At 71.6% G+C, this 57671-nt stretch carries 50 protein-coding genes and 1 pseudogene (1 of these 51 running past the window's edge); 17 read left to right on the forward strand and 34 right to left on the reverse strand.

Annotated elements, in window-relative coordinates; translation table 11 throughout:
- Positions 1-81, forward strand: partial view of a hypothetical protein gene (locus ACWDRW_RS24290; protein WP_451726131.1) — the end only. It extends 234 nt beyond the left edge of the window; the window shows 81 of its 315 coding nt (coding positions 235-315); its start codon lies beyond the left edge, outside the window; its stop codon occupies positions 79-81.
- 48 nt (positions 82-129) lie between these two features.
- On the opposite strand, the gene der is transcribed toward ACWDRW_RS24290, so the two are convergent.
- The 5 genes from der to aroH all read right to left on the reverse strand — a co-directional run bounded on the left by der (position 130) and on the right by aroH (position 4556).
- Positions 130-1608, reverse strand: coding sequence for a ribosome biogenesis GTPase Der (gene der / locus ACWDRW_RS24295; RefSeq protein ID WP_451726132.1), 1479 nt, complete (start codon positions 1606-1608; stop codon positions 130-132).
- 73 nt (positions 1609-1681) lie between these two features.
- Entirely contained in the window at positions 1682-2329 is a 648-nt protein-coding gene (locus tag ACWDRW_RS24300; RefSeq protein ID WP_451726133.1) for a lysophospholipid acyltransferase family protein, read from the reverse strand.
- Positions 2326-3012: a (d)CMP kinase gene (cmk, locus tag ACWDRW_RS24305; RefSeq protein WP_451726134.1), complete on the reverse strand. Its 687-nt coding sequence runs from the start codon at positions 3010-3012 to the stop codon at positions 2326-2328. The genes ACWDRW_RS24300 and cmk overlap by 4 nt, the downstream gene beginning before the upstream one ends.
- Positions 3013-3111: 99 nt before the next feature.
- Complete coding sequence (locus tag ACWDRW_RS24310; RefSeq protein ID WP_451726135.1) at positions 3112-4197, reverse strand: prephenate dehydrogenase; 1086 nt, start codon at positions 4195-4197, stop codon at positions 3112-3114.
- Positions 4194-4556 carry a chorismate mutase gene (aroH, locus tag ACWDRW_RS24315; protein ID WP_451726136.1) on the reverse strand — a complete coding sequence of 121 codons (363 nt, stop codon included), beginning with the start codon at positions 4554-4556 and terminating at the stop codon, positions 4194-4196. Before aroH ends, ACWDRW_RS24310 begins: the two co-directional genes overlap by 4 nt.
- Before the next feature lie 208 nt (positions 4557-4764).
- Between aroH and ACWDRW_RS24320 the strand changes: the two genes are divergently transcribed.
- Together ACWDRW_RS24320 and ACWDRW_RS24325 are read left to right on the forward strand one after the other, a co-directional pair.
- Positions 4765-5223, forward strand: a complete 459-nt coding sequence (locus tag ACWDRW_RS24320; protein ID WP_451726137.1) for a Rieske (2Fe-2S) protein — start codon at positions 4765-4767, stop codon at positions 5221-5223.
- A 22-nt stretch (positions 5224-5245) separates the two neighbouring features.
- Positions 5246-5989 (forward strand): nucleotidyltransferase domain-containing protein, encoded by a 744-nt coding sequence (locus ACWDRW_RS24325; protein ID WP_451726138.1) that lies wholly within the window; start codon positions 5246-5248, stop codon positions 5987-5989.
- On the opposite strand, the gene ACWDRW_RS24330 is transcribed toward ACWDRW_RS24325, so the two are convergent.
- From ACWDRW_RS24330 to ACWDRW_RS24400, 15 genes and pseudogenes are all read right to left on the reverse strand, one after another.
- A complete protein-coding gene (locus tag ACWDRW_RS24330) occupies positions 5915-6667 on the reverse strand; it encodes a nucleotidyltransferase domain-containing protein (RefSeq protein WP_451726139.1) in 753 nt (250 codons plus the stop codon). The two genes, ACWDRW_RS24325 and ACWDRW_RS24330, sit on opposite strands and share 75 nt — an antisense overlap.
- Before the next feature lie 3 nt (positions 6668-6670).
- Positions 6671-7690, reverse strand: coding sequence for an ADP-ribosylglycohydrolase family protein (locus tag ACWDRW_RS24335; protein ID WP_451726140.1), 1020 nt, complete (start codon positions 7688-7690; stop codon positions 6671-6673).
- Positions 7687-8403 (reverse strand): NUDIX hydrolase, encoded by a 717-nt coding sequence (locus ACWDRW_RS24340; RefSeq protein WP_451726141.1) that lies wholly within the window; start codon positions 8401-8403, stop codon positions 7687-7689. The genes ACWDRW_RS24335 and ACWDRW_RS24340 overlap by 4 nt, the downstream gene beginning before the upstream one ends.
- 64 nt (positions 8404-8467) lie before the next feature.
- Positions 8468-9877 (reverse strand): MFS transporter, encoded by a 1410-nt coding sequence (locus tag ACWDRW_RS24345; RefSeq protein WP_451726142.1) that lies wholly within the window; start codon positions 9875-9877, stop codon positions 8468-8470.
- 51 nt (positions 9878-9928) lie between these two features.
- Complete coding sequence (locus ACWDRW_RS24350) at positions 9929-10474, reverse strand: TIGR03086 family metal-binding protein (RefSeq protein ID WP_451726143.1); 546 nt, start codon at positions 10472-10474, stop codon at positions 9929-9931.
- Entirely contained in the window at positions 10471-11430 is a 960-nt protein-coding gene (locus ACWDRW_RS24355) for a sigma-70 family RNA polymerase sigma factor (RefSeq protein ID WP_451726144.1), read from the reverse strand. Before ACWDRW_RS24355 ends, ACWDRW_RS24350 begins: the two co-directional genes overlap by 4 nt.
- Before the next feature lie 66 nt (positions 11431-11496).
- Positions 11497-12618: a pseudouridine synthase gene (locus tag ACWDRW_RS24360; protein WP_451726145.1), complete on the reverse strand. Its 1122-nt coding sequence runs from the start codon at positions 12616-12618 to the stop codon at positions 11497-11499.
- Positions 12618-13187, reverse strand: a complete 570-nt coding sequence (gene scpB, locus ACWDRW_RS24365; protein ID WP_451726178.1) for an SMC-Scp complex subunit ScpB — start codon at positions 13185-13187, stop codon at positions 12618-12620. Before scpB ends, ACWDRW_RS24360 begins: the two co-directional genes overlap by 1 nt.
- Positions 13188-13255: 68 nt before the next feature.
- Complete coding sequence (locus tag ACWDRW_RS24370; protein ID WP_451726146.1) at positions 13256-14287, reverse strand: segregation/condensation protein A; 1032 nt, start codon at positions 14285-14287, stop codon at positions 13256-13258.
- Between the two features lie 18 nt (positions 14288-14305).
- Positions 14306-14878, reverse strand: a complete 573-nt coding sequence (locus ACWDRW_RS24375) for a hypothetical protein (RefSeq protein ID WP_451726147.1) — start codon at positions 14876-14878, stop codon at positions 14306-14308.
- Positions 14863-16041: a ParA family protein gene (locus ACWDRW_RS24380; RefSeq protein WP_451726148.1), complete on the reverse strand. Its 1179-nt coding sequence runs from the start codon at positions 16039-16041 to the stop codon at positions 14863-14865. The genes ACWDRW_RS24375 and ACWDRW_RS24380 overlap by 16 nt, the downstream gene beginning before the upstream one ends.
- Before the next feature lie 370 nt (positions 16042-16411).
- Positions 16412-17536 carry an alanine dehydrogenase gene (ald, locus tag ACWDRW_RS24385; RefSeq protein WP_451726149.1) on the reverse strand — a complete coding sequence of 375 codons (1125 nt, stop codon included), beginning with the start codon at positions 17534-17536 and terminating at the stop codon, positions 16412-16414.
- A 135-nt stretch (positions 17537-17671) separates the two neighbouring features.
- Positions 17672-19736, reverse strand: a pseudogene (locus tag ACWDRW_RS24390) (tetratricopeptide repeat protein).
- Between the two features lie 159 nt (positions 19737-19895).
- The gene (locus tag ACWDRW_RS24395; RefSeq protein WP_451726150.1) at positions 19896-20522 is read right to left on the reverse strand and encodes an NUDIX domain-containing protein; all 627 of its coding nucleotides are present in this window, start codon (positions 20520-20522) and stop codon (positions 19896-19898) included.
- Between the two features lie 96 nt (positions 20523-20618).
- Positions 20619-22268, reverse strand: coding sequence for a CTP synthase (locus ACWDRW_RS24400; RefSeq protein ID WP_451726151.1), 1650 nt, complete (start codon positions 22266-22268; stop codon positions 20619-20621).
- Positions 22269-22788: 520 nt separating this feature from the next.
- Here ACWDRW_RS24400 and ACWDRW_RS24405 point away from each other — a divergent pair.
- The 11 genes from ACWDRW_RS24405 (at position 22789) to ACWDRW_RS24455 (ending at position 39115) form a co-directional block, all read left to right on the forward strand.
- On the forward strand, positions 22789-24591 hold the full coding sequence (locus tag ACWDRW_RS24405; RefSeq protein WP_451726179.1) for a glycoside hydrolase family 15 protein: 1803 nt from the start codon (positions 22789-22791) through the stop codon (positions 24589-24591).
- Positions 24592-24897: 306 nt separating this feature from the next.
- Positions 24898-26118: an MFS transporter gene (locus ACWDRW_RS24410; protein WP_451726152.1), complete on the forward strand. Its 1221-nt coding sequence runs from the start codon at positions 24898-24900 to the stop codon at positions 26116-26118.
- A gap of 118 nt (positions 26119-26236) precedes the next feature.
- Positions 26237-29947: an amino acid adenylation domain-containing protein gene (locus ACWDRW_RS24415; RefSeq protein ID WP_451726153.1), complete on the forward strand. Its 3711-nt coding sequence runs from the start codon at positions 26237-26239 to the stop codon at positions 29945-29947.
- Positions 29944-31209, forward strand: a complete 1266-nt coding sequence (locus ACWDRW_RS24420; RefSeq protein ID WP_451726154.1) for an ATP-grasp domain-containing protein — start codon at positions 29944-29946, stop codon at positions 31207-31209. Before ACWDRW_RS24415 ends, ACWDRW_RS24420 begins: the two co-directional genes overlap by 4 nt.
- Positions 31209-32150 (forward strand): peptidase, encoded by a 942-nt coding sequence (locus tag ACWDRW_RS24425; RefSeq protein WP_451726155.1) that lies wholly within the window; start codon positions 31209-31211, stop codon positions 32148-32150. The genes ACWDRW_RS24420 and ACWDRW_RS24425 overlap by 1 nt, the downstream gene beginning before the upstream one ends.
- A gap of 3 nt (positions 32151-32153) precedes the next feature.
- Positions 32154-33977 (forward strand): asparagine synthase (glutamine-hydrolyzing), encoded by a 1824-nt coding sequence (gene asnB, locus ACWDRW_RS24430; protein ID WP_451726156.1) that lies wholly within the window; start codon positions 32154-32156, stop codon positions 33975-33977.
- A complete protein-coding gene (locus tag ACWDRW_RS24435; protein WP_451726157.1) occupies positions 33974-34783 on the forward strand; it encodes a hypothetical protein in 810 nt (269 codons plus the stop codon). The genes asnB and ACWDRW_RS24435 overlap by 4 nt, the downstream gene beginning before the upstream one ends.
- A gap of 10 nt (positions 34784-34793) precedes the next feature.
- The gene (locus ACWDRW_RS24440) at positions 34794-35699 is read left to right on the forward strand and encodes an aminotransferase class IV (RefSeq protein ID WP_451726158.1); all 906 of its coding nucleotides are present in this window, start codon (positions 34794-34796) and stop codon (positions 35697-35699) included.
- A gap of 16 nt (positions 35700-35715) precedes the next feature.
- The gene (locus ACWDRW_RS24445) at positions 35716-36666 is read left to right on the forward strand and encodes an AEC family transporter (protein WP_451726159.1); all 951 of its coding nucleotides are present in this window, start codon (positions 35716-35718) and stop codon (positions 36664-36666) included.
- A gap of 28 nt (positions 36667-36694) precedes the next feature.
- Positions 36695-37657, forward strand: coding sequence for a TauD/TfdA dioxygenase family protein (locus ACWDRW_RS24450; protein ID WP_451726160.1), 963 nt, complete (start codon positions 36695-36697; stop codon positions 37655-37657).
- 75 nt (positions 37658-37732) lie between these two features.
- Entirely contained in the window at positions 37733-39115 is a 1383-nt protein-coding gene (locus ACWDRW_RS24455) for an FAD-binding protein (protein ID WP_451726161.1), read from the forward strand.
- On the opposite strand, the gene ACWDRW_RS24460 is transcribed toward ACWDRW_RS24455, so the two are convergent.
- The 3 genes from ACWDRW_RS24460 to ACWDRW_RS24470 form a co-directional block, all read right to left on the reverse strand.
- Entirely contained in the window at positions 39102-39467 is a 366-nt protein-coding gene (locus tag ACWDRW_RS24460; protein ID WP_451726162.1) for a hypothetical protein, read from the reverse strand. The two genes, ACWDRW_RS24455 and ACWDRW_RS24460, sit on opposite strands and share 14 nt — an antisense overlap.
- Before the next feature lie 173 nt (positions 39468-39640).
- Positions 39641-41236 (reverse strand): flavin monoamine oxidase family protein, encoded by a 1596-nt coding sequence (locus ACWDRW_RS24465; RefSeq protein WP_451726163.1) that lies wholly within the window; start codon positions 41234-41236, stop codon positions 39641-39643.
- Between the two features lie 12 nt (positions 41237-41248).
- Positions 41249-42742 carry an APC family permease gene (locus ACWDRW_RS24470; RefSeq protein ID WP_451726164.1) on the reverse strand — a complete coding sequence of 498 codons (1494 nt, stop codon included), beginning with the start codon at positions 42740-42742 and terminating at the stop codon, positions 41249-41251.
- 222 nt (positions 42743-42964) lie between these two features.
- On the opposite strand from ACWDRW_RS24470, the gene ACWDRW_RS24475 reads away from it, so the two are divergent.
- Positions 42965-44638: a PucR family transcriptional regulator gene (locus ACWDRW_RS24475; RefSeq protein WP_451726165.1), complete on the forward strand. Its 1674-nt coding sequence runs from the start codon at positions 42965-42967 to the stop codon at positions 44636-44638.
- Positions 44639-44730: 92 nt separating this feature from the next.
- Here the strand turns inward: ACWDRW_RS24475 and ACWDRW_RS24480 are convergent, their stop codons facing one another.
- The 6 genes from ACWDRW_RS24480 to ACWDRW_RS24505 form a co-directional block, all read right to left on the reverse strand.
- A complete protein-coding gene (locus tag ACWDRW_RS24480; protein ID WP_451726166.1) occupies positions 44731-45873 on the reverse strand; it encodes a glycosyltransferase family 4 protein in 1143 nt (380 codons plus the stop codon).
- Positions 45874-46041: 168 nt separating this feature from the next.
- Positions 46042-46854: a hypothetical protein gene (locus tag ACWDRW_RS24485; protein ID WP_451726167.1), complete on the reverse strand. Its 813-nt coding sequence runs from the start codon at positions 46852-46854 to the stop codon at positions 46042-46044.
- Between the two features lie 19 nt (positions 46855-46873).
- Positions 46874-48592, reverse strand: a complete 1719-nt coding sequence (recN, locus tag ACWDRW_RS24490; protein ID WP_451726180.1) for a DNA repair protein RecN — start codon at positions 48590-48592, stop codon at positions 46874-46876.
- Positions 48593-48671: 79 nt separating this feature from the next.
- On the reverse strand, positions 48672-49577 hold the full coding sequence (locus ACWDRW_RS24495) for an NAD kinase (protein ID WP_451726168.1): 906 nt from the start codon (positions 49575-49577) through the stop codon (positions 48672-48674).
- Positions 49574-50389, reverse strand: coding sequence for a TlyA family RNA methyltransferase (locus ACWDRW_RS24500; protein ID WP_451726169.1), 816 nt, complete (start codon positions 50387-50389; stop codon positions 49574-49576). The genes ACWDRW_RS24495 and ACWDRW_RS24500 overlap by 4 nt, the downstream gene beginning before the upstream one ends.
- A 7-nt stretch (positions 50390-50396) precedes the next feature.
- Positions 50397-50678 (reverse strand): hypothetical protein, encoded by a 282-nt coding sequence (locus ACWDRW_RS24505; RefSeq protein ID WP_451726170.1) that lies wholly within the window; start codon positions 50676-50678, stop codon positions 50397-50399.
- A 42-nt stretch (positions 50679-50720) separates the two neighbouring features.
- On the opposite strand from ACWDRW_RS24505, the gene ACWDRW_RS24510 reads away from it, so the two are divergent.
- Positions 50721-51068: a sterol-binding protein gene (locus ACWDRW_RS24510; protein ID WP_451726171.1), complete on the forward strand. Its 348-nt coding sequence runs from the start codon at positions 50721-50723 to the stop codon at positions 51066-51068.
- On the opposite strand, the gene ACWDRW_RS24515 is transcribed toward ACWDRW_RS24510, so the two are convergent.
- The 4 genes from ACWDRW_RS24515 to ACWDRW_RS24530 all read right to left on the reverse strand — a co-directional run bounded on the left by ACWDRW_RS24515 (position 51052) and on the right by ACWDRW_RS24530 (position 55108).
- Positions 51052-51930, reverse strand: a complete 879-nt coding sequence (locus ACWDRW_RS24515) for an ABC transporter ATP-binding protein (protein ID WP_451726172.1) — start codon at positions 51928-51930, stop codon at positions 51052-51054. The two genes, ACWDRW_RS24510 and ACWDRW_RS24515, sit on opposite strands and share 17 nt — an antisense overlap.
- Positions 51927-52964, reverse strand: a complete 1038-nt coding sequence (locus ACWDRW_RS24520; RefSeq protein WP_451726173.1) for a FecCD family ABC transporter permease — start codon at positions 52962-52964, stop codon at positions 51927-51929. Before ACWDRW_RS24520 ends, ACWDRW_RS24515 begins: the two co-directional genes overlap by 4 nt.
- Positions 52961-54004 (reverse strand): FecCD family ABC transporter permease, encoded by a 1044-nt coding sequence (locus tag ACWDRW_RS24525; protein ID WP_451726174.1) that lies wholly within the window; start codon positions 54002-54004, stop codon positions 52961-52963. The genes ACWDRW_RS24520 and ACWDRW_RS24525 overlap by 4 nt, the downstream gene beginning before the upstream one ends.
- A gap of 75 nt (positions 54005-54079) precedes the next feature.
- A complete protein-coding gene (locus ACWDRW_RS24530) occupies positions 54080-55108 on the reverse strand; it encodes an HAD hydrolase-like protein (RefSeq protein WP_451726175.1) in 1029 nt (342 codons plus the stop codon).
- A gap of 72 nt (positions 55109-55180) precedes the next feature.
- On the opposite strand from ACWDRW_RS24530, the gene ACWDRW_RS24535 reads away from it, so the two are divergent.
- Positions 55181-56473, forward strand: coding sequence for a DUF1015 domain-containing protein (locus tag ACWDRW_RS24535; RefSeq protein ID WP_451726176.1), 1293 nt, complete (start codon positions 55181-55183; stop codon positions 56471-56473).
- 49 nt (positions 56474-56522) lie between these two features.
- Here the strand turns inward: ACWDRW_RS24535 and ACWDRW_RS24540 are convergent, their stop codons facing one another.
- On the reverse strand, positions 56523-57287 hold the full coding sequence (locus ACWDRW_RS24540) for a hypothetical protein (protein ID WP_451726181.1): 765 nt from the start codon (positions 57285-57287) through the stop codon (positions 56523-56525).
- Positions 57288-57671 lie beyond the last annotated feature (384 nt).

Consider the following 57671-nt stretch of genomic DNA (forward strand, 5'->3'; position numbering starts at 1 on the left):
TGGCAGCGCGTCGGGCACATCGGGCCGCAGGGGTCGGGAACGCATCCCGCCCTGCGGCCCGTTCCGCACCGGGGGATCTGAACGGCGAAGAGGGCGGCCCCGATCGGGGCCGCCCTCTTCATGCCGTGCTCACTTCTTCTTGCCGCGCTTCTCGCGGACCCGGACGGAGATGTGGATCGGGGTCCCGTCGAAGCCGAACTCCTCGCGCAGCCGCCGCTCGATGAAGCGCCGGTAGCCCGCCTCGATGAATCCGGAGGCGAAGAGCACGAAGCGCGGGGGCTTGGTACCTGCCTGGGTGCCGAACAGGATGCGCGGCTGCTTGCCGCCCCGGATGGGGTGCGGGTGGGCGGCGACGAGTTCACCGAGGAAGGCGTTGAGACGTCCGGTCGGGACGCGGGTCTCCCAGCCCGCGAGGGCCGTCTCGATCGCCGGGACCAGCTTCTCCATGTGCCGGCCGGTCTGCGCCGAGACGTTCACCCGGGGCGCCCAGGCGACCTGGCCGAACTCGGTCTCGATCTCCCGCTCCAGGTAGTAGCGGCGCTCCTCGTCGAGGGTGTCCCACTTGTTGTAGGCGATGACCATGGCGCGGCCCGCCTCGACGGCCATGGTGACGATCCGCTGGTCCTGGACCGAGATGGTCTCGGAGGCGTCGATCAGGATGACCGCGACCTCGGCCTTCTCGACGGCCGCGGCGGTACGCAGCGAGGCGTAGTAGTCGGCGCCCTGCTGGAGGTGGACGCGCTTGCGGATGCCCGCCGTGTCGACGAACTTCCAGGTGACACCGCCGAGTTCGATCAACTCGTCGACCGGGTCCCGGGTGGTGCCCGCGAGTTCGTTGACGACGACGCGCTCCTCGCCCGCCACCTTGTTCAGCAGGGAGGACTTGCCGACGTTCGGGCGGCCGATGAGGGCGATACGGCGGGGACCGCCGACGCCGGAGCCGCCGAAGGTCTGCTCGGGCGCGTCCGGCAGGACCTCCAGGACCGCGTCCAGCATGTCGCCGGTGCCACGGCCGTGCAGCGCGGAGACGGGGTGCGGCTCGCCGAGGCCGAGGGACCACAGGTAGGCGGCGTCCGCCTCACCGCTCGGCCCGTCGACCTTGTTGGCGCAGAGCACCACGGGCTTCCCGGCCTTGCGCAGCAGTCGTACGACGGCCTCGTCGGTGTCCGTCGCGCCGACCTTGGCGTCGACGACGAACACGACGGCGTCGGCGGCCTCGATGGCGTACTCCGCCTGCGCGGCCACGGAGGCGTCGATGCCGAGGACGTCCTGCTCCCAGCCGCCGGTGTCGACGACCTTGAAGCGCCGCCCGGCCCACTCGGCCTCGTAGGTCACCCGGTCGCGCGTGACACCGGGCTTGTCCTCCACGACGGCCTCGCGGCGCCCGATGATGCGGTTGACGAGGGTCGACTTGCCGACGTTCGGGCGGCCGACGACGGCGAGCACGGGCAGCGGGCCGTGGCCCGCCTCCTCGATGGCGCCCTCGACGTCCTCGAGGTCGAAGCCCTCTTCCGCGGCGAGCTCCATGAACTCCGCGTACTCGGCGTCGCCAAGTGCTCCGTGGTCGTGCGCCTCGCCCGAGCCCTCGGAGTGGATCTGGTCGTTCATGAAGTCCGTACCTCGTTCAGTGTGGTGATCGGTGGAGCGCCCCTTCTCGGGTGATCCACTACTCAAGTGTCGCCTAGCGGCCGGTAAGCCGCCTGGCGTTTTCCAGGTGCTCGGAGAGCTGCTTCTGGATCCGCTCGGTCGCCTCGTCCAGCGCCCGGCGGGTGCGCCGTCCGGTGCCGTCGCCCGCCTCGAAGGGTTCGCCGAAGACGACGTCGACGCGGCTGCGCAGGGCGGGCAGCCCCTTTATCAACCGGCCGGGCCGCTCGGAGCTTCCCAGGACGGCCACGGGGACGATCGGCGCGCCGCTGCGCACGGCGAAGTAGGCGAGCCCGGCGCGCAGGGAGGCGAAGTCGCCCTCGCCCCGGGTGCCCTCCGGGAATATCCCGAGGACGCCACCGCTCTCCAGGACGCCGAGCGCCCGGGTGATCGCGGTGCGGTCGGTGGTGGTGCGGTCCACCTTCAGCTGGCCGATCCGGGTCAGGAAGGGGTCGAGCGGGCCGACGAACGCCTCCTTCTTGATCAGGAAATGCGTCGGCCGGGGCGCCACGCCCATGACCATGGGGCCGTCGATGTTGTGGGAGTGGTTGACGGCGAGGATCGCCGGGCCGGAGGCCGGCACCTTCCAGGCACCGAGCACGCGCGGGCGCCACAGCCCGTGCATCAGGCCGACGCCGATGCGTCGCCCGACCTCGGCGCCCCGTACGGAAGGCAGCTCGGTCACTTCGCGGCCCGCTTCTCCTCGACGAGGGTCACGACGCACTCGATGACCTGCGCGAGCGTGAGTTCGGTGGTGTCCACCTCGACCGCGTCGCCGGCCTTGGCCAGCGGCGAGGTCTTGCGGGAGGAGTCGGCCGCGTCGCGCTTGAGCAGCGCCTCGCGGGTGGTGTGCACGTCGGAGCCCTTGAGCTCACCGCTGCGCCGGGCGGCGCGGGCCTCCGGGGAGGCGGTGAGGAAGATCTTCAGGTCGGCGTCGGGCAGCACGGTGGTACCGATGTCGCGGCCCTCGACGACGATGCCGGCCTCGGCGGAGGCCGCGATGGAGCGCTGCAGCTCGGTGATCCGGGCCCGCACCTCCGGCACCGCGCTCACGGCGCTGACCTGGGAGGTGACCTCCTGGGTGCGGATCGGCCCGGAGACGTCGATGCCGTCGACGGTGATCGTGGGCTTCTCCGGGTCGGTGCCGGAGACGATGTCGGCCTTCCCCGCGACGGCGGCGACGGCGTCCGCGTCGGCGATGTCGATGCCGTTGTTCACCATCCACCAGGTGATCGCCCGGTACTGGGCACCGGTGTCGAGGTAGCTCAGGCCGAGCTGGGCGGCGACGGCCTTCGACGTGCTCGACTTACCCGTGCCGGAGGGGCCGTCGATGGCGACAATCACGGGCTGGGCGGCGCCGTTTTCCACGGGGGGACACCTTCCTGGTGCGGTGCGGTGGGGTGTGCGGGGCACGAACGCGCCCCGCACAAGGTTACTGGGTACGCGTCACTCGTCCGGACGCGCACATCACTGGCGGATCGCCCAGCCCCGCTCCCGCAGCGCCGCCGTCAGCACCGGAACCGCGTTCGGCTCGACCATGAGCTGCACCAGGCCCGCCTGCTGCCCCGTCGCGTGCTCGATGCGGACGTCCTCGATGTTGACCCCCGCCCGGCCCGCGTCGGCGAAGATACGGGCCAGCTGTCCGGGCTGGTCGTCGATCAGGACCGCCACGACCTCGTAGGCCCGCGGCGCGGAGCCGTGCTTGCCGGGCACCCGGACCTGACCGGCGTTGCCACGCCGCAGCACGTCCTCGATGCCGGCCGTGCCCTCCCGGCGCTTCGCCTCGTCCGAGGACTGCAGCGCCCGCAGCGCCTGGACCGTCTCGTCCAGGTCCGCGGAAACGTCCGCGAGGAGATCGGCGACCGGCCCGGGGTTGGCGGAGAGGATGTCGATCCACATCCGGGGATCGGAGGCGGCGATCCGCGTCACATCCCGGATTCCCTGCCCGCACAGCCGTACGGCCGCCTCCTCGGCGTTCTCCAGGCGCGCGGCGACCATGCTGGAGACCAGATGCGGCATGTGCGAGACCAGGGCCACGGCCCGGTCGTGGGCGTCCGCGTCCATGACCACCGGCACCGCCCGGCAGTGCGAGACCAGCTCCAGCGCGAGGTTCAGCACCTCCGTGTCGGTGTCCCGGGTGGGCGTCAGCACCCACGGCCGCCCCTCGAACAGATCCGCGCTCGCCGCGAGCGGCCCGGACTTCTCCCGGCCCGACATGGGGTGCGTGCCGAGGTACGCCGACAGATCGAGCCCCAGCGCCTGCAGCTCACGCCGGGGGCCGCCCTTGACGCTCGCCACGTCCAGGTAGCCGCGCGCCGCACCGCTCCGCATGGCGTCGGCGAGCACCCCGGCCACGTGCGCGGGCGGCGCGGCGACGATCGCGAGGTCCACCGGGCCCTCTGGCGCCTCGTCCGTGCCCGCGCCGAGCGCGGCGGCCGTACGGGCCTGCTCCGGATCGTGGTCCGCGAGGTGGACGATCACACCGCGCGAGACCAGGGCGAGCGCGGCGGACGTGCCGATGAGGCCGGTACCGATGACGAGTGCGGTTCTCACTGGGCGATGTCCTTGCGCAGGGCGGCCGCGGCTCCGAGGTAGACATGGGCGACCTCCGAGCGGGGCAGGTCGGACTCGATGTGCGCGAGGACGCGCACCACCCGGGGCATGGCGCCCTCGATGTCCAGTTCCTGCGCGCAGATCAGGGGCACGTCGACGATGCCGAGCTTGCGCGCGGCGGCCGCGGGGAAGTCGCTGTGCAGATCGGGCGTGGCCGTGAACCAGATGCTGATCAGGTCGTCGGTGGTCAGGCCGTTGCGCTCGAGGACGGCGGTGAGCAGGGCCCCGACCTGCTCGTCCATGTGGCCGGCCTCGTCCACGTCGAGTTGGACGGCGCCCCGGACCGCTCGTACCGCCACGGCTTGGCTCCCTTGCTGCTGTACGGATCGTGTGCGCGTCCAGCCTAGTCAGCGCCCGCCGGACCGGTATCCGACGCCCGCCCGCTGAGATGGGGGCGATTTGCGGCATTCCCTCCCGGGATGTTTCTTCTTCGGTGCTTTCGGTGCCAAGATGCTGGTCCGGCAGCTCCTTCGCCCGCAGGTTCCTCCCCATCCTCGGAGTGACGACATGACCTTCCGTCCGAAGCGGCGCACGATCCTTCTCGCCACGGGCGCCGGCGGCGCGGCGGCGCTTCTCGCGGGCTGCGGCGATTCCGGCGACGACGCCTCGACCGAGCAGACCGCCGAGACCACGGAGACCTCCGGGACCGGTGAGGCCACCGACGCGCCCGAGGCCGGCGGCCAGGAGCTGACCACGACCAACGACATCCCGGTCGGCGGCGGCACGATCTTCAAGGACGAGAAGGTCGTGGTGACACAGCCGGAGGAGGGCCGGTTCAAGGCCTTCTCGGCCATCTGCACCCACCAGCAGTGCATCGTCGCCAACGTCGAGGGCGGCACCATCAACTGCACCTGCCACGGCAGCAGGTTCAGCATCACGGACGGCGCGGTGGAGAACCCGCCGGCTACCCGGCCGCTGCCCGAGGAGAAGATCACGGTGGAGGGAAATTCGATCCGGCTGGCGTGAGGCACCCCGTACGCTCCAGGTCATGCTCCCCGAGACCCTGGTACGCGACCACACGATCTACGCCTGCGTGATGGGGTCGCGTGCCTTCGGTCTGGCGACGGACGGCAGCGACACCGACCGCCGGGGCGTGTTCCTCGCCCCCACTCCCCTGTTCTGGCGCTTCGAGAAGCCGCCGACGCATGTCGAGGGCCCGGCCGAGGAGCAGTTCGGCTGGGAGCTGGAGCGCTTCTGCGAACTGGCGCTGCGCGCGAACCCCAACATCCTGGAGTGCCTGCACTCCCCGCTCGTGGAGTACCTCGACGACACGGGCCGGGAGCTGCTCGCCCTGCGCGGGGCGTTCCTGTCCCGGCAGGCCCACACCACGTTCGCGCGGTACGCCCTCGGCCAGCGCAAGAAGCTCGAGGCCGACGTCCGCAACCACGGCGCCCCGCGCTGGAAGCACGCGATGCATCTGCTGCGTCTGCTGATGAGCGCCCGCGACCTGCTGCGCACCGGCGAGCTCACCATCGGCGTCGGTGATCAGCGCGAACCGCTCCTCGCGGTCAAGCGCGGCGAGCGCTCGTGGCCGGAGGTCGAGGCGTGGATGACCCGGCTCGCCGAGGAGGCCGAGCGGGCCGTCCCCACCAGCCCCCTCCCGGCCGAGCCGGACCGGCGGCGCGTGGAGGACTTCCTCGTCCGCGTCCGCCGGGCCTCAGCCCTGAAGCCGCACCCGGACGACGAGGTCGTGCAGGGCGTCGTACACGGTCGGCGCGTCGGGCAGGACTGAGGCCGCCTGGGCCTCGTCCAGCAGCCCGTGCAGCCGTTCCACGTCGGCCTCCACGCGCGCGTACTCGACCTCGGCCGCCCCGTGCTCCCGCTCCGCCTTGGCCTCGATCAGCTCCGGCAGATACCCCGGCGCCTCGCTCACCTCGCCGAGCAGCGTGGGCAGATGGGCTTGCACCTCGCCGCTGCGCATCAGATGGATTCCGGTGAGCAGGACTCGGAACGTGTAGAGCAGCGGCTTGAGCTCGTCCGTCTTGGTGAACAGCCGCCACTGGGTGGTGGCGAAACCCCGGTAGTGGTGGGCGTGGTGGCTGGTCACGACGCCGGGGGCGAGCGCGGCCAGTTGGGAGTGCGCGTCGGTGGTGTGCACGACGAGCGGGGAGAGCAGCTGCTCCAGGACGTAGCCGTTGCGCCGGAGCATCAGCCGGACGAACTTGCGCAGGTCATGGGTGACCAGGTCCATTTCCACGCCGTCGCGGTCCCACATCCTGGACCGGGTCTCGTTCGGCTCGCGCAGCCCGACCAGCTCGGCGGCCGACAGCAGGTGCACACCGCGCAGGTCCACGTCCGAGTCACGGGACGGGAAGCCGTACAGGTGCGCGCCGGAGACGGTCGCGAAGAGCACCGGGTCGGGCTGTTCGGCGACGACGGGCGCGAGGTCGATGTCCAGGGCGTCGATCATCCGCTAAGCGTCCCAGAGCGCGCCGAGGGTGAGCAGCTCGCCCCGGTACTCGATCCGGTCGACCCACGCGCGGGGCCATGCGTCGGCGCCGAGGTAGGCCCCCGCGAAGGCGCCCGTCAGACAGGCGATGGAGTCCGAGTCACCGGAGGAACAGGCCGCCCGCCGGATCGCCGTCACCGGCTCGTCGACGAAGAGCAGGAAGCACAGCAGCCCGGTGGCCAGCGCCTCCTCGGCGATCCACCCGGCGCCGGTCGCGAGGCACGGGTCGGTCTCGGCCGAGCCCGCCCGCACGGCCTCCTGGAGCCGCTCCAGCACCCCGAGGCACTCGTCCCAGCCGCGCGCGATGAAATGCTCCGGGGTGGGGTCCTGGTCGCGGGTCCACAGGTCGCCGAGCCAGGTGTGGTGGTAGCGGGTGCGGTTGTCGTAGGCGTACGACCGCAGCAGCCCGACCAGTCCGGTCGGCTCGGCGCCCTGCGCGAGCAGCCGTACGGCGTGCGCGGTGAGGTCGGAGGCGGCGAGCGCGGTGGGATGCCCGTGGGTCAGCGCGGACTGCAACTGGGCGGCGCCCGCGCGTTGCTCGTCGCCCAGTCCGGGGGCGAGGCCGATCGGGGCGACGCGCATGTTGGCGCCGCAGCCCTTGGAGTGGATCTGGCTGGCGTCCTGCCAGGGACGGCTCTCGTCCTTGAGGAGGCTGCAAGCCCTGAGGCACGTGTTGCCCGGCGCCCGGTTGTTCTCCGGTGACTGGTACCAGTTGACGAACTCCTCCCGCACCGGCCGCTCCAGGCGCTTGGGCGCGAGCATCCCCCGGTTCATCGCGGTCCGCAGCCCCGTGCCGAACGCCAGCGTCATCTGCGTGTCGTCGCTGACGATCGCCCGCTTCGGCAGCTCCATCTCCCGCCACGGCCCGCACTTGGCGAGGATCGAGGGCACGTCGTCGAACTCGGTCGGATAGCCCAGCGCGTCCCCGAGGGCGAGCCCCAGCAGGGATCCGGTGGCGGCGCGCTTGGTCGGGCGGGCGGTCATGCGGAGGGTCCTTCCGGGGTGGGCCGGAGCAGTGGCGGGTGAAGGGCGGCGGCGGTGCCCGCGCGGTAGAGGGCGGCGGGTTTGCCGCGGCCACCGGTGAGCCGGGAGGCGCCGGGGACCGGCTCGACGAAACCGGGCGTGGCGAGCACCTTGCGCCGGAAGTTCGGTCGGTCGAGGGCAGTGCCCCAGACGGCCTCGTAGACCTGCTGGAGCTCACCCAGGGTGAACTCGACCGGGCAGAAGGTCGTGGCCAGGCAGGTGTACTCCAGCTTGGCGCCGACGCGTTCGTGGGCGTCGGCGAGGATCCGGTCGTGGTCGAAGGCGAGGGCCTTCGCCTCGTCGTACGGCACCCAGCGCGCGTCCGCCGCGTCGCTGCCGCCGTGCGCCTCGGGCGCGTCGGGCAGCAGGGCGGCGAAGGCGACGGAGACGACCCGCATCCGGGGGTCGCGGTCGGGCTCGCTGTAGGTCCGCAGCTGTTCCAGGTGGAGCCCGGAGACATCCGACAGGCCGGTCTCCTCGGCGAGTTCGCGCCGGGCCGCCGTCTCCGCCGACTCGTCGGGCTGCACGAATCCCCCGGGCAGCGCCCAGCGTCCGGCGTACGGCTCCTGCCCCCGCTCGACCAGCAGCACATGCAGGACGCCGGCCCGCAGGGTGAGGACGGCGAGGTCGGCGGTGACGGCGAAGGGTTCGTAGGCGTGCTTGTCGTACTCCACGTCCACCTCCTTTAATGGTCAGAACGACTATAAAGAGGTGGGACGTGAACAGACAACCCCCCGGCTACCGGCGCGAGGGCGCCGCCACCGCCACCGCGGCCCCCACCGCCGCGAACGCCGCCGACACCCACAGGGCCGGCGCGACCCCGTCGAGGAACTCGGCCGGAGAGCCGTAGCCGCCGTAGGTCGTGAAGACCGCCGCCGCGATCGCGACGCCGAAGACCCCGCCGAGTTCCCGCAGGGCGTTGTTGACGCCGGCCGCGACGCCCGCCTCGCTGAGCGGGACCGAGGAGGTGACGGCGTTGGCGACGCTCGGGAAGACCATGGAGATGCCGACGCCCGCGACGATCAGCGGGACGACGAGGCTGCCGTAGCCGACACCGGGCTCGACCCGCCAGGCCAGCAGGCCGAGGCCGAGCGCCTGGAGGGTCAGCCCGCCCAGCATGAACGGCCGGGTGCCGTACCGGTCCGCGAGCGCGCCCGCGACCGGCGCGACCAGCAGCGGCATCGCGTTCCAGACCAGGATCCGCACGCCCGCCTCCAACGGCGAGTAGCCGAGCCCGAACTGGAACAGCTGCGTCATCATGAACAGCGCGCCGAGCAGCGAGGCGAAGAGCAGGAACCCCGCCGCGTTGGCGGTGGAGAAGCCGCGCCGCCGGAAGTGGCCGAGTGGCAGCATCGGATACCGCGCGCCCCGCCGCTCCCAGCCCAGGAAGGCGGCCACGAAGACGATCCCGACCGCCAGCGCGGTCAGCACCTCGGCGCTCTCCCAGCCCGCCTCCGGGGCCCGCACCGGCGCCCACGCCAGACCGGTGAGACCGACGGCCGCCAGGACCAGGCCGACGATGTCGAGCTGGGGCCGGGTTCCGAAGCTCTCCTGGAGCCTCGTGGCCGCGAAGGGCAGCATGGCCAGGCCGATCGGGACGTTCAGCCAGAAGATCCACTGCCAGGACAGCCCCTCGGTCACGGCCCCGCCCAGCACCGGCCCCGCGGCCACCCCGAGCCCGGTCACCCCGCCCCACACCCCGATCGCGACCCCCCGCTTCTCCGCCGGGAACGCCTCGCTGATGAGGGTCAGCGTGAGCGGCAGCAGTACGGCTGCCCCGGCGCCCTGCACCAGACGGGCCCCGATGAGCTGGCCCGAGCCGCCCGCCAGGGCCGCCGCGGCCGAGGCCAGCGTGAACACCGCGAGCCCGACGAGGTACATGCGCCGCCTGCCGAACCGGTCGCCGAGCGCGGCGCCGGTCAGGGTGAGGCAGGCGAAGGCCAGGTTGTAGGCGTTGATCGTCCATTCCAGCTCGGACAGGCTCGCCCCGAAGTCGGCGCGCAGCGCGGGCAGCGCGGTGGCCACGACCACCACGTCGAGGGAGCACAGCAGCGCCCCGAGCCCGGCGAGGACCACCGTCCACGCGCGCGGGGGCGACGCCCGGTCCGGGAGCGAGGTGCCGAGGGGAGACTTGAGGGTCTCGGTCATGGCCGTGCCTTCCGTGAGGTCCTGAGGTCACTCACGGAAGGCAGACCGGGCTCACCCCGGAAAGGAATCGCGCCGCCCCAGGAAGGCGAGCAGCCGGGTCTGCGCCCCCGCGCGGGACGACACCGGAACCGGGGCGGCGAACCGCACCCCCCGGTCCTCCCCCGCCACCACGCACCGCGCGACCGGCAGCAGCTCGGCCGCGAGGGCGTCCGGGATCGGCCGGGGCCGCCCGCCGGCCTGGGCCACGTCCCAGCCGTGCACGGCGATCTCGACGGCGCCCACGGCGGCCAGCACCCGCGCGTCCAGCGCCCGTTCGCCGACCCGCAATCGCTGCGGCGGTCCCGCCGCCCAGGCGCCCAGCACCGCGCACGCGCGCGTACGGAACCGGCACGCGCGGTCCTCCCGGGGCACCAGACCGATCCGACCGCCGCTCAACCCCTCGTACAGCGCGTCCATGGAGTCGTCGAGATGCCCGAGCAGCCGCGTCAGGTCCCACTCGGCGCACGGCGTGCCCCGCGTGAGGCTGTCCGACCGCACGTCGGCGACGCTGCCCAGGGCATAGGCGAGCGAACGCTCCAGCAGCTCACCGGGGTTCATCCGAGCACCCCGGGCAGCCCGAACCGGCCGAACACGTCGGTGTCCAGGAAGACGGTGATACGGCCGACCGCGCCCTCCTCGACGGTGAGCACCTGCAAGGAGTGCGCCCGCAGGACGCCGTCCGTCCCGCGTACGTACATCCCGACCGCCGGCTGCCCGTTCGCGCGCGTGGGCAGCATCCGCAAGGTGCCCGTCTCGTGCACGCGCGCCACCAGGAAGCGGTGCACCTCCTTGGCGCCGCGGAACCACTCCAGGTACGGCGGCATCTCCAGCTCCACGCCGTCCCGCAGGAGGACGAGCAGAGCCTCCATGTCGGCGTTCTCGAAGGCGGCGACGTACCGGTCGAGCACCTCACGGTCGGCTGCGCCGGACGGCTCGGTGACCAGGTCCTCCTGGGGCGCCACCGCGTCGAGTCGGGCACGCGCGCGCTGCAGGCTGCTCTTCACGGCCGCCGTGGACGTCCCGAGCAGGTCGGCGACCTCCGGCGCCCGCCAGGACAGCACGTCCCGCAGGATGAGCACCGCCCGCTGCCGGGCCGGCAGATGCTGGAGCGCGGCCACCAGCGCGAGCCGCAGGCTGCCCCGCGCGGCCGCCACCGACGCCGGGTCGACGAGCGTGTCGGGCAGCGGCTGGAGCCAGGGCACGTCCGTCGCGGGGGCCCTGAGGGGCTCCTCGGGCGTCTGGGAGGGCTCACCGAGCCCCGTGGGCAACGGACGGCGCGCGCGGCCCTCCAGCGCCGTCAGACACGTGTTGGTGGCGATCCTGTGCAGCCAGGTCCGCAGGGAGGCGCGGCCCTCGTAGCCGTCGTAGGACCGCCAGGCCCGCAGATAGGTCTCCTGCACCAGGTCCTCGGCCTCGTCGACCGAGCCCAGCATCCGGTAGCAGTGCGCGAGCAGCTCACGCCGGTACGGATCGGTCAGGCGTACGAACTCGTCGCGGTCCGTCGTCGCCACCATGGCCCTTCCTCTCGCCGGTCGTCAGTACAGACCGGCGAGAGGGCGAAAAGGCATCGGTGCCGAGGCCTACAGGTCGACTTCCTTCATCAGCATGCCGACCTCGGTGTTGGACAGCCGCCGCAGCCAGCCCGACTTCTGGTCGCCCAGGGTGATCGGGCCGAAGGAGGTGCGCACCAGCTTCTCCACGGGGAAGCCGGCCTCGGCCAGCATCCGGCGCACGATGTGCTTGCGCCCCTCGTGCAGGGTGACCTCGACGAGGTAGTTCTTGCCGGTCTGCTCGACCACCCGGAAGTGGTCCGCGCGCGCGTAGCCGTCCTCCAGCTGGATGCCGTCCTTCAGGCGCTTGCCCAGGTCGCGCGGGATCGGGCCGACGATGGCCGCGAGGTAGGTCTTCTTCACCCCGTACTTGGGGTGGGTCAGCCGGTGCGCCAGCTCACCGTGGTTGGTGAGCAGGATGACGCCCTCGGTCTCGGTGTCGAGCCGGCCGACGTGGAAGAGCCGCGTCTCCCGGTTGGTGACGTAGTCACCGAGGCACTGGCGGCCCTCCGGGTCCTCCATGGTGGAGACGACACCGGCGGGCTTGTTCAGCGAGAAGAACTGGTACGACTGCGTCGCCACGGTCAGGCCGTCGACCTTGACCTCGTCCTTCTCCGGGTCGACGCGCTTGCCCTGCTCCAGCACGATCTCGCCGTTGACCTCGACCCGCGCCTGCTCGATCAGCTCCTCGCAGGCCCGCCGGGAGCCGTAGCCCGCGCGCGCGAGGACCTTCTGCAGCCGCTCGCCCTCCTGCTCGGCGCCGGGGAAGGTCTTGGGCAGCTTGATGTCCTTCTTGCCCGCGTACCGCTCGCGGTTGCGCTCCTCGGCGCGGGTCTCGTACTCACGCGACTGGGCCGGTGCCGTACGGCCGCGCCCGGTGCCCTGGCCCTGCCTGGGGCCGCCCTTGGCACCGCCGCGCGCCGAGGCGCCACGCCCCGACTTCGGGCCGTCCTGGGTGGCGCCGGGGCCCACGTCGTAGCGCCGCTCCTCGGGGCGCGGCTTCTTGGGCCGGCCGCCCTGCCTGTCGTCGCGGTTGTTTCCGGCGCCGCGGTAGTTACCGCGGCCCGCGCTGCTCCCGCCGCGGCCGCCGCTGTTGCCACCACGGCTCCCGCCGTTGTTTCCGCTGCTGTTCCTGCCGCTGCTGCTTCGCATCAAAGTTCCGTCTTGTCGTCTGCGTCCTCGGAATCCGGAGCGTCCGGATCGAACGACGGTACGGCTTCCTGGGTCTCGGCCTCGATCGCCTCCGCCTCGGGCAGGAAGGGCGCGAGCTCCGGGAGCTCGTCCAGACCGCGCAGGCCCATCCGCTCCAGGAAGTAGTTCGTCGTCCTGTACAGGATCGCACCTGTTTCGGGTTCCGCGCCCGCCTCCTCGACCAGACCCCGCTGCAGCAGGGTGCGCATGACGCCGTCGCAGTTCACTCCGCGCACCGCCGAGACCCGGCTGCGGCTGACCGGCTGCCGGTACGCCACCACCGCGAGCGTCTCCAGGGCGGCCTGGGTCAGCCGGGCCTGCTGTCCGTCCAGGACGAAGCCCTCGACGGCGGGCGCGTACTCGGCCCGGGAGTAGAACCGCCAGCCGCCCGCGATCAGCCGCAGCTCGAAGCCCCGGCCCTGCGTGGTGTACTCGTCGGCCAGCTCGCGCAGGGCGTCCGCGATCTTCCGCTTGGGCCGCTGGAGGATCTTGGCGAGGTGCTCCTCGGTCGCGGGCTCGTCCACGACCATGAGGACGGCCTCCAGGGCCGGTTTGAGGTCGAGGTCGGCGACGGCGCCGAGCCCGCTGGTCTCCTCGCTCACGTCGTCCTCTCCTCGTCCTTGGCGGGCTCGGGCGGCCGGTCGAACTCGTCGGTCACCATCGGCCCGGCCTCCCCCTCCCCGCCCGTCCACCGGACGGTCAGCTCCCCGAGGGCGGTCTCCTGGTCGAGGGCGACGGCCTTCTCCCGGTACAGCTCCAGCAGCGCCAGGAAGCGCGCCACGACGGTGAGGGTGTCGTCGGTGTCCTCGACGAGCGCGCGGAAGCTGGCCTCGCCGAGCTCCTTCAGCCGCGCCACCACGATTCCGGCCTGCTCCTGCACGCTGACCAGCGGCGCGTGAATGTGGTCGACGTACACCTGCGGCTTGGGCTTGGGCTGCATCGCCTTCACGGCGAGCTTCGCGAAGCCGTCCGGGCCGATGCTGATGACCACCTCGGGCAGCAGTTCGGCATGGTGCGGTTCCAGTCCGACGGTACGGGGGTAGCGCCGGGCCTCCTCGTCGAGCCTGCGGTTGAAGATGTCGGCGATCTGCTTGTAGGCGCGGTACTGCAGCAGCCGCGCGAAGAGCAGGTCCCGGGCTTCGAGGAGGGCGAGGTCGGCCTCGTCCTCGACCTCGGCGGCGGGCAGCAGCCGGGCCGCCTTGAGGTCCAGCAGGGTGGCGGCGACCACCAGGAACTCGGTCGTCTCGTCCAGGTCCCAGTCCGGACCCATGGCCCGGATGTACGCCATGAACTCGTCGGTCACCTTGGACAACGCGACCTCGGTGACGTCCAGCTTGTGCTTGGAGATCAGCTGGAGGAGCAGATCGAAGGGGCCCTCGAAGTTGGCGAGACGGACCTTGAACACTCCGTCGTCGGACTCGGGTCCGCCGGGCACCGCGTCGGGCCCGGGCGCGGGGAGGCCGATCTCGGGCTCGGGTGCGGGCCCCGAAACAGGCGCGGGCTCCGGCTGCGGCTGTACGACCTCGGGCTCCGGCTCTGGCGGCGCCGCGACCCCCGGCCCCCTCCCCAGCGCACGGCGGCGCCCACCGGGGGCACCGGCGGTCGGGACGGGAGCGTCGTTCGAGGTCATGGCCCCCGCAGGCTACCGCTACCGCCCTCGAAGCCGTCGTACGAGGATGCTGGCGTCCCCGCGGGTCTCCAGATCCGCGAGCACCACGGCCACCGCCTCGCGGACGATCCGCCCGCGGTCGACCGCGAGCCCGTGCTCACCCCGGAGCACCAGACGGGCGTGCTCCAGGTCCATCAGCTCCTCGGCCGACACGTACACGGTGATCTTCTCGTCGTGCCGCTCACGGCCGCTGGGCCGCCGCGCGGCGGCCCGTCCGCGCTTGTTGCGCGGTGCCGCGGCGCCCGAGGCACCGCCAGAACCTTCCTGCGCGCCCTGCCGCCGCCCGGAGCGCTCCGCGGCCCGGCTCCGGGACTCCCCGGACTCGGCCGGGTCGGCGTCCGCCGCGACATGCTCCGCGCCCTCACCGTCCCCGCCCTGCGCGGGCACGGCCTGCGGCACGTCCTCCGCGGCGGCTGCGTCGCTCTCCCCCGCGGGAGCGGGCACCCGGGCCTCGCCGTTGGCCCCTCGCCGGGGAGTGGACGCCTGCAGCGCCATCCCCCCTGTCGTACGGAACAGTTCGTCGGCCCCCGGCAGACTCACTCGGCGTGACACCGGGCGAGCACCTCCCTGGCGAGCTGGCGATAGGCGGCGGCACCGACGGAGTTGGAGGCGTACGTGGTGATCGGCTCACCGGCGACCGTGGTCTCCGGGAAGCGGACCGTGCGCCCGATGACCGTGTGGTAGACGTGGTCGTCGAACGCCTCGACGACCCGCGCGAGCACCTCACGGCTGTGCACGGTGCGCGAGTCGTACATCGTGGCGAGGATCCCGTCGAGTTCCAGCTCCGGGTTGAGCCGCTCCTGGACCTTCTCGATGGTCTCCGTCAGCAGCGCCACGCCACGCAGGGCGAAGAACTCGCACTCGAGCGGCACGATCACCTTGTGAGCCGCCGTCAGGGCGTTCACGGTGAGCAGGCCGAGCGAGGGCTGACAGTCGATCACGATGTAGTCGTAGTCCGCCATGAGCGGCTTCAGGGCGCGCTGGAGCGTGGACTCGCGCGCGACCTCGGAGACCAGTTGGACCTCCGCCGCCGACAAGTCGATATTGCTGGGCAGCAGGTCCATGTTCGGGACCGCGGTCTTCAGCAGGACCTCGTCGGCCGACATACCCCGCTCCATGAGCAGGTTGTAGACGGTGAGGTCGAGCTCCATCGGGTTGACGCCGAGTCCGACCGACAGCGCGCCCTGCGGGTCGAAGTCCACGAGCAGGACCCGACGTCCGTACTCCGCCAGCGCGGCACCCAGGTTGATGGTCGACGTCGTCTTGCCCACGCCGCCCTTCTGGTTGCACATCGCGATGATCTTCGCCGGACCGTGGTCGGTCAGCGGCCCCGGGATAGGGAAGTACGGCAGCGGCCGTCCGGTCGGGCCGATGCGCTCGCGACGCTGGCGTGCGGCGTCGGGCGCGAGTGTGGCCGCGTACTCGGGGTCGGGCTCGTATTCCGCGTCGGGATCGTAGAAGTGTCCCTCGGGCAGTTCGTCGTAGTCGGCGAAGTGGTTGTGGGGCGCGCCACTTCCGTCGCCGGCCATGGCGTTCACGTGATGGCCATCCATGCTCTGGTGTGCTGACAGGGTCACGCCGGTCTGCTGGTGACTCTGGTGGGCTGCGAAGGTGCGCACCGCGACGGAGCCGACAGCCTCGAACCCCGCGGGAGCCTGGCCCCGCACTGGGCTTCCTGGTTGACCACCACCGGGAGAAAATGTCGACTCATTCACAAGTCGTCTTACCTCCTTGGTGACCAGGAAACTTCTAGACAAGGTCAGCGTGGCACCATGCCGACAGTCGGCGACTCTATGGCGTGTCGGGCGTCCGCAGCAACACAATCCGCCGGACCCGGCACGATGTGTCGGCAATGAAACATCCCTCTGTCAAGGGCGTACGGCCGTCGCACAGTAGGTTTCACCGGTGTGCGAATCGGTCGAAGGGTTACGTTCGAGGCGAGTTGACCTAGCGTCGCAAAGTGACCATACACACATCCGGCCGGACCTTGTCGGCAAGGTCCGGCCGGGTGTGCGACGTTGACGATCCGTGTTGACGTATCGCCTTTACGAAAAGGTGACTTAGCCGTTCGCCGGTGGCGCCGGCTCAGCCGAGCAGCGACTCCAGCTCCACGTGCTCCAGGCCGTGCGCCTCGGCGACCTCGCGGTAAACGACCTTGCCGTCATGGGTGTTGAGACCCTTGGCGAGGGCCGCGTCCCGGCGCAGCGCCTCGACCCAGCCGTTGTTGGCCAGCGAGACGATGTACGGCAGCGTGGCGTTGGTGAGCGCGTACGTGGAGGTGTTGGGCACCGCGCCCGGCATGTTGGCGACGCAGTAGAAGACCGAGTCGTGGACCTGGAAGGTCGGCTCGGCGTGCGTGGTGGGGCGGGAGTCCTCGAAGCAGCCGCCCTGGTCGATCGCGATGTCGACAAGGACACTTCCCGGCTTCATGCGCGAGACGAGCTCGTTGGTGACCAGCTTGGGGGCCTTGGCTCCGGGGATGAGCACCGCGCCGATGACGAGGTCGGCGTCCAGGACGGCCTTCTCCAGCTCGAAGGCGTTGGACATGATCGCCCGCACCTTGGTGCCGAAGACCTTGTCCGCCTCGCGCAGCTTGTTGATGTCACGGTCGAGCAGCGTGACGTGGAAGCCCATGCCGACGGCGATCTGGGTGGCGTTCCAGCCGGAGACACCGCCGCCGATCACGACGGCCTTGGCGGGCTGGGTGCCGGGGACACCGCCGGGCAGCACACCGCGGCCACCGGCCGAGCGCATCAGGTGGTAGGCGCCGACCTGCGGGGCGAGCCGGCCCGCGACCTCGGACATCGGGGCGAGCAGCGGGAGCGCGCGGTTCGGCAGCTCGACCGTCTCGTAGGCGATGGCGGTGGTGCCGGACTCGATCAGGGCGTCCGTGCACTCCTTGGAGGCGGCCAGGTGCAGGTAGGTGAAGAGCGTCTGGTCCTTGCGGAGGCGGTGGTACTCCTCGGCGATGGGCTCCTTGACCTTCAGCAGCAGGTCAGCGGCGGCCCACACCTCGTCGGCGGTGTCCAGGATCTGGGCACCGGCGGCCACGTACTCGGCGTCCGGGATCGAGGAGCCGATGCCGGCGCCACGCTCGATGACGACCTGGTGGCCGTTGCGCACCAGTTCGTGCACACCGGCGGGGGTGATGGCCACCCGGAACTCGTTGTTCTTGACCTCGCGGGGGATGCCGACCTTCACGTCGATCACGGTCCTTGGCTCAGAGGGTGTGGGGCATTGCAAGACATACCCAGGCATGCGGGGGCACACCGGGAGACACCGCAGGAGAAGGTGCGGCAGAGCCAGTTTAATGAAGGTGTTCCCGCTGTCTAGCCTTTCATTGCATCAATCTTCAGCGGATGCACTACGGATTTCGCAGGCTCTGCTCCTCTGTAGTGCCCTCTTCTGACTCGGGTTCCCCCTCCAGGAGCTCCTCACCCAGCATGCGCTCGGCCGCCCCGCGGTGCAGTCGAGCCGCGGCGGAGTCCCCGAGATGCTCCAGCGTGTCCGCCAGCCGCAGATGCAGCGCGGCCTGCAGCCGTACGTCCTCGGCGCGGCGCGCCCACTCCACCGCCTCCTGGCAGGTGGCGAGGGACTCCTCGGGCCGGCCGGCGTACTCCTGGACCCGGGCCAGCTCACTCAACGCCCGCGCGTGGGCGGCGACATCACCGAGGCGGCGGTGCCCGGCGACGGCGGCCCGCCAGTTGCGCTGCGCCTCGCCGTAGCGCCCCGCGAAGGTGTGCGCGGCGCCGATCCGGCCGTACAGGCGGGCGGCCTCCGCGCGCTCGTCCCGGGCCAGCCGCTGGGCGAGGGCGCGGCCGAACCAGTCGGCGGCCCGGTCGTAGTCGCCGAGCTCCAGATGGGCACCGCCTACGGATTCCATCGCGCGGCCGGTCGCGTACGGGTCGTTCGCCTCCCGTCCGGCGTCCAGGGCGGCCCGGTACCGGGCCAGCGCCTCCTTCGTCCGGCCGGTCCTGGCGTCGAGGTCGCCGAGGTTCAGCAGGGCTGCGGCCTGCTCGCGGGGCAGATTCCGGCGCTCGGCCACGTCCAGCACCAATCCGTGGATCCCGTACAGGTCGCCCGCCGCGGCCCGGGTGCCGAAGTGGGCGACCATCGCCCGCACCAGCTGGGACATCAGCCGCCGGGCCAGGGTGTCGAGGTCTCCGTCGGCGACGGCGAGCCGGGCCGCGGCGAGCAGGGCGGGCCTGCGGATGCGCAGCCAGTCGGCCGCCGCGCGCGGGTTCGGGAAGCGCAGGGAGCGCGGCATGCCGAGGAGCTTCTCGCGCGCCTGCGGACTGTCGGTCTCGGTGATCGCGCGGCACGACTGGAGCAGCCGCACGGTCCGCTCCAGCATGCGGGCGCGGGCCAGCTGAAGCTCGGCGGGCCGGTCCTGGGTCTCGGTGAGCGCCCGGAGCAGGGGGTGCAGACAGCCGGGGACTTCGTACTGGGGCAGAGGCGAGTCCACGGCCCGCAGCAGGCCGAGGGCGACGAAGTCGTCCAGGGTGGTGCGGGCGCCGCTGACCGAGCAGCCGGCCAGCGCGGAGGCGGTGTGCGGGTCGACGAGGCCCGCCGGAGCGAGGCTGAGCAGTCGCAGTATCCGGGCGGCCGGAGTGGGCAGGGCGGTGTAGGCGAGCCGGAGGACCTGGGCCAGCGGGGTGCCGGCGGTGTCCTCGTCGAGCTCGGCGTGCAACTGCTTGGCGAGGTCGGCCACGGCGGACTTGGGCCGGGCGGCGAGCCAGCCGCCGGCCAGGGTCAGCGCGGCGGGCTGCGCCTGGCACTCCTCGACCAGGTCTTCGGCGGCCCGCGGGTCGACGGTGATCCGCACCGATCCCGCGTACCGGGACAGCAGTTCCACCGCCGACTTGGTGTCCAGGCCGCCGAGGGTGCACGGGCGGACGTCGGAGATCCCGGTGAGCGGCCCGGCCGACACGGCGACGACCAGGCAGTCCGGGGTGTCCGGCAGCAGCGCGTCGACCTGTTCGGCGGTGGCCGCGTCGTCGAGCAGGAGCAGGACCCTGCGGTCGGCGAGCGCCTCGCGCAGCGCGGCGGTGAGGTCGTCCTCGGCGGCGCCGGCCGGGGTCGGCAGCTCCAGGGCGGTGAGCAGATCGCGCGCCACGGAGTCGACGGGTACGGGAGTGCCGTCGGGCTCGCTGAGCCGGGCCCGCAGCACGCCGTCGCCGTAACGGTCCGCTACCTGCCGGACGAGTTCCTCGGCGAGGGAGGTGCGACCGGAACCGGGGCGCCCGGCGATCAGCAGCACCCGCGCGCGGGGGGCCTTCTTGCCGGAGATCGTGTCGAGTCCCGCTCGCTCGATGTCGGCGAGCAGCTCCTTCAACTCGCGTGTCCGGCCCAGAAATTGACCGTGGGTCGACAGCTGAACGCCGCCTGTGTCCACCGCCTGATCCGTCACGGGCCACACTCCCGTCCCACCGCACGCGCAAGCCCGCCGGGATTCCGGATACGGGCGTGTTTCAGAGCCTAGTTCACGCTCTGCAACGAGCCGTGTGGAGCACGACGGAGGGAAGGAAGACTCCCTCGATCGGATCAACAGATCGTAAGACCAAGAGGGTCAGGCCTCGAACGGCCTCGCGGGCCAAGGCGCATCCGCCGGACGCAGCCCGTCGAGCCCGCCCGAGGCCCGCGCCGCGACCAGCGACAGAACGCCCACCACTAGGCAGTTGTTGTGCAGCTCCCCCGCGAGGACCCCCTGGACCAGTTCGGCGAGCGGCACGCGCGCGTGTTCCATGTCCGCCTCCTCGTCCTCGACCGTGAAGCGCTCGCCCTCGGCCTCGGAGAGGTCGCGGGCCAGAAAGACCCGTACCGCCTCGTCGCAGCCGCCCGCCGTGGTGTAGACGTCCGTCAGCACCCGCCAGTCCTCGGCCTTGACGTGGGCCTCCTCGTAGAGCTCGCGCTGGGCCGCGTGCAGCGGGTTCTCACCGGGGACGTCGAGCAGCCCGGCCGGGATCTCCCACAGCTTGTGCCGTACGGGGTGCCGGTACTGCTTGATCAGCAGCACCCGGTCCTCCTCGTCGAGGGCGAGCACGGCGACCGAGCCCGGGTGGACCTGGTAGTCGCGGCGCACCACGCTGCCGTCGGGCATGACCACGTCGTCGGTGCGGACGGAGGTCTTGTTGCCCACGAAGGGGGTGTCCGTCGCCCGGATCTCCCACTCCTGCGGGGTGTCCTTGATCGTCATGCCCTGGCCTTCCACACGCTTGAAAAGAACCCGCCAAAGAAAACCGGGGTGCGAACCATTGAAGGTTTGCACCCCGGCCACCGTACAACTGTCGTGTTACTTCGAGATCTTCCGCTCGACCGCCGCCTTCACCAGACCCGCGAACAGCGGGTGGGGGCGGGTCGGGCGCGAGCGCAGCTCCGGGTGCGCCTGCGTCGCCACCAGGTAGGGGTGGACGTCGCGGGGGTACTCGACGTACTCCACGAGCTTGCCGTCGGGGGACGTTCCGGAGAACAGGATGCCCGCCTTCTTCTCCAGCTCCGCGCGGTAGGCGTTGTTCACCTCGTAGCGGTGACGGTGCCGCTCCTCGACGTACTCCTTGCCGTCGTACACCTCGCGCACGATCGATCCCTCGGCCAGCTTGGCCGGGTACATGCCCAGGCGCATCGTTCCGCCCATGTCGCCCTCGCCGGCGACGATGTCGAGCTGCTCGGCCATCGTGGAGATGACCGGGTGGCCCGTGGCCGGGTCGAACTCGGTGGAGTTGGCGTCGCCGATGTCGGCGAGGTTGCGCGCCGCCTCGATCACGATGCACTGCAGGCCCAGGCAGAGGCCCAGCAGCGGGATCTTGTTCTCGCGGGCGAACTTGATCGCGCCGACCTTGCCGAGCACACCGCGGTCGCCGAAGCCGCCCGGGATGCAGATGCCGTCGACGTCACCGAGCTGCGCCTTGGCGCCGGCCGGGGTCTTGCAGTCGTCGGAGGTGACCCACTTGATCTTCACGCGGGCCTTGTTGGCGAAGCCGCCCGCGCGCAGCGCCTCGGTGACCGAGAGATAGGCGTCGGGCAGGTCGATGTACTTGCCGACCAGGGCGAGGGTGATCTCGTGGTCGGGGTTGTGGACGCGGTCGAGCAGGTCGTCCCAGGTCGTCCAGTCCACGTCGCGGAACGGCAGGTCCAGCTTGCGGACGACGTAGGCGTCCAGGCCCTCGCCGTGCACGGTCTTAGGGATGTCGTAGATGGAGCGGGCGTCGGGGCAGGCGACCACGGCGGCCTCGTCGACGTCGCACATCAGCGAGATCTTCCGCTTGATCGCGGTGGGCACCTCGCGGTCGCAGCGCAGCACGATCGCGTCCGGCTGGATACCGATGTTCCGGAGGGCCGCAACCGAGTGCTGGGTCGGCTTCGTCTTCAGCTCTCCCGAGGGGCCGATGTACGGCAGGAGCGAGATGTGGACGACGAAGACGTTGTCACGGCCGACCTCGTGACGGACCTGGCGGACGGTCTCGAGGAAGGGCAGCGACTCGATGTCGCCGACCGTGCCGCCGACCTCCGTGATGACGACGTCGACCTCGTCGGTCGCCATCCGCCGGATGCGGTGCTTGATCTCGTTGGTGATGTGCGGGATGACCTGCACGGTGTCGCCCAGGTACTCGCCGCGCCGCTCCTTGGCGATCACCGTCGAGTAGACCTGTCCTGTAGTGACATTGGCGGAGCCGTCCAAGTCACGGTCGAGGAAGCGCTCGTAATGTCCGATGTCCAGGTCCGTCTCGGCGCCGTCGTTGGTGACGAACACCTCACCGTGCTGGAAGGGGTTCATCGTCCCCGGGTCGACGTTCAGATACGGGTCGAGCTTCTGCATCACGACGCGCAGTCCCCGCGCCTTGAGCAGCATGCCAAGACTGGAGGCGGTGAGGCCCTTGCCGAGCGAGGAGGCGACACCCCCGGTGACGAAGATGTGCTTGGTCGTCGTGGATTTGGGCGTCATGGCCAAGGCGGGGCTCCCGTGGTCGCGTTCTGGGGTGCGGTGCGGCGTTCTCACCGGGGATTCCGGAGTCGCCGTCGCTGCGGTTCGGGGGTTTTTCTCCCACCGGTCCACGGGCTACCAGGGTATCAGCGCCTCGGGGCGATGGCTTCCGGCCACGCTCCGCGCACGTGTCGCCACGGAGGCCGACACGGGCCCGCTCGGGCTCACCGGTTTCTCACCCGTTGCTCACCCGTTCGGCCCATCCACGTTGCCCGGAGCGGCACGCAGATCATCTACGTGCGTCGTATCCTCGTCGGACACTCACTGCCGAGCCGGACCGGCAAGACGGCACCACCCCAGCCCGTACGACCGGAACGACGAGAGCTCGTCAGTTCGTTGAGCAACAATGGGCGTTTTGCCTCACGGCGGAGCGGCTGCTTTGCTTCACCGCTCAACGACGCATTACAACGACCCCTTGACCGCACTAGCGACCGCCCCCTGTTCCCCGGGGGGTGACGTGGCCGTTCGACTGGAGTTGCACGTGGCCGGGCGCATCGAAGACTACGCACTCATCGGAGACATGCAGACCGCGGCACTGGTCTGCCGGGACGGCACAGTCGACTGGCTGTGCCTGCCCCGCTTCGACTCGCACGCCATCTTCGCCGGTCTGCTGGGGACCGAGGAACACGGTTTCTGGCGGCTCGGGCCCGCGCACGCGGCGGACTCGGCGCCGCCGGTCGCGGCCCGGCGCGGTTACCGCGGGGACTCGCTGATCCTGGAGTCCGAGTGGGACACCCCGCGCGGCACGGTCCGAGTGACCGATTTCATGCCCCCGCGTGACGGCGCCCCGCAGCTGATCCGCATCGTGGAGGGCGTCTCCGGACGCGTCCGGATGCGCTCGGCCCTCAGGATGCGGTTCTCCTACGGCCGGGTCGTGCCGTGGGTGCACAAGCACGAGGGACGTACGGTGGCCGTGGCGGGCCCGGACTCGGTCTGGTTCGACACCGAGTGCGAGACCTACGGCAAGTCGCTGACGACGTACTCCGACTTCACCGTCGCCCCCGGCGACCGGATCGCGTTCACGATCTCCTGGCAGCCCTCGCACCACCAGCCGCCGCCGCTGCCCGAGCCCGAGCAGTCGCTGGAGGCCACCGAGGAGTTCTGGCGCGAGTGGGTCGAGCACTGTACCTACCACGGCCCCTACCGCGAGGCCGTGATCCGCTCGCTGATCACGCTGAAGGCACTGACGTACGCGCCCACCGGCGGCATCGTCGCGGCGCCCACGACCTCGTTGCCCGAGGAGATCGGCGGGGTCCGCAACTGGGACTACCGCTACACCTGGCTCAGGGACGCCGCGATCACGCTGTCGTCCCTCCTGCGCACCGGCTACCGCGAAGAGGCCCGCGCCTGGCGCGAGTGGCTGCTGCGCGCGGTGGCGGGCGACCCGGAGAACCTCCAGATCATGTACGGCATCGCCGGCGAGCGCGAGCTCGGCGAGGCGGAGCTGGACTGGCTGCCCGGCTACGAGAACTCCGCCCCGGTCCGGGTCGGCAACGGAGCCGCCCACCAGCTGCAGCTGGACGTCTACGGCGAGGTCACGGAGGCCCTGCACCTCGGCCACATGACCGGGCTCGCCCGCAACGACTACGCCTCGGTGCTCCAGCTGAAGCTGATCCGCTACCTGGAGGACCACTGGAACGAGCCGGACGAGGGCATCTGGGAGGTGCGCGGCCCGCGCCGCCACTTCGTGCACTCCAAGGTCATGGCCTGGGTCGCGGTGGACCGCACCATCAAGCTGATCGAGTCCGGTGACGCGGACGGTCCGCTGGAACGCTGGCGCGAGCTGCGCGACGACATCCACCGGGACGTGTGCGAGAAGGGCTACGACAAGGAACGCAACACCTTCACCCAGTCCTACGGCTCGAAGGAGCTGGACGCCTCGCTGCTGCTGATCCCGCAGATGGGCTTCCTGCCGCCGGACGACAAGCGGGTGATCGGCACCATCGAGGCGATCCAGCGCGAGCTGTCCACCTCGGACGGTTTCATCCTGCGCTACCCGACGCAGGGCGAGGACGAGGGCGTCGACGGCCTCCCCGGCGACGAGGGTGCCTTCCTGGCCTGTTCGTTCTGGATGGCGGACGACCTGGCGATGATCGGCCGGGTCGACGAGGCCCGCAAGCTGTTCGAGAAGTTGCTGGCACTGCGCAACGACCTCGGACTGCTGGCCGAGGAGTGGGACCCGCGCCTGCAGCGCCAGGTGGGCAACTTCCCGCAGGCGTTCAGCCACGTCCCGCTGATCGACACGGCCCTGCGCCTGACGGCGTCGGGCGCGTACGGCGGCTGACCGGGACCACCACCTGTTCAAGGGCCTCCCCGCCAAGGGCCTCCCCTCTGGGGGAGGCCCTTTCGCTTAATTCCTTTCTTCAGGCTTTACGTCGACTACAGAGCCGGTCGAACAAGGGTCGAATGTGATTCCCGCCACAGGGTTATTCCTGGACAGTCGCGCGGAGACCCCGATTCGATAGAACCCGGCGAGGCCAAAAGTCTCGGCCTCAACGACGGGGAATTACCCGAATCTTGTCGTTGGCAATGGCGCTGAACGAGAGGTGTAGGGCGTGTTGGTTGGCGAAGCAGAAAACGCGGGCCCACCATGCTGAGCCGGATCCTCCCGGCCCGCGGTCCCGCGCGTGTCCTGATCGGCATCACCCTGGTCCACACGATGGGCCAGGGACTCTGGATGGCGCTCAACGCCATCTACGCCACCACGGTCCTCGACCTCTCCCCCGGCCAGTTCGGCCTCGGCGTCGGTGTCGCCGCCGCGGTCGCCCTCGCGGTCAGCACCCCGACCGGTCATCTGGCCGACCGGATCGGCCCGCGCTCCGTCCAGATCTGGTCCTTCGTCGCCCTCGGGCCGCTCACCGCGGCCCTCCTCGCCGTCGACGGCTTCGCCCAGTACGTGGCCGTGGTCAGCGTGCAGGCCATCGCCTACAGCGCCAGCCGCAGCGCCCGTCTCGCCATGGTGGCGGGCCTCGTGCCGCCCGAGGAGCGGGTCTCCCTGCGCGCCTATCTGCGCGCCACCAGCAACGTCAGCGTCTCCGTCGGCGCGGCGCTGGCCGGGCTGCTGCTCGCCGTCGACTCCGTCGCGGCGTACAAGCTATCGGTCGTCTTCAACGCCGCCACCTACCTGGCCACCGGCCTGCTGACCCTGCTGCTGCCCTCGGTCCCGCCCCAGCCGGCCCGGCCCGGGCCCACGCTCATCGTGCTGCGGGACCGGCCCTACCTCACCTTCATCGTGCTGGACGGACTGCTGTCCATGCACAACCTGCTGCTCGACGTCGTCCTGCCGCTGTGGGTCCTGCACCACACGGACGCCCCCCGGTGGATGATCGCGGCCATCCTGCTCACCAATACCGTCGCCGTGGTCCTGCTCCAGGTCAGGGCGGCGCGCGGGACGGACGAGCCGGCCGCCGCGGCGAGGGCTTCGCGCTCGGGCTCGTGGTGTCTGGCGGTGGCCTGCCTCGTGTTCGCGCTGACCGGCGGTGCCTCCGCGGCGGTCGCCGGTGTGCTGCTCCTGGTCGGCGCGCTCGCCCATGTGCTGGGTGAGATCCGCCAGTCCGCCGGGAGCTGGGGCATGTCGTTCGGTCTCGCGCCCGAGCACGCCCAGGGCCAGTACCAGGGCACCTACGCCATGGGCGCGGACCTGGGCAAGATGATCGCTCCTGTCCTGCTGACCTGGCTCGTCATCGAGCACGGAACCGTCGGCTGGATCGTCACGGCCGTCGGCTTCGCACTGGTCGGAGCCACCATGCCGGCCGTCGTGAACTGGGCGACGCGCAGCGGAAAGGCCACCGCCGATTACGTCGCGGCCTGATCCGACGAATTCCGGCATTCCCCCGAGGCTTCTTTCGGCGTGTCCGCAATTCGGCACTTCTCGATTTTTGGGCGCGTGCCGCGCGGCACGCGAATACATGACAAAGGAGGGGACCACCATGACAGTGGGCGATATTTCCGCCGCCTCATCCATTGCGGCACCGGCATTGCAATGGCCCGTCCGCGACGACGCCACCCCGCCCACCGGCACGGGGACCCACTCCTGGTCCTCCGCCGCCCGGCCCGCGGACCTGGTGCACGCCGCCTTCACGGTGCTCGTGCACCGCTACACCGGGCAGGACGACATCGTCCTCGCGCGGGAGGGCGTGGCCGTGCGGTCGTACGACGTGGAGGGCCCGAGTCTCACCGCCCTGGCCTCGGTCCTCGGCGACCGGTACCGCGAGGCGGCACACACCGGCGAGCCCGCCGACCTCGGCAGCGGTCTGCGGATCGGCACCGTCCACTCCGACGGCACCACTCCCCTCCCGGGCGGCTTCGCCCTGCTCCTGGAGACCTCCGGAGCCGCTCGCACCCTGCACTACGACCGCGCGCTCTTCACCCCCGAGCTGATCCTGCGCCTGGCCGCCAACCTCGACGCCCTGCTGCTCGACGCCGAGCGGCGCCCGCAGGCCCCCGTCGCGGAGCTGGACCCGCTCGCCGAGCCGGAGAGCCGGCACCTGCTGCGGGAGCTCAACGACACCGCCCGGCCCTACCACCGCGGCGCCACCCTGCACTCCCTCGTCGAGGCGCAGGCCGACCGCACGCCCGACGCCCCGGCCGTCGAGTGGCGGGGCTCTGTGCTGACGTACCGCCAACTCGACAGTCAGGCGAACCAGTTGGCGCGGGCGCTCGCCGCCCACGGGGTCGCCCCAGGCTCCCGGATCGGCCTGTCCCTGCCCCGCACCCACCACGGCGTCGCGCTGCTGCTGGCGGTCCACAAGGCGGGCTGCGCCTACGTCCCCCTCGACCCGGCCTACCCTGCCGACCGGCTGACCGCCATCGCCGCGACCGCCGACATGGCCGCCGTCGTCCACGACGGGGACAGCGCCCCGGACTGGCTCGCCGGTGAAACCGCCCTGTCGTGGCCCGAGCTCCGGGAGAAGGCGTCCGCCGAGGACGACACCGCGCCGGGCGTCACCGTCGGCCCGGAGGACACCACCCACCTCATCTACACCTCCGGATCGACCGGACTGCCCAAGGGCGTGGTGATCAGCCACCGCAATGTCGTCGCGCTGCTGGCCTGGTCCGAGGCCACGTACGGACCCGAGGACCTGGCCCGGGTGCTGTTCTCCACCTCCCTCAACTTCGACCTGTCGGTGTGGGAGCTGTGGGCCCCGCTCACCCGCGGCGGCTGTGTCGTCGTCGTGGACAACGTGCTCGCGCTCACGGAGGACGCGGGGCTGAGCCCGAGCCTGGTGAACACCGTGCCGAGCGCGCTGAACGTCCTGCTCCAGCGGGAGAGCGTGCCCGCCTCGGTCCGGGTGCTCAACGTCGCGGGCGAACCGCTGTCCAAGGAGCTGGTGAACACCGCGTTCGCCACCACGGGCGTGGAGCGGCTCCACAACCTGTACGGGCCCTCCGAGGACACCACGTACTCGACGTGGAATTGCTTCACCGGGCCGACCGCCGAGGCGCCCACGATCGGCGTCCCGATCCACAACACCGTCGCCTATCTGCTCGACCCCGACGGCCGTCCCGTTCCCCACGGCGCCACGGGCGAGCTGTACCTCGGGGGCGACGGTCTGGCCGGCGGCTACATCAACGACCCCGAGCGCAGCCGGGCCGTGTTCACGACCGCTCCGGCCCACCTCGGTCCCGTCCCCGGCGGGCGCCTGTACCGCACCGGGGACCTGGCGCGCTGGACCGAGGACGGCGAACTGCGCTTTCTCGGCCGTAAGGACAACCAGGTCAAGGTGCGCGGCTTCCGGATCGAGCTCGGCGAGATCGAGTCGGTGCTCCGCGAGGTCGTGGGCCCGCGGGACGTCGCGGCCCTGGCCGTGGGTACCGGTCCGGACACCCGGCTGGTCTGCTACGTGGGCCTGGACGGCGCCGAGGTGACGACCGAGGCCATGGCCACCCATCTGCGCGCCAAGCTGCCGCACTACATGCAGCCCGCCAGGATCGTCGCCGAGGACCGGCTGCCCCGCCTGCCCAACGGAAAGGTCGACCGCAAGGCGCTCGCCGCCCGCGACGTCGACTGGGGCACGGACCTCGCCGCGGAGTTCACCAGTGACGACCCCGACGAGGTCGAGGTGGCCCGGGCGTGGTCCGAACTCCTCGGTCTGACCGGGATCTCCCCCGATCTGGACTTCTTCTCGGTGGGCGGGCACTCACTGCTGGCCACGCTGCTCGCGGCCCGTCTCTCCGACGCCGCCGGACGTCCGGTACGGGTGGCCGAGATCCACGGCCACCGCACGCTGGCGGAGCAGGCGGTGCTGTTGCGCCGTACCCGCGCACGCGCCGCCGCCGAGGCGCCCGCGGACGCCCCCGCCCGGACCGGCGCGGTCGTCGACACCCTGCGCGAGTCCGCCCGCGGCCACGGCGTTCCCGGCGCGGGTGCGGCGGTGTTCCTCGACGGCACGCTGGAGCTGACGTACTACGGCGTCACCGACACCGAATCCCGCATCCCGTACGGGCCCCGGACCCGTCAGCGCGTCACCTGCATCAGCAAGGCCATGCTGGCCTTCGTCGCGCTCCGCCTCGTCGACCGCGGTCTGATCGGCCTCGACGAACCGCTGAACGAGCTGCTGCCGCAGGCCTTCCGGCGCCGCGACGGCCGCGGCGTCGAGGTCACCCTGCGGCAGCTGCTGTCGCACACCAGTGGCGTCGATGACTCCTACGAGGTCTGGCACGAGACCGATCTGCCCGACCTCGACACCTACCTGGACTCCCTCGCCGGCTACGGCCAGCTCTTCGAACCCGGCGAGGTGTTCGCGTACTCGGCGGTCGGCACCTCCATCGTCGCCGGGCTGATCGAGAAGCTTCTCGGGGTCCCCTGGCGCCGCGCGGTCAACGAGCTCATGCTCACCCCGCTCGGCATCAGGGAGATCCCCGAGACCCGCACCGAGGACGGGCACTACGGCCGTGCCGTGTCCACCGGCTACGTATGGACCGAGCAGGTCAAGCGCTACGTACGCCACGACCCGCCGCCGCAGACCATCGCCGACGACGCGGCGGGCTCCTTCTCCGTCTGCCTCACCCTGGAGGAGCTGGCGAGGATCGCCCGGCTCGCGGTCGACGACGGGGTCACCCCGGACGGCGAGCGACTGCTCTCCGCCGAGCTGGCCCGTCAGATGCGCACCCCTCAGATCCCGGTCCCCGGCCACCACTTCATGCACGCGTGGGGTCTTGGCTGGCTGATGTTCGGGCCGAGCGCCTTCGGCTTCAACTCCAACGGCAGCGGCCACCACAACTTCATCCAGATCTTCCCCGAGGAGCGCTCCTTCCTGCTCCTGCTCGCCAACGCCTACCCGTCGTTCGGCCTTTACGAGGACCTGCTGCGGGCCTTCACCGGCGAGGGCCTGATCCGCACCGGGCGCCCCTTCGAGATGGACCTCGACGACTGCCCCGGGCTCTACGCCTCCGACGGCTACCGACTCCAGGTCGAGCGCGGCGCCGAGCACCTGCGCTACGCCTACTCCGAACGGCAGCGGGACGGCGCCTGGCGGTGCCTCGACGAAGGGGACCTCGTCCTGTCCGGCGCGGGCGGATTCAGCTCCATGTCCGAGAAGAACATCCTCGCCGGCTCCATCTCCTTCATTCCCACACCCGGTACCGCCACTCCGGGCTACGTCCGGATCGGCCAGCGGTTCGCGAGGAGGACCCGATGACAGACGACCCACGGCATGTGGTCTTCGTGACCTGGAAGGCCGGCAACGCCCCGGCGTTCGAGGCGGCCAAGCGGCTCGGCCACCATGTGACGCTCATCCGCTCCCTGCTCATGGAGCAGGCCCAGAACCTGGACTTCGACACCTCTCCCTACACCCGTTTCGTCGACGACGTCCACGTCCTGAAGGACGCCACCGACCTCGACGCCCTGCGGACCCGTGTCCGGGCCGTCCACCGGGACCGGCCGGTGGACGGCTTCGTCGCCACCGTGGACGCGCTGGTGGTCCCCGTCGCCCGGATCGCCGAGGAACTCGGGGTGCCGTTCACGGACGCCGACGCGGCGGAGGCCGCCAAGCAGAAGGACCGTTGCCGGGACATCCTCGCGGCGGCCGGCGTCGACAGCACCCGGCACGCCGTGGTCGACGGCTTCGAGGAGGCCGCCGCCTTCGCCGCCGCCACCGGCTACCCGGTCGTCGTCAAGCCGGCCCGGGGTTCCGGCAGCGAGGGCGCCCACGTAGTCACCGACGAACTGCACCTGGCCGAGATCCTCGGCCGGGCCGACCAGGACGTCTACGCGGCGGGCCTCCTCGTCGAGGAGTACCTGAGCGGGCGCTTCCTGTCCGCCGAGATCGGCCTCTCCGGGGGCCGGTTCCTGCGGCTGGCCGTCAGCGAGCGCTCCACCTGGCACCGCCACGAGGCCCTGGAGACCGGCACGACGATCCCGGCCGGGATCACCGCCGACGAGCACGACCGCGTGATGGAATTCGCCGAGGCCGTCGTCGGCGCGGTAGGGCTGCGGCTCGGCGTCTTCCACGTGGAGGTCATGCTCGGGGCGGACGGCATACCCCGGCTCATCGAGCTCAACCCGCGCATCATGGGCTCCTGCCTGCCGAACCTCTTCCGGCTGGCGGGCGGTGGGGACATCTTCGAACTGCTCGTCCGCCTCCATCTGAACGAGCCGGTCGAACGCGGCCCCAGCCCCTTCAGCCACTACGCGACCGTCCGCTGGTTCGGCGCCGCCGACACCGTCCCGAAGCCCGACCGGGTCCCGGACCTCGACTGGGCCGCCGCCGAGCACGGCGCCAGTCTGCACTCGCTCACCGTCCGCTTCCCCGACGGCGACACACTCCTGCCCTGCCGGGGCAACCTCGGCAACTTCGGTGAGGTCCAGGTCGTGCACGCCGACCGCGCGACGTCGATCCGCATCGCCGAGGACATCGTGGCCGGGACGGCCGACCGACTCGGTTTCGAGGTGACCAGGTAATGGCCCCGACCGCCTTCTACGACCAGACGCGCGGACAACTCGCCCGGCTGGGACTGCCCCTGGGGGACCTGGACCGCATTCCCCGTTCCGACGGGGCGTTCCCCGACGGCGGGCACTTCCGTATCGAGGTGCCCACCGTGAACACCGTGCAGGCGGCCGAGACGCTGCTGAGCGAGAGCCGCCGCCGGGGCTTCACCATCAACCGGATCACCGAGACGCGCGGCATGTACCGGCACACGGCCCGCGAGATCGGCACGTACGTCGCGCTCGGCGAGGAGTACGGCACCGAGATCCTCATGTCCGTCGGGCCGCGCGCCACCTACGACATCGGCGGCGGCGTGCAGACCCCCGAGGGCTCCCGGGTCGGCTACCGGCTGCGCGGCCAGGACCAGGTCGTCCGGGCGGTCGAGGACGTCAAGCGGGGCATCGGCCTCGGCGTCCGTGGCTTCGTCGTCTACGACGAGGGCCTGCTGTGGGTGCTCGGGCGGCTGCGCAGCGCCGGTGAGCTCCCCGCCGACATCCATCTGAAGGTCTCCGCGCACTGCGGACAGGGCAATCCGGCCTCGGCACAGATGCTGGAGATGCTCGGCGCGAACAGCTTCAACCCGGTGCGCGATCTGACCCTGCCGATGATCGCGGCCCTGCGGCAGTCGGTCCGGATCCCGCTGGACTGTCATGTGGACAACCCCAAGATGTCCGGCGGGTTCATCCGCACCTACGAAGCCCCTGACATCGTCCGAGCCGCCGCACCGGTCCACCTCAAGACGGGCAACAGCGCCCTCGAGGGCCACGGCGTCAGCCCCACCCCGGCCCAGCTCGACGACATCCTGCGGCAGGTCGAGATCGTCATCGAGTTCCTCGCCCGGCACTATCCGCAGGCCCGGCAGAGCGGTGCCCGCGCCCTCCAGCCCGCGGGGGCGGTCCAGGGGAAGGAGGTCTGACGGATGTGCCGTATCTACGGCTCCTTCGGCGGCGCGCACGGCGACCTAGCCCCGGTGGCGGCCGCGATGCACCCGGGTGGCCCCGACGAACAGGCCGCCCGGAGCGGCGACGGATGGGCGCTCGGCACCAACCGGCTGGCCATCCAGGGCATCGACTCCGGCCACCAGCCCTTCGTAGGCCGCCGACTGACCTGCGTCTTCAACGGGGAGATCTACAACCACCGGCAACTGCGCGACGGGCTCGCCGCTCGCGGGTACGTCTTCGAGGGCGACTGCGACGGGGACGTCCTGCTGCCGCTGTACGAGCTGTACGGGGACGCCTTCACCTCCCGGCTGGAGGGGATGTTCGCCATCGCGCTCGTGGACGAGCGCGCGGAGCCCGCCCTGAAGCTCTTCACCGACCACGCCGGCATGAAGTCGCTCTACTACTACGTGTCCGCCGACGGCCGCCGGCTGCGCTTCGCCTCCGAACTCCAGGGCCTGAGCCGGTTCCCCGACTTCCCCGACGAGCTGGACCCGCTCGCCGTGGACGCCTACCTCGGCGGCAAGGCCGTCTGGGGCCCGGGCACGTTTCACTCCCGGGTCCGCACGCTGGAGCCCGGCTCGGCACTGCGCTTCGCGGGCGGCCGTACGACGGTCCATCACACCTCGCTGGAGCCCGAACGGCTGGACGGCGAGCCGACGGTCGCGTCCGTGGCGGAACTGCTCGACGAGCGGTTGCGCCGGGAGACGGGCCGGATGCTCGACGCCGACGTCCCGGTGTGCGTCATCACCAGCGGCGGGCTCGACTCCAGCTACACCACGGCCCTGGCCGCCCGTCTCACCTCCGACGTCGCCTCGTTCAACATCGCCTACCGCGGCGACTGGCCCGCCGACGAACGGCACTTCGCCGCCGAGGTGGCCCGCCACTGCGGTACCGCACACCACCAGGTGCTCCTGGACCCGGCCGACTTCCCCGAGCTGGTGGAGCGGTCCGTCCGCCATCTCGACCAGCCCAACAACGCCCCGCACAGCCTGAGCACCTTCGCCCTGTTCGAGGCCGTCCACCAGGCCGGTTTCAAGGTGGCCCTGACGGGCGACGGAGCCGACGAACTCTTCGCCGGGTACGCGCGGTTCGTCAAGGCCGACCGGGACGGCGCCGCGAGCTGGCACCGCACCTACCAGGGCACCATGGCCGTGGCCGACACGGCGGCCCTCAACCGGCTCTACACCCCCGACTACCTGGCCCATGTCAGGGCCGCGGGCGGCTTCTTCGGCGACCGCAGCGGTGACGAGCTGGACCGCCGGGTGCGCTCGGCGGATCGCGGGACGCCCTCGCCCGGCAAGCTGGAGACGCTGCTGCGCTACGACCAGCGGGAGCGTTTCCCGTACTACATCCTGCGCCGCGTCGACCACCTGAGCATGGCCCACTCGGTGGAGGCCCGGATGCCCTTCCTCCAGCCGTCCGTGATGCGCCTGGCCCACGCGACGCCCGCCCACGTCAAGGTGGCCGGCGACACCGTGAAGGCGCCGGTGGCCGAGGCCGCCCGGCGCTGGGTGCCCAGGAGCGTCGTGGAGCGGCCCAAGCAGCCGTTCACCCTGCCCGTGACCGCGATGATCAGACCGGGCGAGGCGCTGTACGACATGATCGGCGACCTCCTGCTCGGCCCCGGCGCCCGCTGCCGCGACTACCTCCGGCAGGACACCGTCCGGGACGTCTTCCGCACCCAGACCGAGAGCCCGGCGCGGCACGCCGCCGAACTGCTGTGGTCCCTGCTGGTGCTGGAGACCTGGCTCCGCGCACGCAGTCTCACACCCGCCCGTCTCATGGAAGGCCCACGCCCATGACCGCCATCACCTCCCTGCTGGCCGGCGTCACCAAGGACGACATACGCCGCGACCCGTTCCCGCACATCGTCGTCCGCGACGCGCTGCCCCAGGACCTCTACGACGCCCTGGCCGCCTCGATGCCGACCGCCGAGTACATCGGCGAGCGGATCGGCAAGCCGATCACCTCGAACGAGCGCTACAACTACATGTCCGAGATGATCCTGGGCGACGCGTCGACGGCCCAGGTGTGGAAGGACTTCGTCACCCACCATGCCTCGCCCGCCTTCTACGAGCAGTTCCTCGACCTGTTCCAGGAGGATTTGCTCGCCAACCTCCCCGACGCGGAGAAGCAGACGGGCCCGCTGCGCGAGCTGCGCGTTGGCCGCCGCAACCGGGACTCCTTCGAGACCCACGACATCCTCATGGACTGCACGGCGGTCATCAACTCGGCCGTCACCGGCAAGCCGTCCTCCTACCGCGGCCCGCACGTCGACAAGCCGTACAAGCTCTTCGGCGGCCTCTTCTACATGCGGCTGCCCGAGGACGACGCCGTCGGCGGCGACCTGGTCCTCTACAAGTACCGGCCCGGCGCGCACAAGTTCCACACCAGCGCCTCCGAGTACGGCGACAACCGCTTCGACATCGATCCGAGCTACGTCGAGGAGGTCACCACCGTCCCGTACCGGAGCAACACCCTGGTGATGTACCCGATCAACCCGCTCGCCCTGCACGGGGTCTCGGTGCGCGGCCTCACCCACCACCAGCGCCGCTTCGTCGCGCTCGTCGGCGACCTCCAGAACCCGCTGTTCGACCTCGCGCTCTGAGAGGCACCCCGTGATCCCCTTCGACCAGCGCACAGGGAAGATCTGGTACGACGGCGGCCTGGTGGACTGGGCCGACGCCCGGCTGCATGTGCTCAGCCACGGACTGCACTACGCCTCCAGCATCTTCGAGGGCATCCGCGTCTACGACGGGGAGCCGTTCCTCCTGCGGGAGCACATCGCCCGGCTCGGCTCCTCGGCCCGCATCCTCGACTTCGATCTCGAGTACGGCCCCGAGGAGCTGTTCGAGGCGACCCGCACGGTCGTCGCCGAGGCGGGCGTCACCGAGGGCTACGTCCGGATGAACGCCTGGCGCGGCTCGGAGATCATCCAGACGGCGGCGCTGAAGACGTCCGTGCACACCACGGTGGCCGCCTGGGAACTCCCGGAGGGCTACTACGCCGCGACGGACGCCCTGGAGAAGGGCGTCTCGCTGGTGACCGGCCGCTACCGCAGGCCCTCGCCCGAGTACGCGCCGGTCAAGAGCAAGGCGGCCGGCAACTACATGATCGGCACGGTCAGCAAGAACGAGGCCCTGCGCGCCGGTTTCGACGACGCGCTGCTGCTCGACGACCGCGGCAACTTCGTCGAGGCCACCGGGGCGCATCTGTTCTTCACCAAGGACGGCGTGCTGCACACCCCGACGACCCGCTGCACGATCGAGGGCCTCACCCGGGCCTGCGTCCTGGCGATCGCCGAGCGCGCCGGCATCGCCTGCGTGGTCGGGGATCTGCCGCCGGCGTTCGCGGGCGAGGCGGACGGCGCGTTCCTGTGCGGCACCGCCTGCGAGATCCTGCCGGTCAGCCGCATCGATGATCACTACTACGACCTCGGCGGCAATGAGGCCCTGCGCACGATCGTCACCGGATACCGGGACCTGACCGCCGCCCACGACACAGGCTCCCTCGCGGGGCCGTAAGAGCAAGGGCGCGTGCATGGGTGCGGTAGAGGCACTGGAGAAGCTGGCACCGGTGGTGCTGGCCTTCGGCTGCGGAGTGATGCTGGCGCGGCGGAAGGTGGTGCCGGCCGAGAGCTCGAAGGTCTTCGCCGACTACGCCTTCCTGTTCGCCGTGCCCTGCTTCCTCTTCGGGAACATCTACCGCAGCGATCTGGGCGCCCTGTTCGACTGGCGGGCCATCACCGGCTACGCGACCGCCGCCGTCACCGCGGCCGTGCTCACCGGCGTGATCGCCGGGGCCACGGGCGTCCGTGACCCCCGGGGCATCGCGCTGCGCATCATGGCGGCCGTCCAGGTCAACACCGCCTACTTCGCCGTACCCGTGTTCATCATGCTGTTCGGGAACGCGGCGCCGATCTTCCCGGTGCTGCTGTTCCAGGTCTGCGTGCTGTCCCTGATCATCATCTCGATCATGGAGCTGGGGCGCCCGGACCGGGTCGGCGGCCCGGCGCGGCGGCTCGGAACGGCCGTCAGCGCCTCGCTGCTGACCCCCATCGTCATCGCCTGCAACGTCGGCATCCTGCTCAACCTGCTGTCGGTGACCGTGCCGGAAGTGGCGCTCGACAGCTTCGCGTTCGTCGGGGACAGCGCCTCGCCCGTCGCGCTGTTCGCCCTCGGACTGCACCTCGGCGGCAGCGGCCTCCAGGTGCGCGGCACCACCCTGGAGGAGATCTGGATCATCGCCTTCAAGTGCGTCGCCCTCCCCCTCATCACCTACGTGGTGTGTCACCACCTCTTCGGCGTCGGGGGCGAGTGGCTCAGCTACCTCGTCCTGATCGCGGCCATGCCCGCGCCGCAGAACCTGTTCATCTTCGCCCAGCGCTACGACGTCGGCGTCGACATGTCGGCCGCCCTCGTCGTCAAGAGCTCACTCGTCGCGCTCCTCCTGCTCCCGCTGTGGACGCAGTGGGCGGCACAGGCGACATGAGCCGGCGCGTCCACGAAAGGAACGAACCGTGTCCCAGACCGCACAGCTGACCAGGCTCACCGTCCGGCAGGTCGCCGGGCGGATCGGCGCCGAGATCTCGGGCGTCGACCTCCGTCAGGAGCTCGACGAGGCCACGGTGGCCGAGATCCGCGAGGCCGTGCTCAGGCACCGCGTCGTGTTCTTCCGGGGCCAGGACATCACCCACGCCCAGCACGTCGCCTTCGGCCGTCGCTTCGGCGCGCTGACCCGACGCCCCGGCAAGAAGCACGGCGTCCACCCGGAGGGCCACCCGGAGATCCTCACCGTCGACCCCAAGCGCGACACCGAACGCTACGGCGCCGACTTCGAGGAGCACTACCGCCGCAAGTGGCTCTCCCCGCTCGCGGGCTGGCACAGCGATCTGACGCAGGCGGTCAACCCGCCCAGCCTGTCCATCCTGCGTGCCGAGAAGACCCCGGAGTTCGGCGGCGACACCCAGTGGACCAATACCGTGGCCGCCTACGAGGGCCTCTCGGCGCCCCTGCGCGCGTTCGTGGACGGACTGACCGCGGAGCATGCCTTCTTCACCGCCGTCCATCTGCGCCATTCCGACGAGCGGGACCGCGAGATCCTCAAGATCTACTGCGAGGACCCGCAGGCCGCCGTCCATCCCGTGGTGCGCGTCCACCCCGAGACCGGCGAGCGGGCACTCTTCGTCAGCCCCGGCTCGACCACCCGGATCTCCGGGTTCACCGAGCTGGAGAGCCGCCATCTGCTGGACCTGCTCTTCCAGCATCTGACCAGCGCGGAGTACACCGTCCGCTTCCGCTGGGAACCCGGCTCGATCGCCTTCTGGGACAACCGCAGCACCTGTCACCTCGCCCCCACCGACTTCGCCCATCTGGACGTCGACCGCGTGATGCACCGCGTCACGGTCCTCGGTGAGCCGGCGCTGGGGCCGCAGGGGTTCGTCTCGAAGCTCGTCGCCGGGGAACCGATGCAGGCCTGGTAGGCGCCGACAGGACCCCGGCGCCGGGCCCGCCTAATCTGGAAGGGCACAATCCCCCTTCCCGGAAAGGGGGCGGCCATGGCTTCCCCTTCGAAGGCGGGCGCGGCGCTCACCGCGCTGCGCGAGGACCTCACCGGTGATGTGTTCGCCCCGGGGGACCCTGGCTACGACGAGGCCCGCATCGTCTTCAACGCGATGATCGACAAGCGGCCCGCGGTGATCGCGCAGTGCGTGGACGAGGCCGACGTCGTGCGCTCGGTGCGGTTCGCCCGGGATCTCGACCTGAACATCGCCGTGCGCGGCGGCGGCCACAGCGTGGCGGGCTCGGCGCTCAACGACAGCGGCCTGGTCATCGACCTGCGACATATGCGCGCGGTCACCGTCGATCCGGCGTCCGAGGCGGTCCGGGTCGCGGGCGGCGCCACGATGAGCGACCTGGACCACGCCTGCCAGGAACACGGCCTCGCCACCACCGGCGGCCGGGTCTCCACCACCGGCGTCGGCGGATTCGTCCTCGGCGGCGGCTCCGGCTGGCTGGACCGCTGGTGCGGACTGGCCGTCGACAACCTGATCGCCGCCGAACTCGTCACCGCCGACGGCCGTCAGGTCCACGCGAGCGCCGACGAGAACCCCGAGCTGTTCTGGGCGCTGCACGGCGGCGGCGGCAACTTCGGCGTGGCCACCTCGCTCACCCTGAACCTGTACGAGCTGCCCGAGTTCGCCATCGCGTTGCTGTTCTACCTCCCGGAGTTCGGCCGCGAGGTCGTGCGCACCTACCGCGATGTCATCTCCGTGGCGCCGAACGAGGCGAGCGGCGGGGTCATCCATCTCACCGGCCCGCCCGAGGAGTTCTGCCCGCCGCATCTGCAGGGCACCCTGCTGTGCGCGGCACTGCTGACGTACGCCGGGAGCGAGACGGCGATGCGGAAGGTGGCCGAGCCGCTGCTGGCCCTGCCGCACGAGGCGGCGATCGTCGGGGCCATGCCGTACGTGGACGCGCAGTGCATGCTCGACGATCCGCCGGGCTTCCGGAACTACTGGTCGGCGGAGTACCTGACGGGCCTGCCCGACGACTACGTCGACGTGTTCTGCGCCGGCGCGTCCCGGATGCCCGTGCCGACGCGGACCATCCAGGCGTTGTTCCCACTGGGCGGCGCCATCGCCGACGGACCGCACGAGTACCCGGTGCCCTACCGGGACTCGCCCTGGGCCACGCATCCCTTCGGCATGTGGGCGGACGCGGCCGACGACGAGCGCGGCATCCAGTGGGTGCGGGACGTGCGGGCCGACGCCCGGCCCTGGAGCACGGGCGCGGTCTACCTCAACTTCATCGGCCAGGAGGGGCCTGAGCGGGTGATCGCCGGGTTCGGCGTGGAGAACTACCGGCGCCTGGAGGAGGTCAAGCGGCAGTACGACCCGGACAACGTGTTCCGGTTCAACCACAACATCAAGCCGAGGTGAGCGCGGCGAGCGTACGCTCAGGTCGCACCGGACCGACGACGCCCGCCGCTTCCGGGAGCACCTCGGCGTCGGCTCCGCTCGCCGCCCGCTCGACCGCCGCGCCGAATCCGGCGGCCGTGAACATGTCACGGTAGCCCGGCACGGTCGGATACCCGGCGATGCTGCCCAGGATCCGGGCGAGGGTCTCCGGCTCGTGGTCGACGGCCGCCGGCAGCCAGGCGGCCGGCGTCGGCGAAGTGCGGCCCGCCCGGCCGCCCGGCCGCCGCGTGCAGCTTCTCCCGCAGTACCCGGACCTGCTCGGGGGAGACGATGTCGAGGAGCATCCGGTCGGCGTGCCGGGCAGCCGTGGCAATGGCCCGGCGTCCGGTGACGGCCGCGCAGGAGGCCGCGCCCCGCACGACGGTGAGCGGATCGCGCACCGACACCGGGACGGGCCCGGCGGTCAGCCCGGCCCTCTCGGTAGCCGAGCCGGTCGGCGGCCGTCGCCGCCCGCACCGGCTCGTCGACCGGGCTGTCGTCCTCGCCCTAGCTCACGGCGGCGATCACCTCCTTCGCCGCGCGTTCGCCCTCGGTCGCCCCGCCCTCCATGAACCCCTGGAAGTCGTAGGAGCAGTGTTCGCCGCCGATGTGGACATTGCCCTGCGCGACCCCCTCGTAGCCCGCGTACCGGTGCACGTACCCGACGGGCCAGTACGAGTAGGCGCCCTGGGCATAGGGGTTGCGGTGCCAGGCTGACAGCTGTGCCCGGCCGGTCCAGGCGGCCGAGGTGCCGGGGAAGAAGGCGTCGATGCCGCTGAGTTGCCGCGCGGCGAGCCGGGCCACGTAGGGGTCGCTCTCGTACGAGAAGGGGCCCGCCGGGGTCAGGGACTTGGCGAGGCTGCCGCTGCCGTACTGGATGAGGATGCCGCCCGTGCCGGGTTGGACCTTGGTGGTGTCCCAGGTCTGCTGGACCTCGGTGTCGGTGAAGCAGTCGCCCGCGGACACCCCCGGCCAGGCACCGGTGCCGCGCCAGGGGCGGCTGGAGAACTGCATGTTGAGCTTGGTGCAGTGGCCCATGCGGGCGTCCCGCAGCAGGTTGGTCATGCGGGTGTCGAACCCGGCCCGGGTGAGGTCGAGTTGCTTCAGGACCGGCAGGGGCACGCACAGGACCGTGTGGTCCGCGGTGACCGTGCGGGTGGAGCCCGACTCGGTGAAGGTGAGGGTCTGGGTGCCGTCGCTGTTCGCCTTCAGCGCGCGCAGCGACCAGCCCGGCCGGATCGTGCCGTCGGGCAGGAAATCGGCGATGGCGTTGGGGAGTTGATCGTTGCCGCCGGTGATGTGGTAGCGCTCGTTGGACAGGCCCCAGATGTTGAAGTTGCCGGGATTGGTCTGGTAGCCCATGAGCAGGACCAGGGCGAGCGAGGACTGCTCGGTGGTGTCGGCGCCGTACTCGACGTTGTAGGCCACGTCGAAGAAGCGGCCCAGCGGGGAGTCGTGGCCGCCTGGGACGCGCGAGTCGATCCAGTCGTACAGGGACATGGTGTCGAGGGCGGTGCCGGTCGGCGTGGTCTGGTTCCAGAACACCTCTCCGGAGTCCAGCAGATCCCGGTGCAGGGCCTGGTAGACGTCCTTGAAGTCCTCGTCGGCCTGCTCGCGCGGGTAGTACTCGCCGCCGAACCACAGGACTTCCTCAGCGCCGTTGGGGCCGCCACCCAGGAAGTCCTCGACCGGCAGGGAGAAGCGGCGGCACAGTTCCAGCATCTTCTTGTGGCTGGTGTCGATCAGCTCGCCGCCGATCTCCGAGATCTGTCCGTACGCCCAGTGGTCGCGCTGGGTGTACATCCGGCCGCCGACGCGGTCCGGGTTGGCCTCGTAGAGGGTGCAGGCGTAGCCGGCGTCATGCAGGGTGAGGGCGGCGGTGAGGCCGGCGATTCCGGCGCCCACCACGGCGATGCGCGGCGCGGACGCGGCGGCGGCTCTCGCCGGGGCCGCGACGGCGGTGACCGCCGAGGCGGCGACCGCGCCCTTGAGCACGGTACGGCGACGGACACGGGCCTCGGCCACGGGCAGGCCGAGTCGCTCGGCGGCGGCGTGATCGGCGAAGAGGGTGCGCAGGACGTGCATCGGGTGCGTTCGTGACACGGCTTTGGCTCCTCAGGCGTTGACGGGGGTTTCCGTGCGCTCGGCCGAGTCCTCCAGCACGATCCGGCCGATGATCTCGTAGCGGTCCGGCCGCTTGGTCTTGAGATAGAAGCCGAGGCCCAGGCCGCCGAAGAAGACCAGCCCGACGATCCATGGGATGGCCTTGAAGAACAGGGAGTCCGCCGCTGTACCGGCCGCGGTGTCGAGGTTGGTGACCAGCAGCCCCACCACCGCGATCATGCCGAGCCCTCCGAGCAGGGGCGCGGTGAAGGTCCGGAACCAGTGCCGGTCCTCGGGGTGGTGCTTGCGGAAGTAGCCGATGACGGCGAAGGAGCACAGGGTCTGCACGATGAGGATGGCCATCGTGCCGAGGATCGCCAGCAGCGTGTACAGGTGGATGTACGGGTCCTGGTCGGTCAGCCAGAAGGCTCCCACCAGGGCGACCGCGATGACGGACTGCACGAAGGACGCGATGTGCGGCGAGCCGTGCTGGGCGTGGGTACGGCCGAGGGCCGGGTGCAGGAAGCCCTCGCGGCCGATGGCGTACAGGTAGCGCGCCGCGCACTGGTGGAAGGCCATCCCGCAGGCGAACGAGCCGGTGATCAGCAGCCACTGGAAGGTGTCCACGGCCCAGGCTCCGATGAAGGAGTGCGCCGGGTCGAAGAACAGGTCGAGCGGGCTGCTGCCGGAGGAGACCTCGACGGAGCCCTTGAGGCCGTTGCCGGCGATGGTCATCCAGGAGACGTAGATGTAGAAGATCCCGACCCCGATCACCGAGATCAGCGTCGCGCGCGGGATGACCCGCTTGGGGTCGCGGGACTCCTCGCCGTACATCGCCGTCGACTCGAAGCCGACCCACGACCAGAAGGCGAAGAACAGTCCGAGCCCGGCCGAGGTGCCGGTGAAGGCGTTCGCGGGGTTGATGGGCTCCATCGGGATGCCGTCGGGGCCGCCGCCGTTCAGGAGTACGGCGGTGGCGACCGCGAAGAGGACGGCGATCTCCGCGATCAGCATCACGCCGAGCGCCTTGGCGGTGAGGTTGATGTCGAAGAACGCGAGCACGGCCGTGACGGCGAGCATCGCGACCGCGTACAGGATCCACGGCAGGTCGACGCCGAGCTGGTCGTGGACGGTGGTCTTCGCGAAGTAGGAGAAGACACCGACGATGGACGCCTCGAACACGACGTACGCCAGCACGGCGAGCATCCCGGACGCCATGCCGGCGATCCGGCCGAGCCCGTGCGAGATGTAGCCGTAGAAGGCACCGGCCGCGGTGATCCGGCGGGCCATGGCGACGTAGCCGACGGAGAACACCGTCAGCACGAGCGTCGCGAAGAGGTAGCCCGCTGGCGCGCCCGTGCCGTTTCCGAAGCCGACCGCGATGGGCAGGTTGCCGGTCATCGCGGTGATCGGCGCGGCGGTCGCGACCGCCATGAACACCACGCCCACCAGACCTACGGAATTCGCTTTGAGTCGATGGACCTCTCGCGTGGGATTCTCTGACATTCCCGCCCCTCTCGCCGTACATTCGCAACGAAATCCGAAGGTCACGCCCGGCTTGCCTGCCGGATGCGCCAGTGTTGCGGTCGAGTGACGCATGCCACAACAGACACGCGGTCGCGCAATTCGCCGCGGGGCGCGACGCATTGTCGTGCGCCGGGGCCCGAAGATCGTCTCCGTAACCGCGTGGAGATGTCCCGGAAGCACGGGCGCGGGTAGCGTCCGGCTATGGACAGCGGTATGGACAGCAGATTCGACACCCAGGGCGCCGGCATCACCGTGCGGCGGGCGCTGGAGCTGCCCGGCCTGCGTGGCGGGCTCCCGGAGATCGTGGCGGGCGCCGACCGTCTGGGGCGCACCGTGCGCTGGGTGCACGCGGGCGAGGTGCCCAACATCGCCTCGCTGCTCAAGGGCGGGGAGCTGCTGCTGACCACCGGCTACGGCCTCGGCACCCGTCCGGCCGAACAGCGCGCGTTCGTCCGCACGCTGGCCGAGCGCGGGATCGCCGCCCTCGTGGTGGAGCTGGGCCCGCGCTTCACCCGGCTTCCGGCGGCCCTCGTCGACACGGCACGGGCGGCCGGTCTGCCGCTGGTCCAACTGCACCGCGAGGTACCGTTCGTGACGGTCACCGAGGAGATCCACACCGAGATCGTCAACGGCCACTACGCGCTCCTCCAGCGCGCCGAGGAGGTCCACCGGCGCTGCACGGAGGCCCTGCTCGGCGGCGGTGGAATCCCCCAAGTGCTGCGCATCCTCGCCGACTTCAGCGGCAACCCGGTCTTCCTGGAGACGGCCGACGGACAACTCCTGTACGCCGCGGGGGCGGGCCCGCAGAACGCCGATCCGCTCCAGGTGTGGGAGGGCCTGCGCGGCCAGCACAAGGACGCCCCGGCGGGCTCGGTGCTGGTGGACGTGCCGGGCGGGGGTCCGGGCACGGGGTCGGTCCGCGCCCGCCTGGTGCTGCTGCCCGTACGGGCTCCGCTGGCGCCGGTGCACCGGATCGCGGCGGAGCGGGCCGCGGGCATCCTCGCCGTCGTGCTGATGCAGGCCCGGCAGGAGGAGGAGCTGGCCGCCCGGGGCCGCGGCGACTTCCTCACCGACCTCGCCGAGGGCCGGATCACCGCGGAGGACGCGCCCGCGCAGGCCCGTGTCCTCGGCTTCAAACCGGGCGAGAGCCCGCTGCTGCCGGTGGTGATGCGCCTCGGCGACGCGCTGTCCCCGGGTGGGGGTACCGCCCGCGCGAGCGGAGCCGAGAGCGGGGGAGGCTGGGCGGTGCTGGCCCGCGCGGTCGGCGAGGAGCTGGCGTCGGTGGGGGTCCCGGTGCTGCTGGGCGTACGGCCGGTGGAGGGCCGCGTCCCCCTTCTCCTGGGCCTGCGGTCGGAGTCGGAGCGCTCGGCGGTCGCGGACCGGGTCGCGGCGGCGCTGCGGGCCGGAGTGGAACGGGCCGGGATGCAGCGGCCCGGAGCACAGCCCCCGGTCGTGGTGGTCGGGGTCGCGGGCGGCTGGGCGACGGCCTCGGCGAGCCTCCGCCACGCGGCGGAGACGGCGACGGCGGCGCAGGGCCTGACCGACCGCGCCTGGTACGACGCCCGCCGCCTGGACATCGACCTGCTGCTGTGGCGGCTGCGCGACCATCCCGACCTCTCGGCCTTCGTGGACCGCGCCATCGGCCCGCTGCGCGAGCACGACGCCCGCTCCAAGCCGCCGCTGCTGCCGACGCTGCAGACCTATCTGGCGCACGCGGGGCGCAAGGCGGAGACGGCCCGCGAACTGCACCTCAACCGGCAGACCCTGTACAACCGCCTTGCCCGCATCGGGGAGTTGCTCGGCACGGACCTGGACGACCCCCAGGCGGTTTTGGCACTGAGCCTGGCCCTGCGGGCGCGCCGCCATGTGCCCTAGCTCAAGGGCTCGGCATCGGCGGCCTTGGGCCTGTGGCTGAAATGTAGGGCCAGGGTCGGCGGCTCAAATGAACGGCTGGGGCCGACCCGGCTCTAGATGAACGGCCGGTGCTGGGTCAACTCGTCGTACACGCTGAGCACTTGGGCGACGGTCTCGTCCTCGGTCGGCCACGTGGCGGCCTGCCGCAGCCCCCGCGCCCTGAGCAGTTCACAGCGCGCGGGATCGTCGAGCAGTCGGGTGACGGCGGCGGCGAGCGCCTCGGGATCGCCGGGCCGGACGAGTTCGGCGCCGTCGCCGACGAGTTCGGGCAGTCCGCCGACCTCCGTCGCGATGAGCGGCACGCGCGCGTGCAGGGCTTCCTGCGCGAGGACGGACCGCGCCTCCCACCGGCTGGGCAGCAGGGCGAGGTCGGCGGCGGCGAGCAGTTCGCGCACGTCGTCCCGGCGCCCGATGAGCCGCACCGGCAGCTCCTCCTCCGCGATACGGTCCTGGAGTTCGCCCCGCAGCGGCCCCTCGCCCGCGATGACGACGAGCGGCAGGGGGTCGAGCCGGCGCCACGCGCGGGAGGCGTCCAGCAGGACGTCGTACCCGCGATGCCGTTCGAGCGAGCCGACGGCGATCAGCAACGGGCGTCCGGTGGCGCCGAGTTCGGCCCGCACCTTGGGCCTGAGCCGCTCGGCCTCCTCGTGCTCGTTCTCGGCGGGGCGCCGGGGCCCGGGCAGCGAGACGGCGGCGAGCCGCGCGTCCCGGGCCCCGGTGCGCCGGGCCCGGTCCACGAGCGCGGAGGTCGTGCCGAGGACGACGGAGGCCGCCTTCACCACGCGCCGCTCCAGCAGTCGTACGAGATGGGCGCGGGCGCCCTCCGCGTGCGCCCGGTCGTGCCAGGTGACGACCAGGGGCGTGCGTCGGCCGCTGAGCGCGAGCACGGTCCGGAAGGAGGCGTGCAGCCCGTGCGCGTGCACCAGGTCGGCGTCCGCGCAGGCCGCCCGGAGCGCGGCCACGGAACCCGGGTCGCTGCTGCGCGGCACGTGCACGTGCGCGGCGCCGACGCCGCTGAAGCCGTAGAGGTGATCGGCCTCGGTGGGGGCGCACACGGTGACCCGCACGCCCCTCGCGACGAGCCCCGACGCCAGCGACCGCACGTGCACGCTGCTGCCGGCGTTGCCGCCGCCCAGCACCTGCACGGTGCGCAGCGGCGACTGGCCGTGCGGTGAGTGGCTGCTCACGGGGGTCACGTGGCCGGGCTCCTGGTTCGGGGTCGGGCGGTCACGAAGAAAGTACAGAAGTATCGAGCGGAGGGGGTGAACCGCGAGGGTCCCTGCGCGTACGAGATGCACTGCCAAGGATGCCAGGACGGACGGCGGTTCCGGGAACGAAGGGACGACGGCCGCGGTCGCAGCCCATCACCCACTCGGGTGAGCCATCGGACGGATGTCCGCGATTCGCGACCGCGCCAGGTCGCTCACCCTGTCCCCCTGGACGGCGGCGGCGACCAGCGCGGCGGCATGGGCGACGAGCCCGGCACGCCCGTTGCCGGCGACGAAGGCGGCGCCCAGCGCGGCCCCCAGCGCATGCGCACCCGTGTCCCCGAGCATCGACCGCTCCCCGACGTCGTCCGGCAGCACGGCCGCCGCTGCCCCCATCGCGGCGGCGGACAACTCCCCCGCCGCCCCGCCCCGCACCAGCCCCGGCGCCCCGAGCGCGAGCACGACACCCACGGCCCGCCCGGGCCGTACGTCCACGAGGTTGACGAAGTGCGCGGCCCCGGCGACGACGACCCCGGCGAGCACCTTGTCCACGGCCCGCTCCTTGAGCAGAGCCCCCGCGAGAAGCCCGGCGGCCCCGACCCCGAACAACTTCACGGCCCCGCTGGTGACTTCCCCGTCCTTCAGAGCCGACAGATGAGCCCGAAACCCGCGGCGGGAGTCCCCGGCACCGACGACATCGTCGTACGCCCCGCAGACCCCGGCGAGCAGCACGGGAACCCCGACGGCCCGCAGCCGCTTCACGGAGACGGCGTGCCGCCCTCCGGGGCCGTCGACCAGCCCACTGGTGAGAGTTACGGCGAGCGCACCGGCGGCCCCGGCACAGAGATCGACGGTACGCCCGGCGTGATTGGTCCGCTCCCAACGCTCACGCCCGCCGGGGGTGTTGGCGCGGAGCGCGGACGTACCGGCGCGAGTGAGCAGGGCCGTGAGGGCAGCACGAATGATCATCGAACCACCCTACGCGGGCTTATCCGTCCGCCCGAGCCGTCGCCAGCAACTCCTCCGCATGGGCCCGAGCGGTCTCCGAGTCCTCCTGCCCCGCCAGCATCCGGGACAGCTCCCGGATCCGGTCCTCCCCTTCGAGCACCTTCACACCGGACCGCGTGACGGACCCGTCGTTGGTCTTCTCCACCAGCAACTGCCGGTCGGCGAAGGCGGCGACCTGCGGAAGATGCGTGACGACGACGACCTGAGCCGTCTTGGCCAGCTTCGCCAGCCGCCGCCCGATCTCCACCGCAGCCTTGCCACCGACACCCGCGTCGACCTCGTCGAAGAGGTAGGTCGGCACAGGATCCGTCCCCGCGAACACGACCTCCACGGCCAGCATCACGCGCGACAGCTCACCGCCGGACGCGCCCTTGGCGATCGGCCTCGGCGGCGCCCCGGGATGGGGGGCGAGCAGCAGCTCGACCTCGTCCGCGCCGGACGGCCCGTACGCGACCGTACGACCGCCGACCTCCACGCCCTCCGGGTCCTCGCTCTGCCGGATGTCGAAGGACACGCGCGCGTGCGGCATGGCCAGCGAGGCCAGCTCGGCGGTCACCGCGGCCGCGAACCGGTCGGCGGCCTCGGTGCGCGCGTCGGTCAAGGCCTGCGCGAGCCCGCCCAGTTCGACGCGCAGCGCGTCCCGCTCCGCCGTGAGCTCGTCGATCCGCTCGTCGTCGCCGTCCAGCTCGGTCAGCCGCGCCGCGCCCTGCTCGGCCCACGCCAGCACGGCGGCGACGTTCTCGCCGTACTTCCGCGTCAGAGCCGTCAGAGCGGCCCGCCGTTCCTCCACGGCGGACAGCCGCAGCGGATCCGCGTCGAGGTCGTCGGCGTAACCCGCCAACTCCCCTGCCACATCGCCGAGCAGGATCCCGATCTCGCCGATCCGGTCCGCGAGCGCGGCGAGGGCCGGGTCATGCGACCGTACGGCGTCCAGGGCCCGCTGGGCTCCCGCCACCAGCGTCGCCGCGTCGATGCCCTCGGGGTCCTCGGGGTTGCCCGCGAGCGCGGCGTGCGCGGCCGTGGCGGCGGACGACAGCGCCTCGGCGTGTCCGAGCCGCTCCGCCTCCTCCGCCAGCTCCACGTCCTCCCCGGCGCGCGGTTCGACGCCGGCGATCTCGTCGAGCCCGAAGCGCAGCATGTCGGCCTCCTGGGCCCGCTCACGCGCGCGCGTGGTGATCTCGTCCAGCTCGGTGGCCACGGCCCGCAGGCGCCGGTAGGCCTCGCCGTACTTGGCGAGCGGCACGGCGACGGCGTCCCCGGCGTACCGGTCGAGCGCCTGCCGCTGCCGGGACAGCTTCAGCAGCCCCTGCTGATCGGTCTGCCCGTGCACGGCCACCAGGTCGTCGGCCAGCTCGGCGAGCAGCCCCACGGGGACACTGCGGCCCCCGACATGGGCCCGCGACCGTCCCTCGGCCGAAACGGTACGGCTGATCAGCAGCGCCCCGTCGTCCAGCTCGGCCCCGGCCTCCTCGGCCCGCACGACGGCCGAGGTGCCCGAGGGCACGGTGACCCGTCCCTCGACGACCGCCTTCTCGGCGCCGATCCGCACGAGCGCCGCATCCGCCCGACCGCCGAGCAGCAACCCGAGGCTGGTGACCACCATGGTCTTGCCCGCACCCGTCTCACCCGTCACGGCGGTGAACCCCGGCGACAACTCGACGACCGCGTCGTCGATGACTCCGAGGGACCGTATCCGCATCTCTTCCAGCACGGCACGACCATACGAGGTAAGGGCGCCGGGATGCGAGGCGCCCTGTCACCCGGGGGAGTGGACCCTGCTAGTGCGGCGCCCCGCGCCACCCGGAAACGGGCAGCGCGAACTTCGCGACAAGACGGTCCGTGAACGAGGCGTGATGCAACCGGGCCAGCCGCACCGGCACGGCCCCGCGCCGCACCTCGACCCGCGCCCCGGGAGGCAACTCCACGGTCCGCCGCCCGTCGCACCACAGCACACCCGGCGGAATGTGCGGCAGCACCTCGACCGCGAGCACGGAGTCCGGGGAGGTCACCAACGGCTTGGCGAACAAGGCGTGCGCGGAGATCGGCACCATCAACAGCGCCTCCACCTCGGGCCACACCACCGGCCCACCGGCGGAGAAGGCGTACGCCGTGGACCCCGTGGGAGTGGACAGCACGATGCCGTCGCACCCGAACCCCGTCACCGGCCGTCCGTCGATCTCCAGCACGACTTCCAGCAGCTTCTCGGCGCCGGCCTTCTGCACCGCCGCCTCGTTCAGCGCCCAGTCCGTGTGCACGATGTCGCCGTTCTGGTGGACGACGACATCGACCGTCATCCGCTCCTCGACCTCGTACGCCTTGGTGACCACCCGGTCGACGACCTTGTCGAGATCGTCCCGCTCGGCCTCCGCGAGGAATCCCACCCGCCCGAGGTTGACGCCGAGCATCGGCACCCCGGACGCCCTCGCGAACTCCGCCCCCCGCAGCAGCGTCCCGTCACCCCCGAGCACGATCAGCAGCTCGCACCCGTCCAGGCACTGCGGAGTGGCCTCCCTGACCAGCTCCACGCTCTCCGGCAGCGGCAGATCGGCGGCCTCCGCCTCCAGCACCCGCACGCCGATACCCTCACGCAGCAGCCCCTTCACCACCAGCTCGGCGCTGCGGATCGCCGCCGGCCGACCGGTGTGGGCCAGCAGGAAAACAGTACGAGCTCGGTTCTGTGTCAACGCGGCCCCTCCGCCACTGCACGGTCAACGTCGGCCGGGTCCAGTTCCGGTGCCCCGGACCGCAGCCACAGAAAGTACTCGACATTCCCGGAAGGTCCCGGCAACGGACTCGCCGTCACCCCTCGCACCCCGAGCCCCAGCTCCCAGGCCCGCTGTGCGACTCCCCGTACGGCCTCGGCGCGCAGTTCCGGGCTGCGCACCACACCCCCGCTGCCGAGGCGCTCCTTGCCCACCTCGAACTGCGGCTTGACCATCATCACCAGATCGGCGTCCGGCTTCACACACCGCGCAAGGGCGGGCAGCACCAGTCCGAGCGGGATGAAGGACAGATCCCCCACGACAAGATCCACTGGCTCCCCATCGATCGCTTCGAGCGTCAACTCGCGTACGTTCGTACGGTCCTTGACGGTGACGCGTTCATCACTCTGCAGAGTCCAGGCGAGTTGCCCGTAGCCGACGTCCACGGCGACGACGTGCGCGGCCCCCGCCCGCAGCAGTACGTCCGTGAAGCCACCGGTGGACGCCCCCGCGTCCAGCGCCCGCCGCCCCTTGACGACGAGTCCCTGCGGGACGAACGCCTCCAGCGCCCCGGCGAGCTTGTGGCCGCCGCGCGAGACGTACTCGGGATCGCTGTCGTCGGCGGAGACGACGATCGCGGCAGCGGTCTCCACCTGGGTGGCCGGCTTGGTCGCGACGGTCTTGCCGACGGTGACCCGCCCGGCGGCGATCAGCTGGCTGGCGTGCTCGCGCGAGCGCGCGAGCTTCCGGCGGACCAGCTCCGCGTCCAGACGGCGACGAGCGACTCCTGCCACGTTCGGTTCAGCTCCTACTGATGTGCGACGAAGGGGGCACCGGAGGTCCCGGGCGGGCGTCGAGCGCGGTGAGCGCGTCGCGCAGCCCCCGGTGTACATCCTCGTACACCTCGACGTGTCCGTCCGTGGCGAGGTGGTCGGCGTCGGCCAGCCGTTCCAGCTGGGAGTCGACCTCGGCGTTGCCGGTGGGCGTGCGGGCCACGCCCAGGGGGGCCGGGGCGGCAGGGTCGTGGGCGAGGTCGACCGCCGCCTCCTGGGGAGCCTCGGTCTCCGGCACAGAGTCGCTCATGCCCAGACGCTACCTCGTGGCGCCGGTGTACCGTCGATCGCGATGGCCACGATCGAAGAGTGCCGCGCCGCACTCGAGAAGCTCTCGGACAACATGCAGCACGCCGAAGGGGACGTAGCCGCCGCCGCGGCCCTGGACCGCTCGGTGAGCTGTCACATCACCGACCTGGACGTCACCTTCGCCGGCCGCCTCCAGGGCGGCCGGATCCATGTGCACGACACCCTTCAGGGTCCGCCGCCCCAGAAGGCCCAGATCAGACTGGCCATGACCGGCGACGACCTGGTGGCACTGGTCGGCGGCGAACTGCACTTCGCCAGGGCCTGGGGTTCGGGCCGGGTGAAGCTGCACGCGGGCGTGCGGGACCTGCTGGTCCTCAGGAAGCTTCTGTAGCCGCCACCTTCTTCACGTGGGTCCCGGTACGTGCCTTGCGCGCGGCCGGCACCACCAGCGGCGTGCCCGTCTCCGGGTCGTCGATGATCTGGCAGCGCAGCCCGAAGACCTCCTCGACCAGCTCGGCCGTGACGATGTCGTTCGGCGCGCCCTCGGCGATGACCTCGCCGCCCTTCAGGGCGATCAGGTGGGTGGCGTACCGGGCGGCGTGGTTGAGGTCGTGCAGCACCGCGACCAGCGTGCGGCCCTGCTCCTCGTGCAGTTCCGCGCACAGGTCGAGGACGTCGATCTGGTGCTGGATGTCGAGGTAGGTGGTCGGCTCGTCGAGCAGCAGCAGCGGCGTCTGCTGGGCGAGCGCCATCGCGATCCACACGCGCTGCCGCTGGCCGCCGGAGAGTTCGTCGACGTAGCGGTCGGCCAGCTCGGCGACCCCGGTCTGCCGCATCGACTCCTGCACGACCCGCTCGTCCTCGGTGGACCACTGGCGCAGGAGCCCCTGGTGCGGGTACCGGCCGCGGCCCACCAGGTCGCCGACGGTGATGCCGTCGGGCGCGATGGAGGACTGCGGCAGCAGACCCAGCGTCCGCGCGACCTTCTTCGCCGGCATCGACTGGATGACCTGCCCGTCCAGCAGCACCCGGCCCTGACTCGGCTTGAGCATCCGGGACAGCGCCCGCAGCAGGGTGGACTTGCCGCAGGCGTTGGGGCCGACGATCACCGTGAACGAGTTGTCGGGGATCTCCACCGAGAGCTGCTCGGCGATGACCCGCTGGTCGTAGGCGAGGGTGACGTTCTCGGCGGACAGGCGGTTCACGGTGCTCCTTGTGCTGCTGGTGCTGTTCTTGTGCGCGGTGCCGCTCATATCCGGCCCGCCCTGCGCTCGGTGACCAGCAGCCACAGCAGATAGCCGCCGCCCACCACACCGGTGACCACGCCCACCGGCATCTGGTCGGCGCCGAAGATCCGCTGCGATGCCCAGTCGGCGGTGACGAGCAGAGCGGCGCCCATGCACAGCGACGGCACCAGGTTCGGGCCGGGCGAGCGGGTCAGGCGCCGGGCGAGCTGGGGGGCGGTGAGCGCGACGAAGCTGACCGGTCCGGCGGCGGCCGTGGCGGCGGCGGTGAGCAGGACGGCGGACACCATCAGCAGCGCCCGCACTCGCTCGACCCGCACGCCGAGTGCGTTGGAGACGTCGTCGCCCATCTCCATCATCCGCAGCGCCCGGGCGTTGCCGAGGACGAGCGGTACGAGCACGGCGCACAGCGCCAGCAGCGGCCAGACCTGGGTCCAGTCCCGGCCGCTGAGGGAACCGGTCATCCAGACGACCGAACGGGCCGCGTCGACGATGTCGGAGACGGTGAGCAGATAGCCGTTGACGGCGGTGAGGATCGCGGACATACCGATACCGACCAGGACCAGCCGATACCCGTGCACGCCCTGCTTCCAGGCGAGCAGATAGATGGCAAGACCGGTCACCAGGCCGCCCACGAGCGCACCGACGGTCACCTGCGCCGCGCTCCCGGAGAACAGCACGATCATCGTGAGCGCCCCGGCGGTGGCGCCCTGGCCGAGGCCGAGGATGTCCGGGCTGCCCAGCGGGTTGCGCGAGACGGCCTGGAACAGCGCGCCGCCGAGTCCGAGCGAGGCTCCCACCAGCAGTCCGACGAGCACCCGGGGCAGCCGCAGCTCGTTGACGATGAACTCCTGCCCCGCGTCCCCGTTCCCGGCCAGCGTCTTGAGCACGTCGCCGGCCGAGATCGGGAAGTCCCCGGTACCGATCAGCACGACGCTCGCGGCGAGCGCGGCGAGCAGCAGCAGGGCCACGACGGTCAGGGCACGGACGTCGAAGCGGACCGAGAGCCCGCCCGGGGTCCGCACAGCACGGTTGGTCTTCACAGCTGCGCCGTCCTCCGCCGTCGTACGAGCAAGATGAACACCGGGCCACCGAGGATCGCGGTGATGATGCCGACCTGGATCTCGGAGGGCCGGGCGATGACGCGTCCGAGGACATCGGCGCCGAGCAGCAGCACGGGCGACAGGACACCGGCGTACGGCAGGATCCAGCGCATGTCCGGTCCGGTGAAGGAGCGCACGACGTGCGGCACCATCAGGCCGACGAACACGATCGGTCCGCAGGCGGCGGTCGCGGCCCCGCACAGCACGGTGGCGGCCAGCATGGACAGCGCCCGGGTGCGGTTGAGGTGGGCGCCGAGGGCCTTGGCGGTGTCGTCGCCCATGGCCATGGCGTTCAGCGGCCGGGCCAGGGCGAGGGCGAGGACCATGCCGACGACCAGGAACGGCAGCACCTGCTTGATGGTCGAGTCGGTCGCCGTGGACAGCGCGCCCACGGTCCAGAACCGCATCCGGCCGAGCGCGGCGTCGTCCGAGATCATGACGGCCTGGAGATAGCCGTAGAGCGCGGCGCTGATCGCGGTGCCCGCGAGCGCCAGCCGGACCGGCGTCGCGCCCCGGCTGCCGCCGAGGAACCAGACCAGCGCCCCGACGGCGGCGGCGCCGAAGAAGGCGAACCAGACGTAGCCACTCACCGTGGTGACGCCGAGGAAGGTGATGGCGGTGACCACGGCGGCGGAGGCACCGGCGTTGATGCCGAGCAGTCCGGGATCGGCCAGCGGATTGCGGGTGAGCGCTTGGAGGACGGCCCCCGCGAGGCCGAGCGCGGCACCGGCCAGCAGCCCCATCACGGTCCGCGAGACCCGCTCGTCGACGACGACGTCGCCGTACGTCCCCGTGTCCTGGAACAGGCCGTGCCAGACCTGCGCCAGGGAAAGGTCCTTCGCCCCGATCGCGATGCTCGCCAGTGCCACGAGCAGCAGGAGCAGGGCGGAAAGGAGCAGCCCAAGAGGACGTATCGCCCGGCGGGTTGGAGGCGCGGGGGCGGTTTCCGCGCGCTGTTCAGGAGGACTGTCGACCAACACCCGGTTAGGTTAGCCTACCCTCGCATTGATCTCGATGGCGAGGCGGGCACCACCTGGGCAGACCCCGACCGGGGCTCACAGCCCCAGCCTCGCCAGCGCCTTCCCCGCGTCGAGCGCGCACGAACCCTCGCCGGCCGCCGTCCAGGCCGCGGCACACAGCGCGCGCAGCCCGTCGAGCGCCTCGCCCTCACCCGTCAGCTCGAGCCGGTCGGCCCCGGCCGTCGCGGTCCAGCCACCGCACCGGAAGCCGTCCCCCTCGGCCTCGACCTCCGGCTGCCCGGTGAGCATCCCGCGCAGATCGGCGTCCACATACGTCGGCCGGTGCTGCGGCGGCGCCGCCAGCAGCTGGGCACCGTCGGTGACACCGGTCAGCACCAGCAGCGAGTCGACCTCGCCGTTGAACGCCCCCTCGATGTCCGTGTCCAGCCGGTCCCCCACGACCAACGGCCGCTCGGCACCGGTGCGCAGGATCGTCTCCCGGTGCATCGGGGGCAGCGGCTTGCCCGCCACCTGCGGCTCGGCACCGGTGGCGATCCGCACGACCTCCACAGCGGCGCCGTTGCCCGGCGCGATCCCGCGCCCGCTCGGAATCGTCAGATCGGTGTTGGACGCGAACCACGGCACCCCGCGCGCGACGGCGTAACTGGCCTCGGCGAACCGGCCCCACGCCAGGTCCGGCCCGCCGTACCCCTGCACGACCGCCGCAGGATCGTCGTCCGCGGACTCCACGGGGACGAGCCCCCGCTCGCGCAGCGCCACCCGCAGCCCCTCGCCGCCGATGACCAGCACCCGGGAACCCTCCGGCACCTGCTCACTGATCAGCCGCGCCACCGCCTGCGCCGAGGTGATCACGTCCCCCGCGTCGGTCGGTATGCCCAACTCGGTCAGATGCCCGGCCACCGTGTCCGGGGTCCGCAGGGCGTTGTTGGTGACGTACGCCAGATGCATCCCGCCCTCGCGGGCCGTGGCCAGCGACTCGACCGCGTGCACGATCGCGTTCCCACCCGCGTACACCACCCCGTCCAGGTCGAGCAGCGCCGTGTCGTACGCCTCGCTCAGGGCTCGGCCACTGCCCGCGGGGCTCGTCCTGACGGTCTGGCTCATTCCGCATCGCTCCTCGTTCGACGGCTTTCCCCCGATCATCGCGCATGCCGCTGACACACGTACGATGCCGGGATGAACACAGCAGGTCACCCGGAAGCAAAGGCGCGCCGGGGCCTCGAACTCACCCCGTTCAGAGGCCTTCGCTATGACCCCGACCGGGTCGGCAGCCTGGCAGCCGTGACATCCCCGCCGTACGACGTCGTCGTCCGCCCCGACGGCCTGCACCACCTCCAGGACGCCGACCCGCACAACATCGTCCGCCTGATCCTCCCCCAGGCCGGCACCCCGAGCACCCGCAACGAACAGGCGGCCGAGACTCTGCGCCGCTGGCTCTCCGAGGGCGTCCTGGCCGCCGACGACGAACCCGGGCTGTACGTCTACGAACAGAGCGACGCGAGCGGCCTGCTCCAGCGCGGAGTCATCGGCGCCCTGCGCCTGTCGGAACCCTCGGAACATGTGGTCCTGCCCCATGAGGACGTCATGCCTCATGTGGTGGCAGACCGCGCGGGCCTGATGCGCGCCACCTCGGCGAACCTGGAACCCCTGCTCCTCACCTACCGGGGCAACGGCTCGGCCGCCGACACCTCCGCCGTGCTCGAACGCGTCATCGAGCAGCCCCCGCTGCTGGCCACCACCACCGAGGACGGCTTCCGCCACCGCCTCTGGGCGATCACCGCCCCCGAGGACCTGACCCGCATCCAGTCCGACCTGGCCCGCCACCAGGCCCTGATCGCCGACGGCCACCACCGCTGGGCGACCTACCGCCGGCTACGCGCGGAGCACCCCTCCCCCAGCCCCTGGGACTACGGCCTGGTCCTCCTCGTCGACACGGCCCGCTACCCCTTGCGCGTGCGCGCCATCCACCGCCTCCTGCACGGCCTGGCGGTCGAGGACGCGGTGGCACACCTGGAGGGCCGGTTCCGCGTACGGCAGGTTGACGGTCCCCTCCCGCATGCCCTGGAAGCCCTCGCCGAGGCCGCCCGCGCGGGCAACGCCTTCCTGCTCGCCGGCGACGGCTCCTTCCACCTCGTGGACCAGCCGGACCCGGACCTCCTCGCCCGCACGATCCCGGCCGACCGCCCGCGCGCGTGGCGCACCCTGGACGCCACGGTCCTGCACGCCACGCTCCTCGACCACGTCTGGCACATCCCCGAGGACGACCCCACCCGCATCGCCTACATCCACGACGCGGCGGCCACCGTCCGCAAGGCGGAACGCGACGGGGGTACGGCCGTACTGATGCACCCGGTCCGCGAGGAGGTCGTCCGCGACCTGGCCCGCCAGGGCGTCACGATGCCCCGCAAGTCCACGTCGTTCGGCCCGAAACCGGCCTCGGGCCTGGTCCTGCGCGCACTGGACCTGTAAACGCGAGAAGGGGCGGACCCCATCGGGATCCGCCCCTTCTCATGCGCGCCTACTCCTTGTCGTCGGAGACGTCCGGAGTGCCGGTCTCGTCGTCGCGAGTCCCGGTCACGTCCTCGGGAGCCTCGGCCTCCTCGTCACCGAGAGCGTCGACGAAGTCGACACCGTCCAGCTCCGCGAGCCGGTCCGAGGCGTCCGTGCTGCCGTCCTTGTCGGACTCGATGGCCTTCGCGAACCACTCCCGTGCCTCGCTCTCCCGCCCGGCCGCCAGCAGCGCGTCGGCATAGGCGTACCGCAGCCGCGCGGTCCACGGCTGTACGGAGTTGGAGGCCAGCTCGGGGCTCTGCAGCGTCACGATGGCCGCGTCCAGCTGCCCCATGTCACGCCGGGCGCCGGCCGCGACGAGCCGCATCTCCACCTGTCCGGCCTTGTCCAGCTTCTGCACCTCGGGCGCCCCGGCCATGTCCAGCGCCTTCTCCGGCCGCCCGAGCCCACGCTCGCAGTCGGCCATGAGCGGCCACAGCTCCACGGTCCCGGTCATCCGCCGCGCGGCCCGGAACTCCCCGAGCGCCTCGGCGTACTTCTGGTTCGCGTAGGCGGCGAAACCGGCGGCCTCCCGTACGGCGGCGACGCGCGACGCGAGACGCAGGGCCACCTTGGAGTAGCCGTACGCGCCCTCGGGGTCCTCGTCGATGAGCCGCGCGACCATCACCAGGTTCTTGGCGACGTCCTCCGCGAGCGTCTTCGGCAGGCTCTGCAGCTCCTGCCGTACGTCCTTGTCGATCTCGTCGCCCGAGACGTCCTCGGGGATCGGCAGCCGCTTGATCGGCTCACGGTCGCGGTCGCCGTAGCGGTCGCGGTCGTCACGGCGGCCGTGTCCGCCGCCACCCCGCCGGTCGTCGCGGCCACCACGGTCGTCCCGTCCACGGAACCCACCGGGCCGCCCACCGCGGTCGTCCCGACGGAAGCCACCGCGGTCCCCACGGTCGCTGCGGCCACCACGGTCGTCCCGACGGAACCCACCACGGTCCCCGTCACGGCGGTCGTCACGCCGGTCGTCCCGGCGGAACGACGGACGGTCACCGCGGTCGTCGCGGCGGTCGTCGCGGCGGAACGAGGGACGGTCACCGCGGTCGTCGCGGCGGTCGTCGCGCCGGTCGTCCTGGCGGAAGCCGCCGCGGTCGCCGCGGTCACCGCGGTC

It is taken from the genome of Streptomyces sp. NPDC003635 (assembly GCF_053587635.1).

Bases quoted from the DNA above. Each gene is read 5' to 3' on its own strand.
- ACWDRW_RS24345 (WP_451726142.1), bottom strand. From the start codon at position 9,877: ATGACCGAGACCCTCAAGTCTCCCCTCGGCACCTCGCTCCCGGACCGG.
- ACWDRW_RS24445 (WP_451726159.1), top strand. From the start codon at position 35,716: ATGGGTGCGGTAGAGGCACTGGAGAAGCTGGCACCGGTGGTGCTGGCC.
- ACWDRW_RS24335 (WP_451726140.1), bottom strand. From the start codon at position 7,690: ATGACCGCCCGCCCGACCAAGCGCGCCGCCACCGGATCCCTGCTGGGG.
- ACWDRW_RS24435 (WP_451726157.1), top strand. From the start codon at position 33,974: ATGACCGCCATCACCTCCCTGCTGGCCGGCGTCACCAAGGACGACATA.
- ACWDRW_RS24410 (WP_451726152.1), top strand. From the start codon at position 24,898: ATGCTGAGCCGGATCCTCCCGGCCCGCGGTCCCGCGCGTGTCCTGATC.
- ACWDRW_RS24415 (WP_451726153.1), top strand. From the start codon at position 26,237: ATGACAGTGGGCGATATTTCCGCCGCCTCATCCATTGCGGCACCGGCA.
- ACWDRW_RS24350 (WP_451726143.1), bottom strand. From the start codon at position 10,474: ATGAACCCCGGTGAGCTGCTGGAGCGTTCGCTCGCCTATGCCCTGGGC.
- ACWDRW_RS24515 (WP_451726172.1), bottom strand. From the start codon at position 51,930: ATGAGCGGCACCGCGCACAAGAACAGCACCAGCAGCACAAGGAGCACC.
- ACWDRW_RS24455 (WP_451726161.1), top strand. From the start codon at position 37,733: ATGGCTTCCCCTTCGAAGGCGGGCGCGGCGCTCACCGCGCTGCGCGAG.
- ACWDRW_RS24420 (WP_451726154.1), top strand. From the start codon at position 29,944: ATGACAGACGACCCACGGCATGTGGTCTTCGTGACCTGGAAGGCCGGC.
- ACWDRW_RS24395 (WP_451726150.1), bottom strand. From the start codon at position 20,522: ATGACGATCAAGGACACCCCGCAGGAGTGGGAGATCCGGGCGACGGAC.
- ACWDRW_RS24425 (WP_451726155.1), top strand. From the start codon at position 31,209: ATGGCCCCGACCGCCTTCTACGACCAGACGCGCGGACAACTCGCCCGG.
- ACWDRW_RS24325 (WP_451726138.1), top strand. From the start codon at position 5,246: ATGCTCCCCGAGACCCTGGTACGCGACCACACGATCTACGCCTGCGTG.
- der (WP_451726132.1), bottom strand. From the start codon at position 1,608: ATGAACGACCAGATCCACTCCGAGGGCTCGGGCGAGGCGCACGACCAC.
- asnB (WP_451726156.1), top strand. From the start codon at position 32,154: ATGTGCCGTATCTACGGCTCCTTCGGCGGCGCGCACGGCGACCTAGCC.
- ACWDRW_RS24470 (WP_451726164.1), bottom strand. From the start codon at position 42,742: ATGTCAGAGAATCCCACGCGAGAGGTCCATCGACTCAAAGCGAATTCC.
- recN (WP_451726180.1), bottom strand. From the start codon at position 48,592: ATGCGGATACGGTCCCTCGGAGTCATCGACGACGCGGTCGTCGAGTTG.
- ACWDRW_RS24330 (WP_451726139.1), bottom strand. From the start codon at position 6,667: ATGATCGACGCCCTGGACATCGACCTCGCGCCCGTCGTCGCCGAACAG.
- ACWDRW_RS24535 (WP_451726176.1), top strand. From the start codon at position 55,181: ATGAACACAGCAGGTCACCCGGAAGCAAAGGCGCGCCGGGGCCTCGAA.
- ACWDRW_RS24370 (WP_451726146.1), bottom strand. From the start codon at position 14,287: ATGACCTCGAACGACGCTCCCGTCCCGACCGCCGGTGCCCCCGGTGGG.
- ACWDRW_RS24530 (WP_451726175.1), bottom strand. From the start codon at position 55,108: ATGAGCCAGACCGTCAGGACGAGCCCCGCGGGCAGTGGCCGAGCCCTG.
- ACWDRW_RS24400 (WP_451726151.1), bottom strand. From the start codon at position 22,268: ATGACGCCCAAATCCACGACGACCAAGCACATCTTCGTCACCGGGGGT.
- ACWDRW_RS24505 (WP_451726170.1), bottom strand. From the start codon at position 50,678: ATGAGCGACTCTGTGCCGGAGACCGAGGCTCCCCAGGAGGCGGCGGTC.
- ACWDRW_RS24475 (WP_451726165.1), top strand. From the start codon at position 42,965: ATGGACAGCGGTATGGACAGCAGATTCGACACCCAGGGCGCCGGCATC.
- ACWDRW_RS24360 (WP_451726145.1), bottom strand. From the start codon at position 12,618: ATGCGAAGCAGCAGCGGCAGGAACAGCAGCGGAAACAACGGCGGGAGC.
- ACWDRW_RS24485 (WP_451726167.1), bottom strand. From the start codon at position 46,854: ATGATCATTCGTGCTGCCCTCACGGCCCTGCTCACTCGCGCCGGTACG.
- ACWDRW_RS24510 (WP_451726171.1), top strand. From the start codon at position 50,721: ATGGCCACGATCGAAGAGTGCCGCGCCGCACTCGAGAAGCTCTCGGAC.
- scpB (WP_451726178.1), bottom strand. From the start codon at position 13,187: ATGGTCGTGGACGAGCCCGCGACCGAGGAGCACCTCGCCAAGATCCTC.
- ACWDRW_RS24355 (WP_451726144.1), bottom strand. From the start codon at position 11,430: ATGGTGGCGACGACGGACCGCGACGAGTTCGTACGCCTGACCGATCCG.
- ACWDRW_RS24320 (WP_451726137.1), top strand. From the start codon at position 4,765: ATGACCTTCCGTCCGAAGCGGCGCACGATCCTTCTCGCCACGGGCGCC.